Source organism: Longispora urticae, assembly GCF_053902585.1.
This window is the reverse complement of sequence record NZ_JAQZSH010000014.1, coordinates 1-54,687: the sequence shown is the minus strand read 5'-3', so window position 1 is coordinate 54,687 and position 54,687 is coordinate 1. Positions and strand designations below refer to the sequence as shown.

Below are 54,687 nucleotides of genomic sequence, written 5' to 3'. Positions count from 1 at the left end.
ACCCCGAGCAGGGCCGCGTCGCGCACCCCGGCGGCCACCGCGTCGATCAGGTGCTCGGCGTGCCCGAACACCGCGCCCAGCTCGGCGTGCAGCCGGTCGGTCACCGAGTCGGCCCGGGGGTCGACCCGCTCGACCGCGTCGGCGATCCACCCGGCGTAACTCGTCCGCTCCAGCATCGCCGGCTCGCCGTCCAGGCCGCGGAGCCGGAGCACGGCCAGCACCTCGGCGCCCGGCTCCAGGTGCAGCAGCCCGGCCTCGCGCGCGGTCGCCGGCCGCCGGACCGTCGAGAGCACCTCGCCGCTGGGCTGGCGACCCTGGCCGCGCGCCCACTGGGCGAAGCTGCGCAGCTCCGCCAGGCTCTGGGTCCGCTCCGTGCCGCGCACGAGGTGCCGCGCGCCCTGCCGGGAACTGATCAGGCCCTCGGCGGCGAGGATGGTGAGGGCGTGCCGGACCGTACCCCGCGAAACGCCGTGCGTGGCGGCCAGTTCCGCCTCCGTGGGCAACGGGGAGCCGACCGGCAGGGCGCCCCGCGCGATGGCCTGGCGGAGATCGTCGGCCAGGCCGCGGTGCAGCACCATGGTCACCTGCTCGTCTGTGCACACCTGGCGGAGGGGGTCACCGCCGGTGACGAGTATAGGCAGGGCCGGGCCGGGACCCGACGCTGTACAAGTACCCGTCCGGATCCTGGCTCTGAGGCCCGGCGACGTCCTCCCGAAAGACATCTGGAGTTAGTTGTATTTCACCTGATCAGGGCTTAATGTCCGAGTTGTACTGCCCAGCTGACCAGGAGGCCGCAATGCTCGGTGTGGAGAAGAAGCTCGACAAGGCGTGGGAGGGCAAGAGCGCGCAGGAGCTCGCCGAGGCTCCCGTGTCCGCGCTGCAGGGCGTGTCGGAGAAGGACGCCGAGCTGTTGCAGCAGGCCTTCGGGATCAAGACGGTCGCCGACCTGGGCAGCAACAAGTTCTTCCACTGGGCGCAGGCGATCACCGCCCTGGCGAAGTAGCGACAACCGCCCGGGGTCGCGTCACACACGGTGGCGCGGCCCCGGTCGTCGTTCCCCGGCCTCGACGCGGACGCCACTCTCGCGCGGGCCGGCGTCGGGAGTCGTCAGTCCTTGATGCGGCGCATCGAATAGGTGACCGCCTGCAGCCGCAACGGCTGGCCGATCATGCGAGGCGCCCGGTCGTAGACCTGCCAGCCCAGGGCGCCCGCCCGGTTGAGGTGCGGCAGGTCGTTGAAGCGCTCATCGGTGCCCCACCGCTCCGCCCCGCCCGGGTGGTGGAACGTCGCGTCCCAGTCCTGTAGGCGGTCGGCACCGAAGGTCCCGGTCGAACGGTATTCCAGCCTCGCGTACTCCCACTGCGTCACCGGACCATCATGCCGCAGTCCGGCCACGGCTGACCACTCAGGACAGACCGGGCATCCCGACCGGGTGCAGGAACCCGCCCTCGACCAGCTCCGGGACCAGCGGGAGCGCCTCCTCGACCAGGCCCGCCACGTCCCGGCCCTGCTCCTCGGCCAGCCGGGCGAGGTGCTCGGACAGCGGGAGCGCGTCGTCACAGGCCCCGACGAGGGCGGCGGCCAGCGCGGGGACCCGCTCGTCGGACGGCGTGCGGTCGTAGGAGCCGGCGGTCGAGAGCCGGTGGCCGTCCACGGCCCAGCCGTTCCCCGCCTCGCCCACCGACCGGCCGTCCGGGGCCCCGTGCTCCGGTGCCGAACCGCCTCGGACCCGCACGGATTCCACGTGCAGGGAGACGTCCTCGGGGACCTCGTAGCGGGCCGCCAGCAGCTCCGGCGCCGACCGGTGCGCCCGCAACCAGTCCTGCCGCGCGAACCACGCCTCCACGTCCCCGCCGAACCGCGGCCACGCCTCCCGGCGCTCCACCCGCACCGTCGGCGAGTCGTGCCCGGAGTTGCGCAGCGTCACCACGCCCCAGCCGAGGGACTCGATCCCCTCGGCGTGCAGCCACTCCAGCCAGCCGGCGGTGTCCTCCGCCGGCGAGGTCGCCCAGTGCTCGACGTAGTCCTTCGGCTCGAAGGCGTTGGCCTCCACGATCCAGGCGTCCAGGCCCGCGTCGGCGGCCAGCCCGGCCAGCCGCTCCGCCCAGTCGGTGCCCGCCCGGTGCGCCCACTCCCCCTCGAACTGCATGAGGCCGCCCGGCGTCAGGACGTCGGGGGCGGCGGCGATCATCTCCGCGACGAGGGAGTCGCCGGGGCGGCCGCCGTCCCGGTACACGAAGGAGGGGGTTCCGGGTTTGATGATGAACGGCGGGTTGGCCACCACCAGGTCGAACCGGCGCCCCGCCACGGGCGCGAACATGTCCCCGGCCAGCAGCTCCCAGTCCAGGCCGTTCAGCGCGGCCGTGGTCGCGGCGAGCCGCAACGCGCGGGGCAGCAGGTCGGTGCCGGTCACCCGGTCGGCGTGCTGGGACAGGTGCAGGGCCTCGATGCCGCCGCCCGTGCACAGGTCCAGGGCGGTGCCGACGGGCCGGCGGACCGTGTAGTCGGCCAGGGCCAGCGCCGAGCCGGTGATGCCCAGGACGTGGTCGGGCGCGATCGGGCGGGCGGGCGGCGCGAGGTCGGCGAGCAGCCACCACGGGCCGTAGACCTCCAGGCTCAGCGCGGCGCGCACCCCGTCGCCGTGCCGCTCGACCAGCCCGGCGGCGAGCGCGTCGGCCAGCGGGAGCGGCGCGAGGGCGGCGGCCATCCGGTCGGCGGTCACGGTCCGGCCGACGGTGAAGGTGGCCAGCAGGATGGCCAGCGGGTCGTCCTCGCCCAGCGCCCGCAGCGCCGGCACGATGTCCCCGCCCTCGACCTGACCGGCGAGGTCCTCGCCGAGCCGTTCGGAAAGACCTTCGAGGGTGTACCCGGCGGCAATGAGCGCGTCCCGGAGTCGCCCGATGCCCGCCGGGTCGAGAAGAGGCTGCTGATCCACGGCGTAGACGCTACCGGGCGGCCCCCGGGCCGGGACGCGGCACGTCGGCGCGGGGCCGGATCGCGTGTTCGCGGGATGTGGCGCGGGGCGGGCCGGTGGCAGTCTGGTCAGGACTCTGGCGACGTCGCTCGCCCGGTAGCCACCGATGCCACAGGGAGAACCATGAGCAGCCCAGCCGACCAGCCGATCGCCGCCCTCCGCACCGGACACGACGAGCTGACCGCCCTGGTCAGCGGCCTGCGCCCCGAGGACCTCACCGGACCGACCGCCGCCAGCGAGTGGGACGTCTCCCAGGTGCTCAGCCACCTGGGCAGCGGGGCCGAGATCAGCCTCGCGGCCCTCGACGCGGCCCTCGCGGGAACCGGAAGGCTCGACGCCGACTTCAACAAGGGCGTCTGGGCGAGGTGGGACGGCATGACCCCCGGCGAGCGCGCCGAGGCCTTCCCGCGCGCCAACCGCGCCCTCGTGGAGCGGTACGAGTCCCTGGACACCGACGTCCGCAACTCCCTCCGGATCGACCTCGGGTTCCTGCCCCAGCCGGTCGACGTGGCCACCGCCGCCGGCCTCCGGCTGAACGAGTTCGGCTACCACTCCTGGGACGTCCGGGTGGCCCACGATCCCGGCGCCACCATCGCACCGGAGGCCCGGCCCTCGATGCTGGACCTGATCGGCAACCTCTTCGGCTGGATCGCCCGGCCCGCCGAGCTGGGCGGACGGCAGGCGCACCTCGCCGTGCACGTCACGGAGCCGGAGCGGTCGTTCGGGCTGCGGCTGGGTGACGCGGCGGCGGTCACCGACGTGCCGGACGAGCCCGACGGGGTGCTCCGGGCCCCGGCGGACGCGTGGCTGCGGTTGGCGGTGGGGCGGCTCGGGCCCGAGTACCCGACGGCCGGGGTCAGCGTCGAGGGGCCGGTCACCCTGGACGACCTGCGCCGGGTGTTCCCGGGGTTCTAGGCGGCTCGCCACCGCAAGGGAGGAACCGGACACGCCGGGTGACAGTGCTGGTCCACGGCTCGCGTTACCGCTGGTCGTAGGCTCGGGCCGTGGACATGATCGAGGACTTCGGGCTGGACATCTTCGAGCCCGCGCACGACGAGAACGACCATCCGGACCCGGCCGAGCACGCCGACGGGAGCCCCGAGTCGCTCGGCTGACCCGGCCGCCGGTCAGCCCGTCAGGGTGTCCAGGAGGCCGGTCAGCCCGTCAGAGTGTCCAGAAGGCCGGTCACGCTCAGCACCTTGTGCACGAGGCCCGTCGCGCCGACCACGCGCAGTACCCGTCCGGCGGCGGTGGCCTTCTTCCATTCGGCGACGAGCACCCCCAGGCTGGTGGAGTCGATGAACACCACCTGGGAGACGTCGACGTTGATCGCGCCCCGGGTGGTCGTCATCGCCTCGTCGAGGGCGTGCCGCAGGACGACGTTGGTGGTGATGTCCAGGTCACCGGTGACGAGGAGCCGGAGATCCTCGCCCTCGAGGTGCCCGGTCACCGAGAACGGTCTCATCGCCACTGCCTCCAGGCCGTCAGTCGTCGGACGCCCATCGTAGTGACAGGTTCTCCGCCACCCGCACCCGCCGGGCCGACCATTCCGGGACCGGCGCTACCCGGCGTCGAGTTCCGCCAGGAGCTCCCGCTCCCGGGCCGCCGGGAGCCCCGAGGGCCGGTCCCGGTCCAGCCCCTCGGCCCGTTCCCAGGCCAGCAGGTCCGCGAGCAGCTCGGCCCGGGGCCTGTGCCGCAGACCCGCCTCGACGGCCGCGGCCCCGCTCCGGGCCGACCAGCCCTCCCACCCGGGCTCGACCAGCCACATCGGCAACGACACCGGCCCCATGTACTGCGCCACCTCCCGCTCCGTCAGCCACGCCGGCCCGGCCGGCACCACGGGCCCGGTGTGCCCGCCGACGGCCCGGCACTCCCGGACCCACTCCCCGAACGGCACCCGCGGCCCGACGGCGTCATAGATCCCGGTGGTGCCGGACTCCGCCGCGTCGAGCAGCCAGCCGGCGAGGTCGCGCACGTCGACGACCTGGGTGGGCGCGTCGGGCGAGTCGGGGACGAGCAGCGGGGCCTCGGGGGCGCGGGCCGCGCGGGCGACCCAGTAGCCGGAGCGGCCGGTGTGGTCGCCGGGGCCGCCGATCAGCCCCGGGCGGACCACGAGCATCCGGTCGCCGAGCGCCCCGGCGGTGGCCCGTTCGCAGGCGACCTTGGCCGCGCCGTACTGCTCGCGGTCGGCCGTGTCGGCGTCGGTCGGCTCCAGCAGCTCGGCGGACTCGTCGGCGCCGGGGGTGTCGTTCGCCGCGTACACGTTGACGGAGGAGACGTAGCTCCAGTGCCGGGCGCGGGGGGCCAGCGCGGCGAGGGCGGCGCGGACGAAGCCGGGCTGCCAGGACACCTCCACGACGGCGTCCCAGTCGCGGTCTGCCAGGGCCGCGTACACCCCCGGGTCGGAACGGTCGCCGGTCACCAGGGTCGCGCCCCCGGCGACGTCGCCGCTCTCGCCCCGGGCCAGGCACGTCACCGCGTGGCCCCGTTCGACCGCCTGCCGGGACAGCTCGCGGCCGAGCCACGCGGTCCCGCCGAGTACCAGGATCTCCATCGCCCCAGCCAAGCACCGGGCGGACCGGTCGCCAACCCCGTTCGCCCACGGCGCAAGGGAACCGGGCCGGGGACGCGGACCCGGTAGCACCCGCCCCGGGACCGGGGCGACGCGCGGCCCGCCAGGCTCAGGGCCTCAGGCCCCCAACTCCAGCACGTACCGGTCCCCGTCGTGCCGGAACCCGATCCGGTGGTAGTACGGCGCGAGCATCCCGCGCGGGCTCACCACCCGCCGGAACCCGTGCTCCACGAACAGCTGACTGCGCCGGTACACGAACTCTCCGGGGGTCAGGTCCCGGAACCTCGGCGTGACGTAGTCGAGCCCGACCTCGGCGACTCCGTCACCCGCGTCCCGGACCAGCACCACCCCGACCGTCTCGTCCCCGGACACGACGAGGAACGCGAGCCCGCCGGTCGGCCGGGTGAACCCGGGGTTGAACCGGGCGATGTCGGCGGCGTGCGCGTCGAGGGTGTAGTCGAGGATCCCGCCGCCGGGGGCGACCTCGACGACGGCGTACGTGCGCTCGTCGTGCCGGGTGGCCAGCAGCCTGCGCAGATAGAAGGCGTTGATCAGGGCGAGCACCACGTTGAGGCCGACCATCGGCCACACCTCGCGGGCCCCGTTGTAGCCGATCAGGACGAGGCAGCCGACCAGGTTGAGGGCCCGTAGCCGCAGGATCCGGGTCTGCAGGAGGGACCAGACGAGGACCGCGGAGCCGGCCCAGCCGACCAGATCGAGCCAGTTCATCACGCGAGGCTAGCGGACGGTCCGTGCCCCGGGGCGAGGTTTGGCGATCTTGGCCCCCGGGTACCTGTGTGCCATGACATTCATCTTGTGGCTCCTCGCAGTGATCCTGGTCGTGTCCGGGATCGTCGCCCTGTTCCGCAGGCAGATCCTGTGGGGCATCGTCCTCATCGTCGTGGGGTTCCTGGTGGGCCCCGGCGGTGTCAGCATCTTCACGTAACAGGGGAAAGCATCCCGGATGCGAGGTTCGTCCTCGCGTCCGGGACAGCACGGGGGTAACGTGACCCACGGAGGTTCTGTCCGGGTCTAGCCCAGGCTCTCGTGGCCCCTCCCCCGGCGGCGTTGGTCGTCGCCTCTTCACACCGGTGCTCCAGCAACGGGCTCCGACAGGTTTCGCGTCAGGTCGTGCGGCTTCGCCCGCGGCCCCCTGATCCGTGCTGTTGGAGGACGCCATGTCCACAATGACCCTGCCGGACCCCGGACTCCAGGACCGTCTCTCGGAGTTGTGCTCCCTTCCCGTCAACCACCCCGACCGGCCCCGGCTGCGCACCGACGTCATCGAACGCGGACTGCCGTTGGGCGAGCGGCTGGCCCGGCGGTTCGCCAACCGGGGCGAGCCGTTGGACGACCTGATCCAGGTGGCCCGGATGGCCCTGGTCAAGGCCGTCGACGGGTACGACCCGGCGCGCGGCCCCGGCTTCACCAGCTACGCCATCCCGACCATCCTCGGTGAACTCAAGCGGCACTTCCGCGACAAGGGCTGGAGTGTCCGGGTGCCCCGGCGGATGCAGGAGGCGCAGCTGGACGTCCGGCACGCGGCCCCGGAGCTCAGTCAGCGCCTCGGTCGCACGCCGTCGGTGTCCGACCTGGCCGAGCACCTCGGGGTACCCGAGGCGGAGGTGCGGGCCGGGCTCGACTGCGCCGGCGCGTACTCGGCCGTCTCGTTGTCCGCGCCCGCCACGCCGGGTTCGGCGACGGAACTGGCGGACATGCTGGGTGACCCGGATCCGAACCTCGAACTCGTCGAGGCCCGCGCGGTACTGCGCCCGCTGCTGGCCCGGCTGCCCGAGCGTGAGCGGGCGATCCTCACGATGCGGTACTGCGAGGAGCTCACCCAGTCCCAGATCGCCGCCCGGGTGGACCTGTCGCAGATGCACGTGTCCCGTTTGATCAGCCAGACCCTCGGTACCCTCCGAGGGTGGCTGCTGAAGGACTCAGGAGAGTAGCCATGGGAATCGGAGCGGGTCTTTTTCTGGTCGCCGTCGGCGCGATCATCACGTTCGGGGTCACCGCCGACGACATCGGCTGGCTGAACCTCGACGTCGTCGGCTGGATCTTCATGCTGACCGGTGTGGCGATGGTCGCGATGACCTCGTACTTCTGGCGTCGCCGCCGTGCGGTCGTCCGGACGCAGACCGTCCAGCCGGTCGTGCAGCGTACGGTGGTCGAGGAGCGACCCACCCACACGGTCCCGCGGACCGACGACGGAGGCGGCTACTGATGGCTGACGAGAGCTGGGACGACAACGGCCTGCGGTTCGAGGCCGTCGACCACGACTGGTGCCGGGTGCTCCGTCTCGACGGCGTGCTCGACATGGCCGTGCTCGGGTCGCAGGAGTCCCAGCTCTCGGCCCTGGCCGTGGACGCGCCGGGCCGCGCGGTCATCGTGGACCTGAGCCGGGTGTCGTTCTGCGACTCGACCGGCCTGGGTGTCCTGGTCCGCACCGCGAAGGCCGTCTGGGCCGGGTCCGGCACGCTGCGGCTGGCCGCCCCCCGGCCGTGGGTCGAGAAGATCCTGATCATCAGCGGGGTACAGCGCGCGCTGCCGATCTTCCCCACGGTGGACGAGGCGTGCGGGGCGGCGCTGACCGAGGCACGCTAGCCCCACCTGGGTGGGCCGCCGGCCGGTTGATCCCGGGCCGGCTAGCGGCGTTCCAGCAGCATCTCCACCGCGTCCGTGAGCTGCCACCACCACGCCGTCGCCCGGTACCGGTGCGGCGCGCCCAACGCTCCCGTGAGGACGTCGGCGGACAGCCGGCCCGCGTGCGCCGCCGCCTGGCCGACCGGTCCGGCCGAGTTGGCCACCCGCTCCGGGCCGAGCAGCGGCGACGGCCGGCCCCGCCCGGCGAACAACCCGTCGAGGAGGACGACCGCGTGGTCGAGCGCGTCGGCGGCCAGCACCGTGGTCGGGTCGGCGGGTACCGGCTCCCAGCTGCCGCGCGCCGAACGGTGCATCGGCCGCGAGTTGGGCTCGCACGACGCGGCGAGCACGGCGCCGATCCCGAGCAGGTCCACGGACTCCGCCGGGGGCAGGTCGGCCGCCGCCGGCAGGGACGCCCACGGGTAGCCGGGGACCAGGTCGGGCCAGTCGCGGCGGGCCAGGAAGTCGGCGAGCCGGTCGGGGGCGCGGAACGCGTACACCCTGCTGGACGAGCCGAGGAACAGCCGGGGGCTGCCGGCGGACAGGGTGAGCGCGGGGCCGCTGGGGAGCCCGAGCAGCACGGGGAGCGGCGCGGACCGGTCCGGCGCGGGTGCCCCGACCGGCGCGAGGTCGTAGGACACCGGCTCGCCCCAGATCGGCGCGGGCGGCCCGACCTGCGCGGGCACCGGCGGCGGCGCCGCGAAGGAGGCCGTGTGCTGGCGGACCGGGGCGGGGACGGACGTGGGCGGCTCGGGGAGAACGGTCGTCGCGCCGGGGTGGGGCCGGGTGGGTGCCGGGGGGACGGTCGCCGAGGCGCTCGCGGCCGAGGGTTCACGGGGCGGGGACGCGGGCACGACCGGGTCGGCCCACAGCGGTAGCAGCGGCGAGGAGAAGCCGTCGGACTCGGCCGGGGCCGGAGCCGGAGCCGCCGCCGGAGCCTGGGCCGCTGCAGGGGCCTGGGCCGCTGCCGGGACCGGGGTCGACAGGGTGCGGAACTCCTGGGTGTCCCCCATCCCCGCGCTCGGGGCCGGGCGGGTCCGGGCCGGGGCGCCCGCCGAGGCCAGGGTCGTCGGGCGCGGCGTCGGGGCGTAGGCCATCGCGGCGGTGGGCGGGTCGGTGAGCGCCTCCGGTGGTACGACCAGGCTGCCCTCCGCGACCACCAGCTCCGGTTGTTCGAGCACCGTCGGGGCCACCCCGAACGCCCGGTGCAGCAGCGTCGCGACGGCCGGCAACCGGCTGGACCCGCCGACCAGGAACACCCCGGCGAGCCGGCCCGGGTCCTCGGCCCGCGCGCTGACCAGCGCCTCCCGGGTGGCCTCCACGGTCCGGTCGATCAGCGGCCCGGCGAGCTGGTCGAGCTCCTCGCGGCCGATCGGCGCCTCGGCCTCGATGATCGGCACGTACACGAAGGCCTGGGCGGTCCGGGCCAGCATCTCCTTCGCGCCGCGCACGTCGTCGAGGAACTGCCGGGCGAGCCGCCGGTCGCTGGCGCTGGCCGGGTCGGCGAGCCGCGCCCAGTCCTCCGCCGTCCGGGGCAGCGCGGCCTGGAGGTGCCCGACGAGCAGGGAGTCGATGTCGAGCCCGCCGACGTCGTTGAGCCCGGACGCGGACAGCACGGTGGGGCCGGGGCCGACCACGGACGCGTCGAAGGTGCCGCCGCCGAAGTCGTACACGACGAGGGCGCCGTCGCGGGCCAGGGTGCCGCGCAGCACGGTGGTGAAGTAGCAGGCGGCGGCGACGGGTTCGGCGGCCAGTTTCGGGGTGGGCAGTCCGGCCCGGAGCGCGGCGTCGGCGAGCATCCGCAGCCGGTCCGGCCCCCAGGCGGCCGGGTGGGTGAGGACCACCTCGTCGGGCGGGCCGCCGATCGTGCGGACGGCCTCGCCGTACACCCGGTGCAGGACGGCGGCGACCAGGGTCACGGCCCGGTCGGCGTTGGTCGCGTCGTCGAGCAGCCGCTTCGGGTTGGGGGTGAACCGCTCGGGGGCCAGCCGGGCGCTGTGCGCGGCGTCCCGGCCGGTCAGCAGCTCGCCGGCCGGGTTCGTGAACACCCCGGACGGCAGGACGGGCGAGCCGTCGAACAGGAGTTGTCGGACCTGTCCGTCGGGGCGACTCAGGACCGCCACGGTGTTGGAGGTACCGAAGTCGATGCCCAGCCGATGACCCATGCGGTCAAGTTATCGTGCCGGCCGGATTCCGGGTACGGTCGGCTGGTGGAATGGGCCCTGATCCCCGCGCCGTTCGGTCCCCTGGCCGTGGCCGCTGACGAGCACGGAGTCTGCCGGATCATGTTCGACGGCACGCCCGGCCCGCTCGGGGAGAGTCCGTTTCTCGACAGCCTCCGCGAGCAGCTGGCGGCGTACTTCGCGGGCGGGCTGACCGATTTCGACGTGCCGTTGTCGGTGCGCTCCGGGAGCCCGTTCGAGCGCCGGGTGTGGGCGGCGCTCCGCGAGATCCCGTACGGCGAGATGGCCACCTACGGACAGATCGCCACGGAACTGGGCGATCCGCTGGCGGCGCGCGCCGTGGGTACGGCGAACAACCGCAACCCGCTGCCGATCGTGGTGCCGTGCCACCGGGTGGTCGGCGCGGACGGCAAGCTCGTCGGGTTCGGCGGCGGGCTGCACCGCAAGAAGCACCTGCTGGAACTGGAGGCCCGGGTCCGCGTCGAGCGCGAGTTCGGCCTCTGACCCGGCGCGGCCGACGGCCTCCCGCCCCCGTCGCCCGCCGGCCCGCGACGCGCGCCGACTCCGCCCTGCCGGGCCGGCCGGTCGTGACATGATGCGGGGCATGGCCCGCACGCTGCTGTTCGACGCCTCGACCATGCCCCCCGAGGGCTGGGACCGCCTGGACTGGCTCCTGCTCCGCGAGTCCCACGTGCACCGCTGCGCCGACGGGGCGACCCTGGACAGCGCGGTCGCGAAGCTGGAGCGTCTCGACTACCGCGTGGTCCGGCTGGCCGCCGGCTCCTGGCTGGACGGCGCGGACATGCACGCCGCCCTGGCGGCCGCCCTGGACTTCCCGGCTTACTACGGCCGCAATCTCGACGCGCTCAACGACGTCCTCTGGGACGTGGCCGCCTACGGGTACGGCAGCGACCCCGCCGCCACGGGCACCGTCCTGGCCCTGGACGGCTTCGAGGCGTTCGCGATCCGGGAGCCGGTCGTGTCGGAGGCGCTGCTGGACATCTTCGCGAACCGGGCGCGGACGGCCCTGGTGATGGGGCATCCGATGTTGTGCCTGGTGGAGGCGGAGATGTCGTTCCTGCCGGTGGGCGCGACCCCGGTGCCGCGCTGGCCGTAGCGCCCCGAGGAGCAGGGGCCGCGCCGGGCTCCGGTACCCGTAAGAGAAGTCAGTCGCCCGGCGCCAGGAGCATGATCACCGCGTCGTCGGAGATCCGCCCGCCGTCGGTGTAGTCCAGCAGGTCCTTGCGCAGCGCCTCGGCCGCCGCGTCCAGATTGGTGCGGAAGTCCCCCTCGGGCTGCCGGGTCAGCGACCGCCGCCGCCCCGCACCCTTGACCAGCCCGCCGAGCCGCTCGGTGAACGGGTAGAACACCCCGAGCCGGCGCGCCTCGACCACCCCGTCGGTGACCAGCACGAGCACGTCCCCGGGCGCGCACTTCTCGGTCCACACGCACGGTTCGACGGCCCCGAGATGCCCGAGACCCAGCGGGGTACCGGGCGCGGGCGGCCGCAGTTCGCGCACGTCGCCGGCCGCGTCGACCAGCAGGGCGGGTACGTGCCCCCGGTGCAGCATCCGCACCTCGCCGGCCCGGAACTCGGCGAACAGCGCGGTCACGTAGTCGTCGGCGGGCAGGTGGCGCCGGACGCTGGCCTCGACCTTGCGGGCCAGGTCGGCGAGGTCGGGCACGTCGTAGGCGGCCTCGCGGAACGCGCCGAGCACGACGGCCGCCGACTGGACGGCCTCGAGCCCCTTGCCTCGGACGTCGCCGATCACGACCCGGACGCCGTACGGGGTGGACAGCACCTCGTACAGGTCGCCGCCGATCTCGGCCTCGGCCGCCGCGGCCAGGAAGCGCAGGCCGATCCGCACGCTGCCGACGGCCTCCGGTTGGGGGCGCAGGACGGCGTGCTGGGCGGCGAGCGCGACGGAGGTGACATCGGCCAGCTGCCGTTCACGTTTGAGGCGCAGCCGGGCGAAGTACACGAAAACTATGGTCGAGAAGATGAGGGCGCCGGTACCGCCGAGGAAGCGGTTGTCCTCGAAGGGTTTGTCGACCCCGTCGTACATTCCCAACAGGATCCGCTCCGGGACGGCCACCGCGCCGACGGCGAGCACGACCGACGGCGGGGCGAGGATGGCCGCGATGGCCGGGGCGACGAGGAGGTACGCCACGAAGTAGGTGCCGCCCCGGCCGATCAGGTCGACGACGCAGACCATGACGAGGACGAAGACGGGCGGTCCCCACTCGCGCCACCGGGCTCGCCGGTCGGCGGGGACCCGGGCGCCCGCACCCGCCGGACCGGCAACACTCATACCGGCATTATCGCTTTTTGCCGCCACCAGCCGGACGGCTACCCACGAACCGCCGAACGGCCGAGGTTTCAGGCGGCCCGGACGAGCCGTTCGAGGGGCAGCAGTTCGCCCGTGTCGGGGTCGACCCGCGACACCCGGGCGGACCCGATGTCGAAGTACAGGCCGAGGAGCCGGAGCCGCCCGGCGGCGACCGCGTCGGCGACCGCGGGGTAGGTGCGCAGGTGGGTGAGCTGCTGGAGCACGTTCATCCGGCCCAGCCACTCGTGCCCCTTGGCGGTCGCGGACTCCGGCCACGCCCGGGTCTCCCGGAACAGCCGGACGCTCGGCTCGACGTGCCGCAGCCACGAGCCCAGCTGGCCCTCGATCCGCTTGCCGCTGAGCGTGGCCTTCATCGCGCCGCAGTCGGAGTGCCCGCACACCACGATCGTGGACACCCCGAGCCCGGCGACGGCGAACTCCACGGCCGCCCCGATCGACAGATCCAACCCGTGTCTGGGTACCAGGTTCCCCACGTTACGCACGCAGAACAGGTCACCGGGCCCGCTGGACGTGATCACGTTGGGGACCACCCGGGAGTCCGCGCACGTGATGAAGAACTGCCCGGGGCGCTGCACCCCGGCGAGGTCCTCCAGGTACGGCCGGACCAGCTCCGCCCCGCGCCGCTCGAACTCGCGCACCCCGGCGGTGATCGGGTCCCGGGACGCCCCCGTGGCACACGACGCGCTCTGCTGCCAGGCTCCCCAGGGTGCGAAGAGCCGTCCGGCCCCGGTCGGCAGGGTCTTGCGGAGCCGGGGATGGCGCGCGCCGGCCCGCTGGTACCAGCTGTCGTGCACCTCCTCGACCGTCACCCGCCCGCCGCCGGCCTCGTGCTCGGTCCGCCACCGGCGCAGCGCCTCGAACGCGGCGTGGTCGAGCAGGTCGACGTGCAGTTCGAGGGTGACGGCCGAGCCGGGCGGCACGTCGCGCAGTTCGCGGAGCAGCCGGCCGACGCCGAGGAAGACCAGCGTGCCCCGGACGGTGACCCGCCAGCCGGTCTCGGGGCAGGGCTCGACGAGGACGGTGCAGTGCGTGAGCCGGTAGACGGCGACGCCCATGGCCGCCAGCAGGCCGAGGGTCACGCCCGCGACCAGGCCGCCGACGACCACCCCGACGGCGGTGGCGAGGTACGTGACGATCTCGTGGTGCCGCCACAGGGAACGCAGGTGCGCGACGTCGATCAGCCGGAGCCCGCGCAGCCCGCCGAACAGGCCGGCGAGGACGGCGACGGCCCCGACGACCAGGGTGTGGCTCAGGCCGACGTGCGGGGCGGGCCAGAGCTGGAAGACGGTGGGCAGGCCGAGCAGGCTGTGCAGTTGGTCGAGGATGACGGTCAGGGCGGTGCCCGCGAGGGTGCCGTGCACGACGGCCGGGGACAGCGCGAGCGCCCGGTGCCCGAGCCGGCTGGCGCCCAGCACGAGTCGGATACCGGCCGCGAGTACGACCACCGCGCCGGCCACCACCCAGCCGTGCTGGGCACTGAGTCCCGCCGCGAGAATGACGACAGCAAGGGGCAATTCGAGGCGCGTGACAACGCTTCGTGTGTCCATGGCTACACATTGTTGCGCATTCGCAGGGGGTGTCACGGCCCGCCTGAGCTGTTAGGGTGATTTCCAAGGTTGCAGTCATAGCTCTTCGGCACGTGCTCGTTACGCCCGCAAAGTTTGTGACAGGCGGGCGATCGGCTTTCCCGAGCGGGACGTTCGTCGCAACCCGGCTAGCCCACGAGGTGTGGGCCGGTGCTAGCTACGTTGCCAGGGAGAACGCATGGCGCAGGGTGTCGTGAAGTGGTTCAACGCCGAAAAGGGCTACGGGTTCATCACGCCGGACGGCGGCGGTGCTGACCTGTTCGTCCACTTCTCAGCGATCCAGACGAACGGCTACCGTTCGTTGGAGGAGAACCAGCGGGTCGAGTTCGAGGTCACCACGGGCCAGAAGGGCCCGCAGGCCGACCAGGTTCGTCCGCTGTAACCAACAAACTGTAACCAACAAAACAGCCAATTCCCACGGGCCCGGCTCGCGCGTCAGCGCGGACCGGGCCCGTGTTGGCATTCCCCCCTCCGGGGCCCGCCCGCGTACCTAGGCTGGAGCAGTACCGCACCTGCCGTACGAAGGGAACCTCAGATGCCTGGTCCCACCGGTCACCGCGTCACCGCCGACGACGCCCCCGTGCAGTTCGAGGGCTGGGTCTGGTTCACCCACGACGGGCGGTACCGCCCGGCCGGCGCCGAGGTCGAGGCCCTCTACGTGGACAAGCGGGCCGGGGTCGAGCACGTGTCCTTCGCCGAGATCGAGCCCCTGATCGGGCCGGACCTCTACGACGTGAAGCTGGCCCGGCACGAGTCCAAGGACGAGAGCTTCCTGGTCGTGGAGGGCACCCGGTACCACATCACCGGGGACGAGCTGTACGACCGGCTCGGGCTGGACCGGAACAAGGTGGAGACCACGTCCGAGGAGGATCTGCTGGCGATGCCGCAGGGGGAGGACATCCTCTAGCGGTCACCGGCGCCCCGGGCTCAGGGCTCCGGGGGCGTGAACCGTCAGCGCCCGGTACCCGTCTCGGCCGGTGCCGCGGGTTCGGCCTGCTCGGCCTCCTCGATCGCCGCCGCCGACTTCGCGATCTTGCGCTTGATGTAGAACGTCGTGCCCAGCCCGAACAGCACCGCGACGACGAGCGCCACCCACGAGAAGCCCTTCAGCCACTTCTCGGCGGCCCGGCCCACGTAGTAGATCGCGTACGTCGTGCCGCTGGCCCACAGGATGCCGCCGGCCGCGTTGGCGACCAGGAACCGCGGGTACGGCACCCGCAGGGCACCCGCCAGCGGCCCGGCCAGGATCCGGAGCAGCGCGATGAACCGGCCGAAGAACACGGCCCACACGCCCCACCGGTCGAACGTCTCCTCGGCCTTCGCGAGGTGCTTCGGGCCCAGGTGCTTCGGGAACCGCCGCCCCAGCCGCTCCAGCAGCGGACGCCCGCCCCGCCGGCCGATCGTGTACCCGATCGTGTCGCCGACGATCGCGCCCAGGCTCGCCGCGATCGCCACACCCAACGGGCTGACGATATGGGTACTGGCCATCAGCGAGGCGCTGACCAGCACCACCTCGCCCGGGAGCGGAATTCCCATGCTCTCGACGCCGATGATGGCCCCGACGATCAGGTACACCACCATCGGCGGCAGGCCGTCCAGCAGTCCCTCGACGAAGTGCACCTTGGTCAACCCCCCGGGCCGTGACAGCGTCCTCTAGTCTCAGTACGTGACCGAGCAGACCGCAGCGCCGAGAGCGCCGCTGTACGTGGTCGGCGACGTGCACGGACACCGTACCGAACTCGTGGAGGCCCTGCACTCTGCCGGCCTGACCGACGCGACCGGCCGGTGGGCCGGTGCCAACGCCGATCTGTGTTTCCTGGGCGACCTGGTCGACCGGGGCCCCGACGGCCTGGGCGTCCTCGAGCTGGTGATGGGCCTCACCGAGCAGGCCCCCGAGAGCGTCGAGTGCCTGCTCGGCAACCACGAGATCCTGCTCCTCGGCATGCACCGCTGGGGCGAGACGGAGATCGCCCTCTCCACCGGCTCGGCGTCCTTCGCCCGGAGCTGGCTGCGCAACGGCGGCCAGATCGAGGACCTGCACGGCGTCGGCGACAAGCACCTGGCCTGGCTCCTGGAGCGCCCGCTGGCCGCGCTCGTGGACGACCAGCTCCTCGTGCACTCCGACACCATGGCCTACCTGGCCTACGGCACCTCGATCGACGAGATCAACTCCACGGTCCAGGGCGTGCTGGCCGGCGACGACCCGCACGCCTGGTGGGACGTCTGGCGGCGGCTGACCACCCGGTTCGCGTTCCGGGGCGACGACGGCGAGCACAACGCCGACACCCTCCTGGGGGAACTGGGGGGCGTCCGCGTCGTGCACGGCCACAGCCCCATCCCGGACCAGCTGAACATCGCCCCGGAGGACTCCCCGGTGCCGTATCCGTACTGCGCGGGCAAGGCCCTCAACGTCGACACCGGCCTGTGTCAGGGCGGCCCCTCGCCACTCGTGAGACTCGTCTGACCGACGCCGTACTGTAGGTGCGGGCTGTTGGCGGCGTGGGAGGTTCTGTGGCGGGCAAGATCCGGGACGAGGACATCGCACTGGTCAGAGAGAGGACGTCGATCGCCGACGTCATCTCCGAGCACGTCACCCTGAAATCGGCCGGTGGCGGCAACCTGAAGGGGCTCTGCCCGTTCCACGATGAGAAGTCCGCGTCGTTCAACGTCAGCTCCGCCCGTAACGTTTTCTACTGTTTCGGCTGCGGCGCGGGCGGGGACGCGATCTCGTTCGTCCAGCAGATCGAGCACCTGACCTTCGTCGAGTCCATCGAACGGCTCGCGCTCAAGGCCGGCATCCAGCTGCACTACGTCGACACCGGCCACGGCACCGGCGCGCCCCGCCAGCAGCCCGGCCAGAAGCAGCGCCTGCTCGCCGCCCACCACGACGCCGCCGAGTTCTACGCCGGCCAGCTCGGTGCCGGCGGGGCCCGGGCGGCCCGGGAGTTCCTGGCCCAGCGCAACTTCAGCCGCGAGGCCGCCCAGGACTACGGCTGCGGCTTCGCCCCCGAGGGCTGGGACACCCTGTCGCGGCACCTGCGGCAGAAGGGCTACACCAGCCAGGAGCTGATCCTCGCCGGGCTCGCCAAGGAGGCCCGGTCGGGCAGCCTGATCGACCGGTTCCGCCGCCGGCTGCTGTGGCCGATCAAGGACCTGGCCGGCGACGTGATCGGCTTCGGCGCCCGCAAGCTGTACGAGGACGACGACGGCCCGAAGTACCTGAACACCCCCGAGACCCCGCTGTACAAGAAGTCCCACGTGCTCTACGGCATCGAGCACGCGAAGAAGGAGATCGCCAAGCAGGGCCGGGCCGTGATCGTCGAGGGCTACACCGACGTGATGGCCTGCCACCTGGCCGGCGTGCCCACGGCCGTGGCGACCTGCGGCACCGCGTTCGGCGGGGACCACATCAACGTGCTCCGCCGGCTGCTGCACGACATGAACACCAACGGCGAGATCATCTTCACCTTCGACGGGGACGCGGCCGGGCAGAAGGCGGCGCTGCGGGCGTTCGCCGACGACCAGAAGTTCGCGTCCCAGACGTACATCGCCGTGGGGCCCGACGGGATGGACCCGTGTGAGCTGCGGCTGGCCCGGGGCGACGCGGCAGTGCGGGACCTGGTCGCCCGGCGCGAGCCGCTGATCACGTTCGCGCTGCGCACCGTGCTGGGCCGCTACGACCTGACCACCCCCGACGGGCGGGTCGGCGCGCTCAAGGAGGCCGCCCCCCTGGTGGCGCAGATCAAGGACAGAGAGCTCCGTCCGGAGTACGCGCGCAAGCTCGCCGGGGACCTCGGCATGGAGATCGAGCCGGTCCTCCGCGCCGTGCAGTCCAACACCCGCGGCCCGGCCCAGGCCCCGCCGCGCCGGACCCCCGTGGTCACCAGCGAACCCCAGCGGCTCGTCGAGCGCGAGGCGCTGAAGCTCGCGCTCCAGGTACCCGTCATCGCTGGTCCGATGTTCGACTCGGTGGACGCGACGCCCTACACCTACGCCCCGCACATCGAACTGCGCCAGGCGATCATGGCCGTCGGCGGGGTCTCCTCGGCCACGGCCGGCCCCAGCTGGATCGAGCTGGTCCGCGACGCCTCCGACGACCTGGCCGCCAAGGCGCTGGTCTCCGAGCTGGCCGTCGAGCCGACCCGCTACGACGCGGAACCCGACGGCCGGTACGTCAACATCGTGCTCGCCCAGCTCCAGCTGCCCACGGTCGACCGCCGGCTCGCCGAGCTCAAGGGCGGGCTCCAGCGGCTGAACCCGGTTGAGAGCAAGGACGAGTACCTGCGCCTGGCCGCCGAGCTGTTCGCCCTCGAACAGCAGGCCCGGGGGCTGCGCGAACAAGCCGTCGGAGGGTTGTGATGTTCTTCCGCAAGCCGAAACTGCCGCCGGAGTCCACGCCCGCGCTGGCCCCAGGCGAGCGCGTGGTCGCCTGGGCCACCACTCCGGACGGACACCTCGTCGCCACGAACCTCGGGCTGTGGCTGACCCGCGAGCAGCGGCTCGGCTGGCACGAGGTCAGCAAGGCCACCTGGTCCGGCGAGGTCCTGACCGTGACCCCCGGCCCGGCCAGCCTCGACGAGATCGGGCTGGTCGTCGAGGACGAGCCGGTCAGATTCGAGCTGTCCGAACCCGGACAACTCCCCCGACACGTACAGGAACGGGTCACCCGGTCCGTGGCGTACACCAGCCACCACCTGCTGCCCGGCGAACCGGGCGGCGTGCGCGTGCTGGCCCGCCGGGTGCCGGGCATGGACGGCCTGCGCTGGGCGGTCCGGTACGACCACGGGGTGGACCCGATGGACGAGGGTGTCCAGGCGGCCACCCTCGAACTCGTGCACCGCGCCCAACAGGAGAACTGACCCCCGGCCGCTCCGAGGTCCCGGAGACGGCCGGCCCGTGGTCAGGCCTGGGCGTCCACCCGGTGCAGGGCGCGGACCACGCGCTGCCGGCCGTTGTGCGCCAGCTTGCCGGCCTGCTCCTGGACCACGCCGGCCGCCTCCTGCAGGGTCGGACTCTGCCGGACCTTGCGCCCGAGGCGGGCGATCTGCTCGTAGCGCTGACGGCCGGCCTTCGCGCCCATCACGTACCCGACGGCGATTCCGCCGAAGAAAGCTATCTTCCAGCCCATACTCATCACCCCATCCTGCCGGAAACCAGATACCCCGTGGGCGCGGTTACCAACCGGCGTGCCGGCCGGCTGAAGACAATTCAGGCGCTGACCGAAGATCGGTCAGCGCCTGGTCTTGCTCCCGCGATAGGACTCGAACCTATAACCCTCCGGTTAACAGCCGAATGCTCTGCCAATTGAGCTACGCGGGATCGGCCTTGCCGTCGTGCTGGATTAGATTACATGACGCCCCCGGTGCCCGCGCAAGTCGGTACCCGGGGTGTCGAACGGGACGGCGCGTCGCCGGTTTCCGGGGCCACCGCCCAGGTACCCCTCGCATGCTCCTCCGGCCCTCAGAGGCCCGCGTTGAGGATCCGTTCGCCCACGGTGCGCACGAACCGGGCGCCCGGGAACCGGCCGGCACCGTCGGCGCGCAACGCCACCGCCGGACCGGCCTCGTAGTCGGCGAACGCCTCGCGCGAGGCGAACGTGTAGCGCGACTCCACCGACCCGTCGTCGAGGATCGTGACCTCGCCGGTCAGCGCCCCGCCCGCGACCACCGCGGCGACGTGCCCGCCCCGGAGCCAGTCGAGGTAGTCGTCGCGCTCGGACCCGTCGGAGAACTCGGTGCGCACCGCGTAGACCAGCATCGTCAGACCGGCTTCTTCGTGTACATGTTGAGGATGTCCTGCCCGTTGGCCGTCTCGTAGACGACGCCGCCGAAGGTGGACTTGGCGTCCTTCTTCACGTTCGTGTCCACCCACGCCCCGGCCTCCTTCGAGGGCTGGGCGAACGGGAGCTGCGCGGCCATCGCGAACAGCGGCTTGAGCTCCTTGTCGGTGACGGCGACCTGGCTCTGGGTACCCGTGCCGCCGTTCGCCATGATCGCGGTGACCCGGTTCTCGTCCAGGAACTGCAGGGTCACGCTGAACTCGACCCCGTTGACCGGCTTCGTGCACCGGGCGACCGTCGCGCCGGGGGCCAGGCACGTGAAGCCCTCGGCCTTGACCCTGGTCATCACGCCGGGCACGGTCACCCCGGGGATGTAGGAGTCCTCCTCGACGCCGTTGCCCTGCGGCCCGTAGAACCAGTAGCCGAGGCCCGCGACCAGCAGCAGGACGCACAGCCCCGCGCCGAGCAGGATCTTCTTCGCCTTCGCCGACCGGGGCGCGGCGACGTCGGTCTCCTGCCGCCACGTGGCCCGCTCGGAACGCTCGTCCGCCCGGCGTCCCCGGGGCGCGTCGTCGACCTGGGGCCGCTCCGCGCTGTCGTACTCCGGCACCGGTCCGGGCGGCGGGATCTGCTGCCCCCGGCGGGCCCGGGGCTCGTCGAACCGCCGGCCGCCGTGCGGGACGTCCAGCCACTCGTCGTGCCGGCGCTGCTCGGCCCACGGGTCCTGGCGGACCGGCTCCTGCCACGCCTGCTCGTCGTCCCACTCGCGTCGGCGGCGACGGCGGGGCGGCGGCGGGATCCGGACCTGCTCACTGGCCGGCAGGCCGAGGGACGCACTGGCCCAGGTCGGCTCGTCGTAGTGCGGCTGGGGGGCGTCGGGTTCGGCCGCGCGGCCGTACACCCGGGGATCCGGTTCCGCGTACGCCGCCGGGACCTGGGGGAAGCCGCCGCTCGCGGAGGACTCGGCGACGGCGCGGCCGTAGACGCCGGGGTTCGCCGGGTCGGGGTTTCCGGGCTGGTCGGGGCGCTGCGCGGGGTCCGGGTGGTCGGGGCCCGAGGCGTAGTTGCCGGGCTCTTCGGGGGCGGGCGGGTAGGCCTGCTGGCCCGCGCCCGGCGGGTACGCCTGGTCGGGGTAGGCCGGGGGTGTGGGTTGGCCGTAGACCGTGGGCGTGGCGGGCTGGGCGCGGCCTGGCGGTGTCGGCTCCGGATAGCCGGCCTGGGCTGCGGGGTCGGCGTAGCCGCCGGGGGGCGCGGGGTCGGCGTAGCCGCCGGGGGGCGCGGGGTCGGCGTAGCCGCCGGGGGCCGCGGGCTCCGGGTAGCCACCCTGCTCCGGGCGGGTCGGGCGGGCGGCCGCCGGGTCGGGGTAGCCGGGTGCGGCGGGCTGGCCGTAGGTGGCGGGCTGCGCCTGGCCCGCGGGCTGGCCGTAGACGTTGGTCGCCGGCTCCGGGTAGGCGGCCGGGGGCGCGGGCTGGGCGTAGGTGCCGGGCGCTGCGGGTGCCGGGTACTCGGCCGGGGTCGCGGGCTGCGGGTAGCCGGCGGGGGCCGCCGGTTCCGGGTAGCCGCCGGGGGCCGTGGGCTGGGGGTAGCCGCCGGAGGTGGCGGGCTGCGCGTAGGCGCCGGTGGTCGAGGGCTGCGCGTAGCTGCCGGAGGGGGACCGCTCGGCCGGTTGGCCGTGGACCGCCGGCTCCTGCTGCGCCCACGCCCCGGAGGTCCCCGCGGGGGCGCCGTAGCCTGCCGGCTCCTCGGGTTCGGGGGTGGCGGGGCGGGCCGCCGGTTGGCCGTAGCCGGCGGGCTCCGGGTAGCCGTCCTGCTCGGCGCGGGCCGTGTAGACGCCGGGTGCCGTGGGTTCGGGGTAGCCGGCCGGGGCTGCGGGCCCGGGGTAGCTGCCGGGGGCGGCCGGTTGCGGGTAACCGCCGGTCGGGGTCGCGGGCTGCGGGTAGCCGCCCGTCGGGGCCGCGGGCTGCGGGTAGCTGCCCGTCGGGGCGGGTGCCGCCGGCTGGCCGTAGACCGTGGGCGTCGGGTAGCCGCCGGGGACCGCCGGGGTGGCGTAACCGCCGGGGGTGCCGGGTTCCGGGTAGCCGCCGGGCACCGCGGGCTGCGGGTAGGTTCCGGGCGCGGCGGGCTCCGGATAGCCACCGGGGGCGGCGGGCTGCGGGTAGCTGCCGGTGGCCGTGGGCTGGCCGTACACCTTCGGCTCGGGGTATTCGCCCTGGACCGCGGCCTTGCCGTAGACGTTGCCGGCGGGCTCCGGGTAGGCGGCGGGCGTCGGGTAGACCGGCTGCGGGTACTCCCCGGGCACGGCGGCGGAGCCCGTCACCGGCTCCGGAAGGCGCAGGAAGCCGGTCGGCTGGTCATAGTCGTCCGGCTCGCGGCGACGTCCGCCGGGAGGTGGTTCCTCCCACGGATCGCGCGGCTGTTCGTCGGGCGACGGTGTCCAAGGCTGCACACGGCGGAGTCTATCCGCTCGGTCCGCCTCACTCATCGGCGTGCTTCAAGACGGACAAAACACTCACCCGACGTCGGAGGAGTGCCCGGGGAACAGGTGCGCGGCCGGATCGATGGCCACGGCCGCGTTGTTGACGGCCGTCGCGGCCTCGCCGAAACCGGTGGCGATGAGCCGGACCTTTCCGGGGTACTCGGTGATGTCGCCCGCCGCGAACACCCTCGGCAGGTTCGTGGCCATGGTCGAGTCGACCCAGACGTGCCGGCGGTCGAGCCGCAGCCCCCATTCGGCGAGCGGCCCGAGGTCGGCGACGAAACCCAGGGCGGCGACGAGTACGTCCGCGGGGACCGTCTCGGGCTCCGCGCCCTTGGCCGCGATGACGGCGCCCTCGACCCGGTCGGCGCCGAGCAGCTCGGTCACCTGGGCGTTGACGACGATCCGCACGCCGAGTTCGCGGACCCGGGCGACGGTCGCGGCGTGCGCGCGGAACGCCTCGCGGCGGTGCACGAGGGTCACGGACGCGGCGATCGGGGCGAGCGCGTGCGCCCAGTCGAAGGCCGAGTCGCCGCCGCCGACGATGAGGACGTGCTGGCCGGCGTGGTCGTCGAGGTGCGGCACGAAGTAGACGATGCCGGAGCCGGTGAACGCGTCGGCGGCGGGCAGGTGCCGGGGGCTGAAGCTGCCGATCCCGCCGGTGATCAGGACCGCTCCACAGTGCACGTCGGTGCCGTCGTCGAGGGTGAGCACCGGCCGTTCCTCGACGTAGGACAGCTTGTCGGCCTGGGTGCCGAGCAGGTAGCGCGGCGAGAACGTGGCGGCCTGCTCGACCAGCCCGGTGACGAGGTCGCGGCCCCGGATCGCGGGGAACCCGGCGACATCGAAGATCATCTTTTCGGGGTACATCGCGGTGATCTGGCCGCCCGGCTCCGGCAGCGCGTCGATCAGCGCCGTACTGAGCCCCCGGAATCCGGCATAGTAGGCGGCGAACAGGCCCGCGGGCCCCGCCCCCACGATCGCGATGTCGGCGTCGATCCGACCGGTGCTGGCCATGAGCATCACCTCATCCCCACGGTATCGGGTCCCCGGGACCGGCGGAACCCTACGCACGGACCCGCCCCGCACCACCGTGTCCCGGCCGCGGACTCCCCCACGGACTCCTGCCGGACGGCAACCGCGTCCCGGTCGCGGACCTCCCCGCAGGCCTCCCACGGATCCCCTGCCAGACGGCAACACGTCCCCGTCGCGGACCTCCCCGCAGGCCTCCCACGGATCCCCTGCCAGACGGCAACACGTCCCGGTCGCGGACCTCCTTGCCGGCCACCACCCGATCCCTGGCGGACGGTCCGGGAACGCGGACCGGCGGTCGGCGGCGGCGTCACGGGACCTGGCGCGGCCCACGATGGAACGACCCGGATGTACGCGCCGGTCCGCGAACCGGCCCGGCGCGCCCCGTACCCGTGTCCGTGAGTCCCTTTCGGGTTACCGGGATCGGCGAACGCCTGGCAGGATTCGCGGATGCGTCGAGGAATCCGGGCTCTCCTGTGGGTGGCCATCGTGCTCGCGGTACTGGCCGCCCTGCCCTCCGTCTGGGCCAGGGTGGAGTCGTCGGGCCACCGGTTCGCCGTACCGGACGCGCCGTCCGCGCCGGTGGCCATCGTGTTCGGCGCCGAACTGGCCCCGGGCGGCGAGCGGCCGAAGCCGTTCCTGGCGGGCAGGCTGGACGTGGCCGCCGAGCTGTACCGCGCCGGCAAGGTCGGCACCGTCCTCGTCTCGGGCGACGCGCGCGGCACCTCGGGCGACGAGGTCGGCGCGATGGGCGACTACCTGGCGTCCCTGGGCGTCCCGAAGGAGCACATCGTCTCCGACGGCCTGGGCCTGGACAGCTACGACACGTGCCTGCGCGCCCGCGACGTCTACGGCCTGCACCGGATCCTGCTGGTCAGCCAGAACTTCCACCTGGTCCGCGCGGTGGCCCTGTGCCGGCGACTCGGGCTGGACGCGGACGGCGTCAACGCCCGGTGCGACAACTGCAGGAACAGCACGATGGTGAAGAACCGGGTCCGGGACTTCGCCGCGTGCCACAAGGCCCTCTACGACCTGTGGTCCGCCCGCCCCGCCGGCACCGGCTGATCAGCGGGCGGCGCACCGTCCCGGAGGCCTCCGGGGTCACATGGCTCCGTCGCGATCACCGGCGTTCGCACCGAGCCGGGCAGCCCAACCAGGCAGGACCGCGCCGGTCCGGGCGGGCCTAGCCGACGAGCCTGCGGTGCCAGACGACCGCGCCCGGGTCCGTCAGGCTCGCCACCTGGTCGATCACGACCCGCAGCCGGGCCGCGTCGTCCGGTGCCGCCCGCCACAGGGGTGCGAACACCGGGTCGAGCGCGTCCGGGGAACGCACCGTCAGCGCGTGCACGAGTTCCGCGAGGAGGTCGCGCTGGCGGGCGTAACCGGGGGCGGCCTCGGGGCGGCGCATCACGTAGCGGAGGGCGAGGCCCTTGAGGAGCGCGCACTGGGCCCGGGTGTGCCGCGGGACGACGAGGTCCGCCGCGTACCGGGACAGGGGTTTGTCGCCGAACTCCTCCCGGGTCGCCGACACCGCCGTGGCCACGAACCGGCCGGTCAGGACGCTCGTGGCCCGCTTGAGCGTCTCCTGCGCGCCGTGGCTGCCGTCGTAGCGGGCGAGCGGGACGAGCACCGGGTCGGCGAGGAGTTCGTCGAGGACGGGGCGCAGGTAGGAGGGGTGCTCGTCGGAGTACGCGTCGGCGACGTCCAGGCAGAGGGCCGCGCGTTCGTCGGGGTCGGCGAGGGCGCCGAGGAGGATGAAGCCGCCGTGGATGCCGTCCTCGACGTCGTGCACCGAGTAGGCGACGTCGTCGGACCAGTCCATGACCTGGGCTTCGAGGCTGCGGCGGTCCGCGACAGCCGCTCGCGGCCCGGCCTGCTCCCCGGGATGGGCGGGGCCTGCGGCTGACGCGGCGAGCCCGGCTGCCTCCCCGGGATGCGCCGGGCCTGCGGCTGGCGCGGGGCCGACCGGGCTGTCGTCCAGCCCCGCCCGGACCCAGTCGAAGACGGCGGCGTCGTCGGCGTACACCCCGAATTTGCGGTTTCCGGGTCTGCGCCGCCACGGGTACTTGCAGATCGCGTCCAACGTGGCCCGGGTCAGGTTGAGGCCCGCGCCGGGGACCTTCGCCTCCAGCCGGGCGACGACGCGCAGGGTCTGGGCGTTGCCCTCGAAGCCCCCGCAGCCGCTGGCCACGGCGTGCAGCGCGTCCTCCCCGTTGTGCCCGAACGGCGGGTGCCCGAGGTCGTGCGCGAGGCAGGCGGTGTCCACGACGTCCGGGTCGCAGCCGAGCCGTTCGCCCATCTCGCGGCCGATCTGGGCGACCTCGAGGGAGTGGGTCAGCCGGGTGCGGGGGAAGTCGCCGTCGCCGGCGGTGTGCACCTGGGTCTTGGCGGCGAGCCGGCGGAAGGCCGCCGAGTGCAGCACCCGCGCCCGGTCCCGCGCGTAGGGGCTGCGCTCGACGGAGGTGTCCTTGGGGGGCTCGACTACGAAGCGCTCGTCATCCACCTTCCCCAGCCTACTTGCCGGGTCGGTCCCGGGCCCCCGCCTTCCGGCAGGGACCCCGGGACCGTGGCTCATCGGGAGTCGCTGCCGGTCGACTCGGTGGCCGCCCGCCCCGCCTCGAGGCGCGCCACCGGCACCCGGAACGGCGAGCAGGACACGTAGTCGAGGCCGACCTCGTGGAAGAAGTGCACCGAGTCCGGGTCGCCGCCGTGCTCGCCGCAGACGCCCAGCTTGAGCCCGGGCCGGGCCGCGCGGCCCTCCTTGACGGCGATCCTGATCAGGCGGCCGACGCCGTCCCGGTCGAGGGTCTCGAAGGGCGACACCCCGAAGATCCCCTTCTCCAGGTACGCGGAGAAGAAGGCCGCCTCCACGTCGTCCCGCGAGAAGCCCCACACGGTCTGGGTCAGGTCGTTGGTGCCGAACGAGAAGAACTGGGCTGCCTCGGCGATCTGGCCGGCGGTGAGCGCGGCGCGCGGCAGTTCGATCATGGTGCCGATCAGGGCGTCGACGACGATGCCGGTCTCCTCGGCGACCTCGCGCAGCACCCGCTCGGCGTCGGTGCGGACCGCTTCGAGCTCCTGCACGGCCCCGACCAGCGGAATCATGATCTCGACCTTGGGGTCGCCGCCGTTGCGGATCCGGTCGGCGGCCGCCTCGGCGATGGCCCGGACCTGCATGGTGAACAGGCCGGGGATGACGAGGCCGAGGCGCACGCCGCGCAGGCCGAGCATCGGGTTCTGCTCGTGCAGCTTGTGCACGGCCTGGAGCAGCCGCAGGTCGTTCTCGTGCTTCTCCCCCCGGGACTCGGCGAGCGCGACCCGGACCGAGAGCTCGGTGATGTCGGGCAGGAACTCGTGCAGCGGCGGGTCGAGCAGCCGGACGGTGACGGGCAGGCCGTCCATGGCGGCGAAGATGCCGACGAAGTCGTCGCGCTGCAACGGCAGCAGGGTCTCGAGCGCCTCGGAGCGTTCGGTGTCCCCGTCGGCGAGGATCAGGCGCTCGACGTGCTGGCGGCGCTCGCCGAGGAACATGTGCTCGGTGCGGCACAGCCCGATGCCCTGCGCGCCGAACCGGCGGGCCCGCTCGGCGTCCTCGGGGGTGTCGGCGTTGGACCGGACGCCGAGCCGGCGGGCCGCGTCCGCGTGCTTCATGATCCGGTCGACGGCGCGGACCAGGTCGTCGGACAGGTCGACGTTGCCCTCGAAGTACTCGACGACGGGCGACGGCACGACGGGTACGGAGCCCTGGTAGACGACGCCGGAGGAGCCGTCGATGGAGATGACGTCGCCCTCCTCGATGACCACGCCGTTGGGCGCGACGAGCCGGCGGCGCTTGGTGTCGACGTCGAGCTCCTCGGCGCCGCAGACGCAGGTCTTGCCCATGCCGCGCGCCACGACGGCGGCGTGCGAGGTCTTGCCGCCCCGGGAGGTGAGGATGCCCTCGGCAGCGATCATGCCGTTCAGGTCGTCGGGGTTGGTCTCCCGGCGGACCAGGATCACCTTCTCCCCGGACCGCGACCACTTCACGGCCGTGTACGAGTCGAAGACGGCCTTGCCGACCGCCGCGCCCGGGGACGCGTTCATGCCCTTGCCGAGCCGGGGCGCGTTGGTCGAGCCGTCGAACCGGGGGAACATCAGCATGGCGAGCTGTGCGCCGGTGACCCGCTGCAACGCCTCGTCGAGGTCGATCATGCCCTCGTCGACGAGCTGGGTGGCGATCACGAAGGCGGCGGCGGCGGTGCGCTTGCCGACCCGGGTCTGCAGCATCCACAGCTTGCCGCGTTCGATGGTGAACTCGATGTCGCACAGGTCGCGGTAGTGGTTCTCCAGCGTGGTCATGATGTCCATCAGCTGGTCGTAGCTGTTCTTGTCGATGTGCTGGAGGTCCTGCAACGGGACCGTGTTGCGGATGCCGGCGACGACGTCCTCGCCCTGGGCGTTGACCAGGTAGTCGCCGTACACGCCGCGGACGCCGGAGCCCGGGTCGCGGGTGAACGCCACGCCCGTGCCGGAGTCCGAGCCGAGGTTGCCGAACACCATCGAGCAGATGTTGACGGCGGTGCCCAGGTCGGCCGGGATCCGCTCCTGGCGGCGGTAGAGGACCGCGCGGTCGGAGTTCCACGAGTCGAACACGGCGTGGATGGCGTCGGCGAGCTGCTGGCGCGGGTCCTGCGGGAAGTCCTGCTTGGTGTGCTCGCGGAAGATGTCCTTGAACGTCGCGACCAGCTTCTTCAGGTCGGCGGCGTCGAGGTCGAGGTCGTTCTCGGTGCTCCGGACCCGCTTGAGCTCCTCGAGGGCGTGCTCGAAGTCCTCGCCCGGTACGCCGCAGACGGTCTTGCCGAACATCTGGATCAGCCGGCGGTAGGAGTCCCACGCGAACCGGTTGTCGCCCAGCCCGATCACGGACTCGTCGGTCAGCCCGATGTTGAGCACCGTGTCCATCATGCCGGGCATGGAGAACTTCGCCCCGGACCGCACCGACACGAGCAGCGGGTCGGCCGCGTCGCCGAGCTTCTTGCCCATCTGGGTCTCCAGCGCGGCGAGGTGCTCGTCGATCTCCTGCTGGAGGCTCGCCGGCTCGCTGCCGTTGGCCAGGTACTCCTGACACGCCTCGGTGGTGATCGTGAACCCGGGCGGGACCGGCAGGCCGATGTTGGTCATCTCGGCGAGGTTCGCGCCCTTGCCGCCCAGCAGATCCTTGAGGTCACGATTGCCCTCGGCAAAGTCGTAGACAAACTTCGTCACAGCAGGCCTCCAGAGCGGATGGGCAAACCGTCGTGCCCCGATGCGCGCAGGCTAGCGGTTACCGTCGGGGTCGTGGCACCCTTTGGTGACACTCGGCACATAGGCGGTTCATCTCCGTGTTCAGATGCGCTCGCCGAGGCCTCTCAATGCGCGATTCCGCGCACGATGTGCTCACTGATTACCCGGCGCGTGACCTCACCAAACCGACGATCCCAGAGCCGCATCCCTTCGGCATCCCGCGATCCGGGGGTCCCAACCCGAAAACCCTTCATCCGGGTACGGGACCCCGCAGCCGCTACCCGGCGTACACCTCGCCGTAGGTCGTGATCGTCAACGAGTCGTCCCCGAAACCGAGCGTGTACCAGCCGCCCCGGTCGGGCACCGCCGGCACGGGCGCGCCGTACACCGCGCACAGGGTCGCCACCAGGACCGGGATGACGTCGCCGTGCGAGGACGCCACGACCCGCGCGCCGGGGTGCCGCGCCCCGATCGCCAGCACCGCCCGCAGCCCGCGCCCGGCGGACCACGCGCCGCCGACCGCCCCGGCGACGCCCGCGAACACGCCCTTCGTCCACTCCTCGGGCTCGCGGAAGTCGTCCGCCTCCGCCCACTCGGCCATGTCCGTGACCACCAGCCCCGCCGCGTTGGCCAGCGGTTCCACGGTCTGCCGGCACCGGACGGCCGGGCTGGAGTAGACCGCCGCGATCCCGGTGCCGAGTGCCGCGACCAGGTCCCGGGCCTGCCGGTGACCGTCGGCGGACAACGGGCGCGGGTCGTGGCTGCCGGTCCACCCGGTCCGGGGGACGGAGGCGCAGTGCGGGACGAGTTCCAGGGTGAGTCCGGCGAGTGTCTTCAACATCCCCCGAATGCTTCCGGGCCGCCGTAATTGCCGCAATCGGTTTGCCCCACGCGTGATCCCACGAAGAGGGCGGCGGAGGTCTCGCCTCCGCCGCCCCGTCGCACTCTTCGCTACTTCGTCAGGCCCGCGCGCCGCAGCGCCTCGGCCATCGCGCTGTTCGCCGGCTCCTCGCGGCGCTGCTGCCGGGGCTGGCCACCCTGCCGGGCACCGCCCTGGCCACCGGAGCCCTGCCGCGCGCCGCCCTGGCCGCCGGCACCGCCCTGGCGCCCGCCGGAACCCTGACGGTCACCGCCCGAGCCGCCCTGGCCGCCCGCGCCGCCGCCCGGCCGGCCACCGGCCCCGGGCCGACCACCGCCGCCACCGGCCCCGCGCTGACCACCGGGCCCCCCGGCACCCTGCCCGCGCCGCTCCCCCGGCGTACCCGTCGAGATCTCGTCCTCCAGACGCAGCGTCAGCGAGATCCGCTTGCGCGGGATGTCCACCTCGAGCACCTTGACCCGGACGATGTCCCCGGGCTTGACCACGTCGCGCGGGTCCTTGATGAACGTCTGCGACATGGCCGAGATGTGCACGAGCCCGTCCTGGTGCACCCCGACGTCCACGAACGCCCCGAAGGCGGCCACGTTCGTCACGACCCCTTCGAGGAGCATGCCCGGCTCCAGGTCGGACAGCTTCTCGACGCCGTCCTTGAAGGTGGCCGTCCGGAACGCCGGGCGCGGGTCGCGGCCGGGCTTCTCCAGCTCGGCGAGGATGTCGGTGACCGTCGGGAGGCCGAACGTGTCGTCCACGAAGTCAGAGGCCTTCACCGTGCGCAGGGCCGCCCCGTTGCCGATCAGGGTGGCGATGTCGCCGGTGGTGGCGGCCATGATCCGGCGGACCACCGGGTACGCCTCCGGGTGCACGCTGGACGAGTCCAGCGGGTCGTCGCCGCCCGGGATGCGCAGGAAGCCGGCGCACTGCTCGAACGCCTTGGGGCCGAGCCGGGCCACGTCCTTGAGCGCCTTGCGGGACCGGAACGGCCCGTTGGCGTCGCGGTGGCCGACGATGTTCTCGGCGAGTCCGGAGCTGATCCCCGACACCCGGGTGAGCAGCGGCGCGGAGGCCGTGTTGACGTCCACGCCGACCGCGTTCACGCAGTCCTCGACGACCGCGTCCAGGGAGCGCGACAGCTTGGCCTCGGCCAGGTCGTGCTGGTACTGCCCGACGCCGATCGACTTCGGGTCGATCTTCACGAGCTCGGCGAGCGGGTCCTGGAGCCGGCGCGCGATGGACACCGCGCCCCGGATGGACACGTCCAGGTCGGGCAGCTCGGCGGAGGCGAACGCGGAGGCGGAGTAGACGGACGCGCCGGCCTCCGACACCACGACCTTGGTCAGGTTCAGGTCGGGGTGCGCGGCGATCAGGTCCCCGGCCAGCTTGTCGGTCTCCCGGGACGCGGTGCCGTTGCCGATCGCGATCAGCTCCACGTTGTACGCCGACGCGAGCCGGGACAGCACGCCCAGCGCCTGGTCCCACTGCCGCTTCGGCTCGTGCGGGTAGATCGTGTCGTGGGCGACCACCTTGCCGGTGTCGTCCACGACGGCGACCTTCACGCCGGTCCGCAGGCCGGGGTCGAGGCCCATCGTCGCCCGGGTGCCGGCGGGGGCGGCGAGCAGCAGGTCGCGCAGGTTCGCGGCGAACACCCGGACGGCCTCGTCCTCGGCGGCCTGGCGCAGCCGCATCCGCAGGTCGATGCCCAGGTGCACGAGGATCCTGGTCCGCCACGCCCAGCGGACCGTGTCCGAGAGCCACTTGTCGCCGGGCCGGCCCTGGTCGGACACGTCGAACTTCACGGCGATGGTGCGCTCGTAGTCGCCGGTCGGCTCGGGCTCCGGCTCCAGGACGAAGTCGAGGACCTCCTCCTTCTCGCCCCGGAACAGGGCGAGGATCCGGTGCGAGGGCAGCTTGGTGAGCGGCTCGGCGAAGTCGAAGTAGTCGGCGAACTTCGCGCCCTCGGTCTCCTTGCCGTCCCGGACCCGGGACACGGCGCGGCCCTTGGTCCACATGCGTTCGCGCAGCTCACCGATCAGGTCGGCGTCCTCGGCGAACCGTTCGACGAGGATGGACCGGGCACCGTCGAGCGCGGCTGCCGCGTCCAGGTCCGGCCCGGTGAACGCGGCGGCGGCCGTCAGGGGGTCCACCGTCGGGTCGGCCAGCAGACCGTCGGCGAGGGGCTCCAGGCCGGCCTCGCGGGCGATCTGGGCCTTCGTGCGGCGCTTCGGCTTGAACGGCAGGTAGATGTCCTCCAGCCGCGCCTTGGAGTCGGCGGCGAGGATCTGCGATTCGAGGGCGTCGTCGAGCTTGCCCTGGGAACGGATCGAGTCGAGGACGGCGGCGCGCCGTTCCTCGAGTTCCCGTAGATAGCGGAGGCGTTCCTCGAGGGTGCGCAGTTGCGCGTCGTCGAGCATGCCGGTGGCTTCCTTGCGGTACCGCGCGATGAAGGGCACGGTCGAACCGCCGTCCAGCAACTCGACGGCGGTCTGGACCTGGCCCTGGCGGACACCGAGTTCGTCGGCGATGCGCTGGTGAATGGAGGTCGTCACGGTCCGCATTCTCTCAGGTCGCACCGACAACCCGGCGGAACAGCACCTGCACCCCGCCGGTGATGTCCCCGATGTGCGGATGATGGCACGGCCCGACATAGGCGTGCAGCAGGAAGTCGGTGGTCACCTGGAGGTCCGGGACGTGGAACTCCCCGGCCGCGACGCCGCCCTCGATGATCGCCTGGAGCACGTCGCGGGCCCCGGTCATCGGGTCGCCGCCGCCCCCGTGCAGGTGGAACAGCAGGTGGTACAGGTCCGCGTGCTTCGTCTCGGCCTCGATCCAGGCGGCCACGAGCCGGTCGAGCCGGTCGGCCCAGGTCAGGCCGTCCTCCGACAGGGCGGCCAGCGGGTCGTGCAGCATCAGCTGCCACAGGTCGGCCTGCAGCCCTCTGATCAGGGCGTTCTTCGAGTCGAAGTACAGGTAGACGGTGCCCTTGGCCACGCCGGCCCGGTCGGCGACCCGGGCGACGGTCAGGTTGTCGTAGCCGTCGGCGAGCAGGAGTTCGGCGACGGCGTCGAGGATCTGCCGGCGGCGGACGTCGGGCGGCTGGAACCGTTGCATCGCACGCCCCTTTCGAATGACTGGCGGTCAGTCAGCAACTCTACCAGCAGGCCACCACCTGCGAACTGGCCCTCGACCGCCTCCGAACCCCCTCCCTAGGGTGAGGGCATGACTGTTCTGCGCTACGCCGCCTTCACCCGCGACCCCGCCGCCGGCAACCCGGCCGGGGTGGTCCTCGACGCGACTCTCACCGACGCGGAGATGCTCGCCACCGCCGCCGAGGTCGGGTACTCGGAGACCGCGTTCCTGACCCGGGTCTCCGACGGCTACGCGGTCCGGTACTTCAGCCCGCAGGCCGAGGTCCCCTTCTGCGGCCACGCGACCATCGCCTCCGCCGTGGCGGTCGCCGAGCGCGCCGGGGTCGGCCCGCTGCTCTTCCACACCGCCGCCGGCGACATCCCCGTGATCACCGCCCGCGACGCCGACGGCCAGCTCACCGCCACCCTGACCAGCGTCCCGCCGACCGTCGCCGAGGTGGCCGACGCGGACCTCGCCGAGGCGCTGGCCGCCCTGGGCTGGTCCCCGGCCGAGCTGGACGGGGCCCTGCCGCCCCGGGTCGGGTACGCCGGCGCCCACCACCTCCTCCTCGCCGCCGGCACCCGCGACCGGCTCGCGAAGCTCGACTACGACTTCGACCGGCTCCGGGAGCTGATGCTCCGGCGCGACTGGACCACGGTGAAGCTCGTCTGGCGCGCCTCGGACACCGGGTTCCACGTCCGGGACGCGTTCCCGGTCGGCGGCGTCGTCGAGGACCCGGCGACCGGCGCGTCGGCCGCGGCGCTCGGCGGCTACCTGCGCGCACTCGGTCTGGTGGCGCCCCCGGTGCGGCTGTCCGTGCACCAGGGCGAGGACCTCGGGCGGCCCGGCCACCTGACGGTCGACATCCCCGAGGGCACCGGCGGGATCCGGGTCACCGGGAACGCCGTCGCGATGCCCTGACCGCCGCACCGCCAGCGCCCCGAGCCACCCGTGGCCGCGCCCCGAGCCACCCGTGGCCGCGTCCGGTGCCACCCGCGGCCCCGGCCCGGGCTGCCGACCACCACGCGGCCCGGGCCGGCCCCCAGGCCCCGGTGCGTTCGCGGTCGTAGTCCGGGGCGAGCGTGCCGAACAGGCGGTCGCCGATCGTCGTGTAGAAGCCCAGGTTGTACCGCGGGTCCCGGTGGTGCCCGTCGTGCAGGGCGGGCGTGGCGACCAGGTAGAACAGGGCCGAGCGGCGGACCCGGGGCGGGGTCGGGTCCAGCCCGAGGTGGCCGAGGACCCCGAAGATCAGATTCACGACGGTGTACGCCGCCACGGCCCACACGTCGAACGGGTACACCGCGAGCACCCCGATCCACACCGCGCCGAAGCCCAGCACCTCCGCCGGGTGCAGCGCGAACAGGGTCATCGGCCGGGCGTCGGTGAACCGGTGGTGCAGCTGGTGGGCCAGCGGGAAGAGGCGGCGGAGGTGGGCCAGGGCGTGGCCGGCGTACATGACCGCGTCCATGATCAGGATGAGGAGGAGCAGGTCGACCAGGGCGCCCCAGGACAGGTGCGGGTCGAGGCGGATCAGCCCCTGTTTCCACAGGTACCAGCCGACCAGGGTCACGGCGGCGTTGCCGAGGACGGCCGCTCCGGCCAGTACCCGTTGAAGGTCGTCTGTCGGGTTTCGTCCCATGCCGACCAGGCCGCCCGACCGGACCGGCGGCCGCGGCTCCCCGCCCACCGCGCCGGACCGGATCCCCGCCCGGCCCCGGAGGACCAGGTGGCCGAAGCCGACCCCGACCCCCACGAGCAGCGCGTTCTCCGCGAGGGCCAGCAGGGCCGCCGCCCAGAGCGGCAGGGCGCGCAACGCGTCGAGAAACGGGGCCATGAGGCAGTATCCTCCGGCGTCGCTGTCAGCTGCGACACTGCCGTTCGGCCAGGATCGGGCGGTTGTGCGATCCTCGACAGGTGACTTTGACGTTGGGGCAGCATGTCGTTGACCCGCCCGTGGTGCTCGCACCCATGGCGGGCATCACGAATGTCGCCTACCGCCAGCTCTGCCGCGAGCAGGGCGCCGGCATCTACGTCTGCGAGATGATCACCACGGTGGCGCTCGTGCACCGCAACCCGAAGACCGAGAAGATGATCCGGTTCGGGCCGGAGGAGCAGCCCCGCAGCATCCAGCTCTACGGCGTCGACCCCGAGATCACCGGCAGGGCCGTCCGGCGGATCGTCGCCGAGGACCTGGCCGACCACATCGACCTCAACTTCGGCTGCTCCGTCCGCAAGATCACGAGCAAGGGCGGCGGCTCCGCGATCCCGTGGAAGCGCAACCTGTTCCGCTCGATCGTCGCCGCCGCCGTGGACAACGCCGCCGGGCTGCCGGTCACGATCAAGATGCGCAAGGGCATCGACGACGACCACCTGACGTTCGTCGAGGCCGGCCTCATCGCCCAGGACGTCGGCGTCAAGTGGGTCGCCCTGCACGCCCGCACCGCCGCCCAGCGCTACTCCGGCACCGCCGACTGGGAGGCCATCGCCACCCTCAAGCAGGCCCTCGACGTGCCCGTCCTCGGCAACGGCGACATCTGGGAGGCCGACGACGCGCTCCGGATGGTCGACGAGACCGGCTGCGACGGCGTCGTCGTGGGCCGCGGCTGCCTCGGCCGGCCGTGGCTGTTCGCCGACCTGGAGGCCGCGTTCCGGGCCCGGGCCACCGGTGCCGCGCGCCCCGAACCCGTCATGCCCGCCCTCGGCGAGGTCGCGTCCGTCATGCACCGGCACGCCGGCCTGCTCGCCCAGTGGTTCACCAAGGAACGCGACGGCGTGACGGACTTCCGCAAGCACGTGGCCTGGTACCTGAAGGGCTTCCCCGTCGGCGGCGAACTGCGCCGGGCGATGGCGATGGCGTCGTCCATGATGGAGCTGGAGGACCTGCTCGGCAAGCTGGAGCACGACACCCCGTTCCCGGCGTCGGAGCTGGGGTTGCCGCGCGGGCGGACGAACTCGGCGGGGAAGGTGTTCCTGCCGGAGGGCTGGCTGGCGGACCGGGACTCCGACGCGGTGCCGGAGGGTGCCGAGATGGACGACTCGGGCGGCTGACCCCAACCTGGCCCGGCTCGTCGAGCTGGTGGTCAGGCACTGACGGCGCGCCGCCGTGCCCGCACCAGGCCACGGAACAGCAGCGCCCCGAGCCCCACCGGCACCGCCAGACACGCGACGGCGCCGAGGACGAACCCGAGCGGCCACCACCCCAGGTCCCCGTCGCCGCCGGCCCGGGACCCCATCCCCGGCACCAGGGCCGTGGCCAGTTGAATGTCCCGGCTGGTCAGGTCCCCGTCGGGGTCGGTGACGAAGTTCGCCAGGACCCGGGGCGGCCCGCCGGCCACGTCGACCTCGACGATCTGCGCCCGGGTACGACCGGCGAATCCCCAGTAGCTCACCGTGCCGTCCGACCGCGGGTCCGCGTCGGTGACGACGGCCAGGAACGTGTCCGCGTCGCGCCAGCCGAGCACCGGTGGCGACCAGCCCGCCGGCGGCATGGTGCCCACCGTGACCGGTGCCGGCACGGACGCCCCGGCACCCGTGGCGTCGAGGAACACCAGGTCGCGCGTCTCCCCACTCCCACCCGACTCGGTGCCGAGCGCCAGGAGCCGCCCGTCGGGGCTCCACGCCTCGGGGCCGGCGAGGGTGCGCCCGTCCGGCAGGGGCAGCTCACGCTCGGTCCGCCCGTCGAGCCCCACCACCACCAGTCTCCGGTCCGCCTGCACCACCACGTGCTGGCCGTCGGGCGAGAACGCCACCATGGTCGGGTCCTCGACGCCACTGCGGTCGGGTGCGGTGCCCTGGGTGAGGACCGAGCTCTTCCCGGTACCGGTGTCCAGTAGCCACACCGGCCCCACCAGGGTCCCGGGTTCCCACGACCCGGGTTCGACGCTGACCGCCACGTACCGGCCGTCGGGGGACCAGGCGCGCGGGTACGTCTTCGACCGGGCGGACACCCGCAGGGTCCGTTCCCGCGCGGTGGCCAGGTCGATCAGCGTGATCTCCGACCCGCCGTCCGGGTCCCCGACCGCGACCCGGGTGCCGTCGGGGGACAACCGCGCGCCGGCCGCCCCGTCGATGTCGAGCCGGCGGTACGTGTCGGCCCGGGCTCCGACGACCCGCGCCTGGGTGAACATGAAGTCCTCGTGCCCCGCGGACTGCTGGTAGAACGCGATGGCCGGACCGTTCGGGGAACTGTCGAGGAACCCGGCGAGGAAGGAGTGTCCGGGGAACGTCGCCGGCAGGGTGACCGGCCCGGACGGGCGCGCCGGCTCACGGACCGACCAGATCACGACGCCGGCCAGGACCACCGCGCAGGCGACGGCGGCGAACAGGGGGCGTCGGTCGCGCACCGGTCTGGCCCCGGGCGCCCGCTCAGTCAGCATCGCCACAGTGTCCTACGGCGTGTCCAATGGCCGCGAGGTGGCGCACGCCCGCCGGCCGCAGCACCGCGCATGCTCCCTTGAGGACTCCGGGCGCTGAGCGGCGACCCGCCACCCGGGTCAGACCCGTTCCCGCACGGCCAGGGGCCGCACCCGGTCCAGCAGCTCGGTGAGGAACTGCTCCGGCTGGCTGAACGCCGCGAAGTGCCCGGCGTCGGAGATCAGCGCCAGCTCCTTGACGGGCGCGTCGACCTCCGCGAAGTACTCCTCCGCGAGCCCGCGCAGGGTCAGCACGTCCCCCTCGCCCTGGAAGACGAAGAACGGCACCTCGAACCTGGTCCCGCCCGCGCGCACGTCGTAGGCCATCCACTGGTCGAACATGCGCTTCTTCGAGTACTCGAAGCCGGCCATCCACGCCCGCACGTCGCCCAGCCCGTAGCCCGGCGTGGTCAGGATGCTCGGCAGGATCAGCCGGAGCAGGACACCCGGGTCGACCGGGTCGGTCTTCATCGTCCACTGCTGCTTGACGCCCCAGTCGCGCAGGCTCCAGGCCAGCGGGTCGGCCCCGATCCGCTCCAGCGCCGCGACGCCCCGGGTGTGGCCGGCGGCCCGGGCCCGCTCCAGGGTGCCCTGGTAGGAGAGGGCCTCGTTGGCGGCCATGTTCGCGTACAGGTCCGTGGTGACGAGCGCGTGGAACAGGTCGGGACGGCGCTGGGCGAGCGGGACGCCGATCAGGGTGCCCATCGAGCCGGCCATCAGGATCACCTTGTCCTGGCGCAGGTGCCGGCGCAGGAACTCGGTGACCTCGACCGCCTCGTCGACCATGCCCTCGAACGTGAGCTCCCCGCAGCCGGCCTTCCCGTTGCGGCGCAGCGTGCGGCCCGCGCCCCGGCGGTCCCAGTGCACGACCGTGAAGTGCTTCTCCCAGGTACGCAGCTGGCGGCCGAAGACCGAGTACGGCGAGCCGGGGCCGCCGTGCAGCACCAGCAGAACGGGGTTGTCGCGGTTCTCGCCCCGGATGCCGATCCACTGCTCGACGCCGCCGATCCGCTCGAAGCGCTCCTCGGCGATGCCGTTGGGGGTGGTGATGGCCAGGTGCTTCGCGAGTGCGCGCTGGCGGAGCTTGCGGTAGCCGAGGCCGGCGGCGACGGGGGCCGCGACGACGGTGCTGGCGACGATGGTGCCGATCATGTCGTGCTCCTCAGGTGAGTTCCGATGAGCAGAACTGTACACATGTCTTAGACAGTTGTGCGAGACGGATGTACTAGAGTGGTGGCCATGGGAAATCGCGAAGATCTGCTCGCCGGCGCCAAGCGCTGTCTGTACGAGAAGGGCTACGCCCGGACCACCGCCCGGGACATCGCGACGGCGGCGGGCACGAGCCTGGCGGCGATCGGATACCACTTCAAGTCCACGGAGGCCCTGCTCAACCAGGCGTTGGTCGAGTCCATGTCGGAGTGGGGGGACGAGCTGGAACGGGCGCTGACCGGCGGCTCAGGCCCCGACTCCGGTGCGGCCGGGGCCACCGGCGGGGCTGAGGCGACAGGCGCTGCGGGCCACCCGCGCGCCGCCACGGACCCGGAGGCCGGCGACCCCCGGCACCGGTTCGAGGCCACCTGGGACCGGGTGATCGCGTCCTTCCCCGAACACCGGCCACTGTGGGCCACCCAGTTCGAGCTGGTATCCCGGATCGACCAGGTCCCCCGGATGCGGGAGTTCTTCGCCGGCGCCCAGGACGAGGCCCGGCGCGGGCTCGCCGCGATCTTCCAGGGGGTGGCCCCCGACTCGGACACGGCCGGCGAGGTGGGCGCGTTCTACCAGGCGCTCCTGACCGGCGTCATGGTCCAGTGCCTGGTCGACCCGGAGCACGTCCCCTCTGGCCCCCAGCTGGCCGCGGCCCTGCGCACGGTCGCCGCGAGCCTGGACACCCCGACCAGCGGCTGAAACAGGGCCTGACCTGCGGGAAAAGGGCAGAAAGAAACTCGTCCCGGCGACCACGGGGGAAGTCGTCGGGACGAGCTATGCCGGCTACTGTACCCGGCTTCCCGCCCGACGACCAGACCACAATTTTCCGCCCCCGGCTGACCCGCCGATCCACCGATCGGTGGACTCCCCCACCGGTCGGTGGACCGCGCGGATCCACCGTCCGCCCGCCCGCTGGTCGATTCGGCGCACGCCGGAACAGCCCAGGATCAAGGGCATGGAGAACGTCATCGAGGTACGAGGGCTGCGCAAGCGGTACGGCGCCCAGCACGCGGTGCGCGACGTCACCTTCGAGGTCGGCGCGGGCGAGATCTTCGGCATCGTCGGCCCGAACGGCGCGGGCAAGACCACGACCGTCGAGTGCGTCGTCGGACTGCGCGAGCCGGACGCCGGCACGGTCCGGGTACTCGGCCTGGACCGGGTCACCGACGCCCGTGAGCTGCGGGAACGCGTGGGCATCCAGCTCCAGTCGAGCGAGCTGCCGGCGAAGTTGACGGTGGGCGAGGCGCTGCGGCTGTACACGTCGTTCTACCGGAGGCCGGCCGACTGGCGGGCGCTGCTGACCGACTGGGGGCTCGCCGACAAGGAGCGGACCGCGTTCGGGAAGTTGTCCGGCGGACAGAAGCAGCGGCTGTCGATCGCGCTGGCGCTGGCCGGTACCCCCGAGGTCGTGATCCTGGACGAGCTCACCACCGGACTGGACCCGCAGGCCCGGCGGGAGGCCTGGGGTTTCGTGGAGCGGCTCCGCGCCGGGGGCGTGACCGTGGTGCTGGTCAGCCACTTCATGGAGGAGGTCGAGCGGCTGTGCGACCGGGTCGCCGTGATCAGCGCGGGCCGGATCGTGGCCGTCGACACCCCCGGCGGGCTCGTGCGGCAGGCCGGCGGCGACCAGGTCGTCCGGTTCCGCCCGACGAGCCCGCTGGACGACGCCCTGCTCACGGCCCTGCCGGAGGTGCGTTCCGTCGAACGGGCCGGCCCGCAGGTGACCGTGTCCGGCACCGGCAACCTGCCCGGGGCCGTCACCGCCGTGCTCGCCCGGCACGGCATCGTCGCCGCCGAGCTGCGGATCGAACAGGCCAGCCTCGACGACGCCTACGCCACCCTCACCACCGAGCGGGAGAAGTCATGATCGGCACCGAGTTCCGGCTGTTCCTCCGCGACCCGATGAGCACCCTGCTGTCCCTGCTGCTCCCGGTCGGCATCCTGGTGATCTTCGGGATCATCCCGGACGTGTCGACACCCAGCGACCTGTACGGCGGGCACTCCGCCCTCGACACCGTGCTGCCGTCCGCCGCGCTGGCCCTGACCGTCGGCATGCTCGGCCTGTTCGTGCTGCCCACCACCCTCACGCTGTACCGGGAGAAGGGCATCCTCCGCCGGCTCGCCACCACCCCCGTGCCGCCGAGCGCCCTGCTGCGGGCCCAGCTGGTCGTCAACCTGACCATGATGCTGCTGTCGACGGCCCTGGTGATCGGGGTCGGCGTCGTGGCCCTGGGCATGTCCGCGCCGGCCGGTTGGGCCTGGTTGGCCCTGGTCCTGGCCCTGGGCGCGGCGGCGATGCTCGCGTTCGGCCTGATCATCTCGGCGGTGGCGAAGTCCTCGAAGGTGGCCACCGGGCTGGGCTTCCTCGCCTACTACCCGCTCGCCTTCCTCGCGGGGGTCCTCGTGCCCCGCGAACAGCTCCCGCACGCCGTGCAGGTGGTCGGGGACTGGACGCCGCTGGGCGCGTTCCGGCTCGCGGTGCAGGCCGCGTGGCTCGGGGAGGCCCCGTCGGCGGCCGGGCTGGCGATAATGGCGGGGTACACGATCATGCTGGGCGCGCTGGCGGCCCGGTTCTTCCGCTGGGAGTAGGCATGAGCGAGGTCCGGTCGGCCGTGGGCGGGCCCGGAGGCGCCGCGGGCCCGGTCGCGGGCGTGTGGGAGCGGCGGTACGCGCGGTTCACCACCGCGCTGCCGTTCGCCGCCCTCGCCGTGGCCAGCGCGCTGACCTTCCTGACCGTGCCGTTCTCCGCCCTCACCGCCGGGTACGTGGGCCTCGCCGTCCTCCTGCTCGTCTGGCTGTCGTTCCTGTCCCCGAGGACGCCCGCCTGGACGGTCGCCAACTACGCGGCCCTGATGGTCGTCACCGGCCTGCTGCTGACCCGCTACCCGTGGTTCGGACTCTTCACCTACGCCGGGTACTTCCTGGCCCTCACCCTGCCCCGCCGGCTCACCCTCCTCGGCGTGGCGATCACGGCCACGTACGGGGCGCTGTCGTGGCGGGGCGGCATCCCGCTGGGGTTCCCCACCAGCGCCCCCGAGGACCTGCTCAGCTTCTTCGTCTCGGTCGTGTTCAACATCGGGGCCGGCGCCATCCTGACCCTGAACGCCCGGTACACCGACGAGCAGCACGAGACCCGCCGCCGCAACCTCGACGCGCTCGCCGAGGCCAACCGCCAACTCGAGGACGCCCTCGCAGAGAACGCCGGACTGCACGCCCAGCTCCTCACCCAGGCCCGCGAGGCCGGCGTCCTCGACGAGCGGCAGCGGATGGCCCGCGAACTGCACGACACCCTGGCCCAGGGCCTGACCGGCATCATCACCCAACTGGAGGCCGCCGAACAGACCGGCGCGCCCCGACACCTGCACACCGCCGCCCAACTGGCCCGCGACAGCCTCGCGGAGACCCGGCGCTCGATGCACGCCCTGCGCCCCTCCGCCCTCGACAACACGGCCCTCCCCGACGCCCTGGCCGTCCTGGCCGGCGAGTGGTCCGCGGCGCACGGCACCCCCGCGACATTCACCGCCACCGGGGCGGCCCGGCCGCTGCACCCCGAACTGGAGGCCACCCTGTTGCGGACCGCCCAGGAGGCGCTGAGCAACGCCGCCCGGCACGCGCGGGCCAGCCGGATCGGGCTGACCCTGTCGTACATGGAGGACGTCGTGACCCTGGACGTGCGCGACGACGGGCGGGGCTTCGAGCCGTCGGCGACCCGGGCGGACGCGTTCGGGCTGGTGGCGATGCGGCAGCGGGTCAGCCGGGTCGGGGGGACCTGCGAGATCGAGACCGAGGTGGGTGGGGGGACGGCGATCTCGGCCTGCGTGCCCGCTGTGCCGGCGGAGGCGCCGGCGTGACGGGGGCGGCCCCCGCGTACCCGTCGACTGTTGTTCTGAAGGGAACGTTGTGACCAGTCTGCTCATCGTCGACGACCACCCCGTGGTGCGCGACGGCCTGCGGGGCATGTTCGCCGGCAGCGCCGAGTTCGAGGTGCTCGGGGAGGCGGCCGACGGGGTCGAGGCGGTGCGGCTGGCGGCCGAGCTGCGGCCCGACGTGGTGCTGATGGACCTGCGGATGCCCGGCGGGGACGGGGTGACCGCGATCCGCGCCCTGAAGGCCGCCGGGTCGACGTCGCGGGTGCTGGTGCTGACGACGTTCGACACCGACACCGACGTGCTGCCGGCGATCGAGGCCGGGGCGACCGGATACCTGTTGAAGGACACGCCGCGGGAGGAGCTGTTCCGGGCGGTGCGGAGCGCCGCCCGGGGGGAGGCCGCGTTGTCCCCCGCCGTCGCGGGACGCCTGATGGGGCAACTGCGCCGCGAACCGGCCGCCGAACCACTGAGTCAGCGGGAGCTGGAGGTGCTCGGGCTGGTCGCGACGGGCCACTCGAACCGGGAGGCCGCCCGGGTGCTGTTCATCAGCGAGGCGACCGTGAAGACCCATCTGCTGCACATCTACGCCAAGTTGGGGGTCAACGACCGGGCGGCGGCCGTGGGCGAGGCGTTCACCCGGGGCCTCCTCAAACCCTGAAACCCTTTCTCCGGGTACGGGGGGCGAACGGCCCCCAGCCACCCCCGCCCAGCCTGGCGCCCCTGGTCGCTGGCCGGGGCGTCCTAGACTACGGCGATGTGCAGACTGTTCGCCCTCACCACCGGCGGCCCCCGGGTGCATACCGCGCTGTGGCTCCTCGACGCTCCGGCGAGCCTCACCGAGCAGAGCCGGCGGATGCCCGACGGCACGGGGCTGGGTTGGTTCAGCCTCGGTGACGAGCCGGTCCGCGACCGCGCCCCCGTCGCCGCGTACGAGGACGCCGACTTCGCCGCCGAGGCCCAGCACGTCGTGTCGCACACGTTCGTCGCCCACATCCGGTACGCGACCACGGGCAAGCTCACCGTGCACAACAGCCACCCGTTCGACATCCGCGACCGGCTGTTCGCGCACAACGGGGTGATCCGGGGCCTGGACATCATCGAGTCGTGGCTGAGCCCGCTCGACCGGGTGTTCGTCGAGGGCGAGACCGACTCCGAACTGGCCTTCGCCTGGATCACCGCCGAGATCGAACGGCTCGGCGACACCACGGCCGGCATCATCAGCGCGGTCCGCCGGATGGGCGAGGAACTGCCGATCTACGCGTTCAACTTCGTCCTCGCCGAGCCGCGCCGACTCTGGGCGCTGCGCTACCCCGACACCCACCCGCTGTGGGTACTCAACCCGGAGGTCGGCGGCCGGGCCGGCTCCCGCCAGCTCGCCGGCGACACCGAACCGGGCAGCCTCTCCATCGACGCGGGCTCCTCGGAGGTCCCGGCGTACGTGATCGCCAGCGAGCGCATGGACCACGACCCGGACTGGCGCCTCCTCGAACCGGGCGAACTCCTGGTCATCGACGGCCTGGAGGCCACCAGCCTGTTCCCCTTCGACGAACCGGCCCACCGGCTGACCCGCGCCGACCTGCACCCGGAGGAAGCCGCCTCCCAGATCCCGGCCCTCACCCCCTGAGGCCGCCCAGGACACGACACGGGGCCCGGTGACCCACCGGGCCCGCAGGGTCCGACCCCGGGCGGTGGCTCGGCGGACCGCCGCGCGCAGGGGACGCCCCACCGTAATCAGATGACGGTCTGGATCTGGCCCTTGGTGTGCCTCACTACTCTGCCTCGGTCGTCTACGTAGTAGGCCGTAAGCCGCGCGCCTTCTGGAAGGACATGCCGGATGTTCTCTCGGCAGCTATTGGGGCCTCGGCACGGATCACGGTGAGGTAGATGACCGCCTCCATGAGGCCGTCCCTGCGCATCACCGCCGCGGCATGCCCCTCGCTCTCATCGGCTGGCTGGCGCTGGTCCGGCAGGTGGGAGCACCGGTTTCCCGTTCACCAGGTTGACCGTCCGCCCGGTGGCCTTCGCGTCGAGTGCGCCGCGCAGCCGGCCCGCGGTGTTCGCCGTCAGCCGGGAGTACGCCTCGGTGGGCGCGACGAACTCGTACCCGTCGAGTTCTTCGTCCTGCAATGTGATTGCCTCCGGGTCGGCGACGGTGCCGGCGTCGAAGACGAATCCGAACCAGGCCCGCCGGATGTCGGTGGGCGCCACCCAGTCCACGACCAGCAGCGCGCCCACGTCCAGTTCGAGGCCGAGCTCCTCGCGGATCTCCCGGGCGCACGCCACATCCGGCGACTCGTCGCCGTCCAGCACTCCGCCGGGCAGGTTCCAGTGCTCACGGTAGTTCGGCTTGACCAGCAGCGCCCGGCCCTGCGGGTCGGTGATCAGCGCCGCGGCTCCCGCCAGGAAACTCGGCAGGCTGGCGTAGTACTCGACCGGTTCCAGCCAGCCGGCGCGTTCCGGATTCACCCGTGGTCCCCGACGATGGGTCCACAAGCATGGCCGGCGGGTTCGCCCACCTAGCAGCCCGGCAGGCGGGTGATCAGGTAGAGCTCCAGCTGGTCGAGGGACACGCGTTCCTGGGCCATCGTGTCCCGGTCCCGCACCGTCACCGCGTTGTCGTCCAGCGTGTCGAAGTCCACGGTCACGCAGAACGGCGTCCCGATCTCGTCCTGCCGCCGGTACCGCCGCCCGATGGCCCCCGCGTCGTCGAAGTCCACGACCCAGCGCTTCCGCAGGTCGGCGGCGAGCTGCTTCGACCGAGGCGACAGCCGCTCGTTGCGCGACAGCGGCAGGACGGCCACCTTCACGGGCGCGAGCCGCGGGTCGAAGCGCATCACGGTGCGGCTGTCGACGCCGCCCTTGGTGTTGGGGGCCTCGTCGACGTCGTAGGCCTCCAGGAGGAACGCCAGCACGGCGCGGGTCAGGCCGGCCGCCGGTTCGATGACGTAGGGCGTCCAGCGCTCGCCCTTCTCCTGGTCGAAGTAGGACAGGTCGACGCCGGAGTGCTTGGAGTGGGTCTGGAGGTCGAAGTCGGTGCGGTTGGCGACGCCTTCGAGCTCGGAGAACTCGGTGCCGCCGAACCGGAACCGGTACTCGATGTCGACGGTGCGCTTCGAGTAGTGCGAGAGCTTGTCGGCGGGGTGCTCGTAGCGGCGGAGGTTCTCGGGCTTGATGCCCAGGTCGAGGTACCAGTTCCAGCGCTCGTCCAGCCAGTACTCGTGCCAGGTCTCGTCGGTGCCGGGCACGACGAAGAACTCCATCTCCATCTGCTCGAACTCGCGGGTCCGGAAGATGAAGTTGCCGGGGGTGATCTCGTTGCGGAACGACTTGCCGACCTGCGCGATGCCGAACGGGGGCTTCTTGCGCGCGGCGGTCTCGACGTTCTTGTAGTTGACGAAGATGCCCTGCGCGGTCTCGGGCCGCAGGTAGTGCAGGCCCTCCTCGGACTCGACCGGGCCGAGGTAGGTCTTCATCAGGCCGTTGAACATCTTGGGCTCGGTGAAGGTGCCCTTGTTCCCGCAGTTGGGGCAGTTCTGGTCGGAGAGAACGAAATCCTTCTCCGGGTACCGCGCCGCGAACTCCTCTTCCAGGTGGTCCGCCCGGAACCGCTTGTGGCAGCTCTGGCACTCGGTCAGCGGGTCGGTGAACTCCGCGATGTGCCCGGAGGCGGCCCACACGTCGCGGGCGAGGATGACCGCCGAGTCGAGGCCGACGACGTCCTCGCGCTGCTGGACCATGGACTTCCACCACTGCCGACGGACGTTGTCCTTCAGCTCGACGCCGAGCGGTCCGTAGTCCCACGCCGACCGGGTGCCGCCGTAGATCTCGCTGGACGGGAAGACGAATCCACGGCGCTTGCAGAGGCTGACGATGGCGTCAATGCGGTCGGCGGACATGCTGGTTCTGCTCCATCCGGCTGGCGGTCGGTGGCGGGGTGTCGACAGTGACCCAGAGTACCCGTGGGGTCAGATGTCGCCGCCGCAGACCTGGTACCGCTTGTCGGCCTGATCATGGATCACCCTGAATTGTCCGGCCTCGGTCCCGGACTCGTACCGGAACTGCACCCTGACCAGGCGCACCATCGCGGCCGGGTCGGCGTCGGTGGCCGGCCCCGTGCTGGTGATCGTGTAGCCGAGCAGCTTGGGGCGCTGCGAGGTCCGCGACGCGTACTCCTCGGATGTTTCGAGTTCGCGCAGGTCAGAGCACTGTTCGAGGTACGCCTTCGCGTACTCGCCCCGGATGAGCGGGTTCAGGTAGCGGCCGACCGCCGCCTCGCTCTCCTGGTTCTGTTCGGCGTCGAGCCACAGGGTCAGGCCGACACAGCCGGCGATGCTGCCGCCGACGCACAGCACGAGGGCCGCCGCGCCGATCCCGATCCCGGCCCACATCCGGCGCTGGTCGCGCTGGGTGGGCGGGGCGACGAAGGGGGGCTGGACGCCGGGGCCGGCCGGGGGCTGGGGGGCGACGGGTGCCGGCGTGCCGGGTTCGCCGTAGGACGGCTTGCCGTAGTCGACGGGCGACTGGGGCGGGGTCTGCTGGGGGACGTCCGGTCCGGGCGCGTAGCCCGGGGGCACCGCGTCCTGGGCGGTCTCCCGGGGCACCTCCGCGCCCGGGGGCTGGGGCTCGGTCACCGCCGGCCCTCCTCGACGTGCACCCAGTCCCCCTCCGCGACGACGAGCTCGCCGCCCGGTTCGAGGCTGGCGAGCACCTCGTACGCGCTGGGTTCCTCGATGCTCTGGGCGAGCAGCGGGGTCGCGTACATCTTCACGTCGAAGTTGCTGAGCGACCGCCGGTACGCGCCGACCGACTTCCACTCCGTGGCCACGCACCACAGGTCGGGTTCGTCGGGGGCCCGCCCGAAGCGGCCGGAGACGTACCCGGGGCAGGCGGCCAGCGCCCGGAGCGCGGCGTGCGCCCGTTCGGTGAATGCGGCGGTGTCGGTGGCGACCCGGAAGCGATTGACGACGAGCATGCCGTCAACCTACCCGGCTGTCCGAACCGGTAGGCGACCTGACTCACATCTTACGTAACCGAAGTTGACAATCATTCCCATTAGCGAGGAGAGTTGAAGGATGTTCACGCGCCCCCTCGCCCTCGTCGCCGCCGCCGTCCTGGCCACCGGCGCGCTCGCCGCCTGCTCGGGCGCGGACCGCGCCGACGTCGTCGTCTCCGCCTACCCGTTCCAGTGGGTCGCCGAGCGGGTCGGCGGTACCGATATCAAAGTGACGAACCTGGTCAAGCCGGGTGCCGAGCCGCACGACCTGGAGCTGACCGCCGCCCAGACCGCGCTGATCGCCGACGCGAAACTGGTGGTCTACCTGCCGACGTTCCAGCCGGCCGTGGACGACGCCGTCGCGCAGAACGCCAAGGACCGCGCGTTCGACGTGGCCGCCGTGCAGCCGCTCACCGACATCGTCGAGGAGGGCCACTCGGGCAAGGACCCGCACGTCTGGCTCGACCCGACCCGGCTGGCCACGATCGCGGACAAGGTCGCCGAGCGGCTCGGGAAGGTCGACCCCGACCACGCCGACGGGTACCGGACCCGGGCCGCCGCCCTGCGCGTCGAGCTGGAGGCGATCGACAAGGAGTACGCGGCCGGGCTGAAGAACTGCCAGCGCACCGAGATCGTCACGGCGCACGAGTCCTTCGGCTACCTGGCCGCGCGCTACGGGCTGACCCAGGTCGGGATCGCCGGCCTGAGCCCCGACGAGGAGCCCTCGGCCCAGAAGATCGCCGAGATCATCTCCTCCGCCAAGGCGCACAAGGCGACGGTCATCTTCACCGAGGCTCTGGTCAGCCCGAAGGTCGCGGAGACCATCGCCGCCGGGGCGGGCGCGAAGACCGAGGTGCTCGACCCGATCGAGAGCCTGCCGGAGGGCAGTTCGGACGACTACGCCAAGATTATGCGGTCCAACCTCGGCCAGATCCGTGCAGCACTGGGGTGTTCTTGATCCTGCAGACCCGCGACCTCGTCGTCGCCTACGACGGTCGGCCCGTGCTGCGCGGCGTCTCCCTGGGCATCGCGCCCGGCGAGGTCGTCGCGCTGCTCGGCGCCAACGGTTCCGGCAAGTCCACCCTGGTCAAGGCGTGCCTCGGGCTGACCCCCGTCGCGTCGGGCTCGGTCGAGCTGTTCGGTGAGCCGCTGGCGAGACTGAGAAACAGATCCCGGATCGGGTACGTGCCGCAGCGGGTCGGCGCCTCCTCGGGCGTCCCGGCCACGGTCCGCGAGCTCGTGTCGGCCGGCCGGCTGGCCCGCCGCGGCTTCCTGCGCCCGTCGACCGCCGCCGACCGGCGCGCCATCGACTCCGCGCTCGTCGCCGTCGGGCTGTCCTCGATGGCCCGGCAGCCGGTCAGCACCCTGTCGGGCGGCCAGCAGCAGCGGGCCCTGATCGCCCGCGCGCTGTGCGGGGAGCCCGAACTGCTGGTGATGGACGAGCCGACCGCCGGGGTGGACGCGGCCAGCCAGCAGGCGTTCGCCGCCGCGCTCCGCCAGTTCGTCGCGGGCGGCGGCACCGTGGTCGTCGTCCTGCACGAACTCGGCCCGCTGGAGCCCCTGATCACCCGGAGCGTCGTCCTGCACGGCGGGGTGGTGGTGCACGACGGCGCGGCCCCCGAACCGGCCCCGGGGCACGCCTGCCCGGACCACGTGCACGAGCACCCGCACGCGCCGGTCACCACCCCGCGCTGGGAGCTGAACCAGTGAATTTCCTGAGCTACGAGTTCTTTCAGCTGTCCCTGATCGGGGCGCTGCTGATCGGCCTGATCGCGCCCTCGGTGGGCATCTACCTGGTCCAGCGGAAGATGTCGCTGATCGGCGACGGGATCGGGCACGTGGCACTGACCGGCGTCGCGATCGGCTTCCTGCTCAAGACGTCCCCGGTGCTCACCGCCGTTCTCGTCTCGGCGGCCGGCGCGGTGGCGATCGAACTGATCCGGGAACGCGCGAAGGCGTCCGGGGACGTGGCGCTGGCGATGCTGTTCTACGGCGGGATCGCCGGCGGCGTCGTCCTCATCTCGCTGTCGAAACAGGGCACCAACTCGACCCTGCAGTCCTACCTGTTCGGCTCCCTGAACGGGACCTCCCGCAGCGACCTGACCGCGATGCTGGTCCTGGGCGCGGGGGTGCTCGGCGTGACCCTGCTCGGCCGGCCGTGGCTGTTCGCGGTGAGCCAGGACGAGGAACACGCCCGGGTGTCGGGCCTGCCGGTGCGGTTCCTGAACGTCCTGCTCGCCGTCACCACGGCGGTGACCGTCACGACGGCGATGCGTGCCGTCGGGTTGCTCCTGGTCAGCGCGCTGATGGTGGTGCCGGTGGCGACCGCGCAGCAGGTCACCCGGGGCTTCACGGCCACCCTGGTGGCGGCGATGGTGATCGGGGTCACTGTCTCCGGGGCGGGCGTGCTGCTCGCCGCCGAGGTCGACACCCCGCCCGGCGCGTTCATCGTGGTGCTCGCCGTGGGCCTGTTCGTGCTGGTCGCGACCTTCGCGTCCGTACTGCGCCGCCGCAGACCGGTGCGCGCTCCGAACGACACGGCCCATACCGAGCCGCCGGACGTCGTCCTCGGCCCGGTAACGTGAGTGTTATGACTGCGCCCTTACCCAGAAGCACGAAGCAGCGCTCCGCCGTGATGGAGCTGCTCGGCGAGGTGCAGGGCTTCCACAGCGCCCAGGAACTGCACGCCATGCTCCGGGGCAAGGGCGACAAGGTCGGCCTGACGACGGTGTACCGGACGTTGCAGGCCCTCGCCGAGGCCGACGAGGTCGACGTGATGCGCCCGCCCGGCGGCGAGCACCTCTACCGCCGGTGCGGCACGGGGCACCACCACCACCTGGTCTGCCGGAGCTGCGGCAAGGCCGTGGAGGTCGAGGGGCCGGCCGTGGAGCGCTGGGCCGAGAAGATGGCCAGCGACAACGGGTTCGTGGACGTGGCGCACACGTTGGAGATCTTCGGGACCTGCCCGGAGTGCGCGGCCAAGCGCGCCTGACCCGGGCCGAGGCATGACCCCGGCTCCCGCTGGGCCGGCCCGCTAGACGCCGGCCTTCGCGATGTGCGCGTCGAGCTGCCGGCGGACCTTGCGGCGCAGCAGGCCCGCCCCGCCCGGCATCTTCGTGACCAGGGCGGGCAGCCCGCCGAGCGCCTGACCGGCCCAGTACGTCAGGTCGAAGGCGTCCACGTGGTCGATGATCCGGGCGTCGTCGGCGAACCGGTACGCCGCGCGGACCTCGTTGACCACGGGGCGGGCCCCCACCGTGTACCGGGCCGTCCAGTGCGCCAGGGCCTTGGTGTCGCCGGTGACCCGGATGTCGGAGACCTCGGCGCGCAGGTCCGTGCTCCGGGAGGTCAGCATCTGCCACATCGCGCCGATCTCGGGGCCCCGCAGGTCGAACAGCGGGTCACGGAACCGGGCCTCGGGGTGGTAACACGCGGCCATGGCCGAGCCGTCCCTGGCGTCGAGGGCGGCGTACAGCGTGTCGATCGTCTCCAAGATTGCGGACATATGGTGCACCTTACCGGGATCTGAGGCCCAGAGTGGCCAGCTCCAAGGTGGCCAGTGCCGTCACGGTGTCCGGGTCCTTCGCCCGCCAGCCACCGGCGGGATCCTCGGCGGCCGCCCAGAGCTCGCGGAGGCCGGCGGTGCCCAGGGCGCGCAGGGCCAGCAGGTCCTCGCCGGCCGGCTCGTCGCGGAGCATGACGGCGGTGCCGGCCCGCCGGATCCACCGGGTCCGGGCCAGGATCCAGAACAGCAGGATCGGCACGGTGACCGCGACCCCGACCACGATCGCGGTGAACAGGGCGATCTGGCCGACCAGTTCGCTGCCGTCCTTGCCGGTCTCGGCCACCGACTGGGCGACCTTGGCCGCGTCGGCGAGCTTCTCCCCGAGCACCTTGCCGGCGAACGGGATCTTCCGCGCCTCCTCGGCCGCCCCGTTCAGCGAGTCGCGGAGACTGTCGCCGTCCTTGGTGACCCGGTCCGGGATCTGGGCGAGGGTACTGATGGCCTGGTGCAGCAGGTACGCCAGCCAGATCCACAGAGCGGTCCAGCCGACGGCGGAGACGTCCGCCACGATCTGCCGGGTGCGACGGGCCGGCAACTCCGCATAGAGCTTCATACCCCCCAGTGAATAGCAGACAGGGCGCCGAGTCCCGCATCCGTCCAAGGAATCTCACAGTTTCCGGATCCGGGGAAACGGCTGTTGATCTCCAGGTCACGGCCCTGTGCTGCTACGGTGGTGCCCGCATACGACAGGGGAGCGCGAACAGCGCTGAGAGTGCGGGCGACCGCTGACCCTCCACACCTGATCCGGGTAATGCCGGCGAAGGGAGTCGCTCCCCGGCTCACCCCTGGGAGACTTTCACTATGAGTACCAAATGGCGCACTGTGGACATTGTGGTGGTGGCGGTCCTCGCCGTCGCCTTCGGTGTCATCTTCTGGGCGATGGCGGGGCTCTGGGAGGTCGCCGGTAACGCGTTCACCTTCTTCCCGCCCGGCGCGACGATCATCTACGGCGTCTGGCTGCTCCCGGCCGTCCTCGGCGCCCTGATCATCCGCAAGCCCGGCGCGGCCGTGCTGGTGGAGTTCCTCGCCGCGCTCGTCTCGGCGTTCCTCGGCAACAAGTGGGGCATGACGGTGCTGCTCCAGGGCTTCCTGGAGGGCCTCGGCGCGGAGGTGGTGTTCGCGGCGTTCCTCTACCGCAGCTACAGGCTGCCGGTGGCGCTGCTCGCGGCGGCCGGCGCCGGGATCGCGGCGACGGCGTTCGACGTGGTGGCCTGGTACAAGGACTTCGCGTTCGCCTCCTACCAGCTGCCCTACGTCGCGATCGGCACCGTCAGCTCGGTGGTCGTCGCGGGCCTCGGCGGCTACGTCCTGACCCAGGCGCTGGCCCGCACCGGTGTCCTGGACCGGTTCCCCTCCGGCCGGGACCGCGAACTGGTGTGACCCGGCGAAACAGGCCCGCGTCCGCACCGGCCGGGCGGGGAGCGACCGACGCGCCCGGTGCGGCCGGCGGCGCGACGGTCGCCGCGCCCGGCCCGGCCGTGCGGCTGGTCGGCTTCGGCTGGCGGCACGGCGGGCGGCGGGCCTGGGCCCTGCGCGGCGTCGACCTGACCATCGAGCGCGGCGAACGCGTCCTGCTCCTCGGCCCGTCCGGGGCCGGCAAGTCCACCCTGCTGGCCGCCCTCGCCGGCCTGCTCCCGGAGGACTCCGGCGAACGCGAGGGCACCCTGACCGTCGCTGGCACGGCCGGCGTGGTCTTCCAGGACCCGCAGAGCCAGCTCGTGATGTCCCGGTCCGGCGACGACGTGGCGTTCGGGCTGGAGAACCTGGGCGTGCCGCGCGCGGAGATCTGGCCCCGGGTGGACGGCACGCTCCGGCTGGTCGGCTTCCCGTACCCGCGGGACCGGCCCGTGGACGCGCTGTCCGGCGGCGAGCAGCAGCGGCTCGCCCTGGCCGGGGCGCTGGTGGCCCGGCCGGACCTGTTGCTGCTGGACGAGCCGACCGCCAATCTCGATCCGGTCGGGGCGGAACTGGTCCGCGCGGCGATCGGGCGGGCGGTGGGTGACACGACGATGGTGCTGGTGGAGCACCGGGTGGCCGAGGCGCTGCCGCTGGTGGACCGGGTGGTGGTGCTGGAGCCGGGCGGCGGGGTGCTGGCCGACGGGGTGCCGGCCGAGGTGTTCGCGCGGCACGGTGGGGCGTTGGCGGCGGCCGGGGTGTGGGTGCCGGGGTTCACGGGGGCGGGGACCAGGGCCCCCGGTACCCGTCGAGGTGTGGTCGAGGATCTGCTGACCGGGGAGGGGCTCACCCTCCGGTATGCCGGTGCGACGACGACGGCCCTCGCTCCGACCGATGTCCGGGTACGCGCCGGGGAGGTCCTCGCCCTCGTCGGCCCCAACGGCGCGGGCAAGTCGAGCCTGGCGCTCCTGCTGGGCGGCCTGCTGGCCCCCACCACGGGCACGCTCACCTCGTCACTCGCCCCGGAGCCGCCGCACCGCTGGCCGGCGCGCGACCTGGCCCGGCGGATCGGTTCGGTGTTCCAGAACCCGGAGCACCAGTTCGTGACGAACCGGGTCGTGGACGAACTGACGCTGGCCGCCCCGCGCGAACGGGCCGAGGAGCTGCTCGAACGGCTGGGGCTGGCCCGGTTGGCGGCGGCGAACCCGTACACCCTGTCGGGCGGGGAGCAGCGCCGGCTGTCGGTGGCGACGGCGCTCGCGGCGGCCCCGCGCGTCCTGGTGCTGGACGAGCCGACGTTCGGCCAGGACCTGCGGACATGGCGCGAGCTGGTGGTACTGATCGGGGAACTGCGGGACTCCGGGCACGGCCTGGCCATCGTCACGCACGACGCGGACTTCGTGGCGGCGTGCGCGGACCGGGTGCAGCGGCTGCCCGGCGGGGTGCCGGCGTGACCGCGCCCGGGGTGGTGGCATGAGGTTCGGGGAACCGTTGGTGGTCCGGGAGACCGCGCTCGCCCGGCGCTCGCCCGTGGCCAAGCTCGGCGCGGCGACGATCCTGTCGTTCGCGCTGCTCAGCACGCTGGACGCCGTCGCGCCGGCCATCGCGCTCGTCGGCACGCTCGCCGTGGTGCCGCTGTTCGGCATCCCGCTCGGCCGGTTGGCCCGGCGGTGCTGGCCGCTGCTGCTGTCCGCCGTGGGCATGGTGATCGCGACCGCGCTGTTCGCGGCCGAACCCACCGGCGAGCACCTGTTCTGGGGCGTGACCACCGGCTCGGTCGGCAACGGGTTCAGCCTGGCCCTGCGGCTGCTGGCCGTGGCGCTGCCGGGCGTGGTGGCGTTCGCGACGATCGACCCGACGGACCTCGCCGACGCGCTGATCCAGCAGATGCGGCTGTCGCCGCGGTACGCGATCGGCACCCTCGCCGCCCTGCGCCTGCTGCCCCTGCTCGCCGACGAGTGGCGGCTCCTGGTGCTGGCCCGCCGCGCCCGGGGGGTCGCGGCGCACGGGCCGGTGTCCTGGGCCAGGATCACGGCGGGTACGGCGTTCGCGCTGCTCGTGGGGGCGATCCGCAAGGGGGTCCGGCTGGCCGTGGCCATGGACGCCCGGGGCTTCGCCAGCGGCGCGCGCCGGACGAACGCCCGGGTCAGCCGGTTCACCACGGCGGACGCGCTGCTCGTGGCGGGCGCGGCGGGGCTGGCGGCCCTCGCGTTGGGCGTCAGTGTCGCGACGGGGGCGTTCCGGGCGCTCCTGTAGCGGCGTGGTTCCTCGTCGGCCGGTGACGCGGCTACCTCGACGCCGTGGCCGCCCTGCGTGTCCCGCCTCGCGGATGGCGCGTCCGGCCTGGGGCCGCGCTCCGCGCGGCCCCAGGCCGGCCCCCCCC

At 73.0% G+C, this 54,687-nt stretch carries 57 protein-coding genes, 1 tRNA gene, 1 pseudogene and 1 riboswitch (1 of these 60 only partly in view); of the genes and pseudogenes, 29 read left to right on the top strand and 30 right to left on the bottom strand.

Annotated elements, in window-relative coordinates:
• Positions 1 to 578 carry the 5' portion of a GntR family transcriptional regulator gene (locus tag PT931_RS07745; RefSeq protein WP_456244991.1) on the bottom strand. 157 nt of this gene lie to the left of the window's left edge, so 578 of the gene's 735 nt are visible here — the first part of the coding sequence; the start codon lies at positions 576 to 578; its stop codon lies beyond the left edge, outside the window.
• Between the two features lie 218 nt (positions 579 to 796).
• Here PT931_RS07745 and PT931_RS07740 point away from each other — a divergent pair, with 218 nt between their 5' ends.
• Positions 797 to 1,003, top strand: a complete 207-nt coding sequence (locus PT931_RS07740) for a hypothetical protein (RefSeq protein ID WP_363728791.1) — start codon at positions 797 to 799, stop codon at positions 1,001 to 1,003.
• 104 nt (positions 1,004 to 1,107) lie between these two features.
• On the opposite strand, the gene PT931_RS07735 is transcribed toward PT931_RS07740, so the two are convergent.
• Together PT931_RS07735 and PT931_RS07730 are read right to left on the bottom strand one after the other, a co-directional pair.
• Positions 1,108 to 1,368 (bottom strand): hypothetical protein, encoded by a 261-nt coding sequence (locus tag PT931_RS07735; protein ID WP_363728792.1) that lies wholly within the window; start codon positions 1,366 to 1,368, stop codon positions 1,108 to 1,110.
• Between the two features lie 37 nt (positions 1,369 to 1,405).
• On the bottom strand, positions 1,406 to 2,935 hold the full coding sequence (locus PT931_RS07730; protein ID WP_456244990.1) for a DUF7059 domain-containing protein: 1,530 nt from the start codon (positions 2,933 to 2,935) through the stop codon (positions 1,406 to 1,408).
• A 162-nt stretch (positions 2,936 to 3,097) separates the two neighbouring features.
• On the opposite strand from PT931_RS07730, the gene PT931_RS07725 reads away from it, so the two are divergent.
• A complete protein-coding gene (locus PT931_RS07725; protein WP_456244989.1) occupies positions 3,098 to 3,889 on the top strand; it encodes a maleylpyruvate isomerase family mycothiol-dependent enzyme in 792 nt (263 codons plus the stop codon).
• 241 nt (positions 3,890 to 4,130) lie between these two features.
• On the opposite strand, the gene PT931_RS07720 is transcribed toward PT931_RS07725, so the two are convergent.
• The 3 genes from PT931_RS07720 to PT931_RS07710 all read right to left on the bottom strand — a co-directional run bounded on the left by PT931_RS07720 (position 4,131) and on the right by PT931_RS07710 (position 6,275).
• Positions 4,131 to 4,439: an STAS domain-containing protein gene (locus PT931_RS07720; protein ID WP_363728795.1), complete on the bottom strand. Its 309-nt coding sequence runs from the start codon at positions 4,437 to 4,439 to the stop codon at positions 4,131 to 4,133.
• 96 nt (positions 4,440 to 4,535) lie between these two features.
• Positions 4,536 to 5,528, bottom strand: coding sequence for an NAD-dependent epimerase/dehydratase family protein (locus PT931_RS07715; RefSeq protein WP_456244988.1), 993 nt, complete (start codon positions 5,526 to 5,528; stop codon positions 4,536 to 4,538).
• A gap of 135 nt (positions 5,529 to 5,663) precedes the next feature.
• Positions 5,664 to 6,275: a hypothetical protein gene (locus PT931_RS07710; protein ID WP_456244987.1), complete on the bottom strand. Its 612-nt coding sequence runs from the start codon at positions 6,273 to 6,275 to the stop codon at positions 5,664 to 5,666.
• Positions 6,276 to 6,348: 73 nt separating this feature from the next.
• Between PT931_RS07710 and PT931_RS07705 the strand changes: the two genes are divergently transcribed.
• The 4 genes from PT931_RS07705 to PT931_RS07690 all read left to right on the top strand — a co-directional run bounded on the left by PT931_RS07705 (position 6,349) and on the right by PT931_RS07690 (position 8,153).
• Positions 6,349 to 6,492: a GPGG-motif small membrane protein gene (locus PT931_RS07705; protein WP_456244986.1), complete on the top strand. Its 144-nt coding sequence runs from the start codon at positions 6,349 to 6,351 to the stop codon at positions 6,490 to 6,492.
• 232 nt (positions 6,493 to 6,724) lie between these two features.
• Complete coding sequence (locus PT931_RS07700; RefSeq protein ID WP_456244985.1) at positions 6,725 to 7,498, top strand: SigB/SigF/SigG family RNA polymerase sigma factor; 774 nt, start codon at positions 6,725 to 6,727, stop codon at positions 7,496 to 7,498.
• Positions 7,499 to 7,500: 2 nt separating this feature from the next.
• Positions 7,501 to 7,773, top strand: coding sequence for a DUF6458 family protein (locus PT931_RS07695; protein ID WP_456244984.1), 273 nt, complete (start codon positions 7,501 to 7,503; stop codon positions 7,771 to 7,773).
• A complete protein-coding gene (locus PT931_RS07690) occupies positions 7,773 to 8,153 on the top strand; it encodes an STAS domain-containing protein (protein ID WP_456244983.1) in 381 nt (126 codons plus the stop codon). Before PT931_RS07695 ends, PT931_RS07690 begins: the two co-directional genes overlap by 1 nt.
• A gap of 41 nt (positions 8,154 to 8,194) precedes the next feature.
• On the opposite strand, the gene PT931_RS07685 is transcribed toward PT931_RS07690, so the two are convergent.
• Complete coding sequence (locus PT931_RS07685) at positions 8,195 to 10,357, bottom strand: Hsp70 family protein (RefSeq protein WP_456244982.1); 2,163 nt, start codon at positions 10,355 to 10,357, stop codon at positions 8,195 to 8,197.
• Positions 10,358 to 10,402: 45 nt separating this feature from the next.
• On the opposite strand from PT931_RS07685, the gene PT931_RS07680 reads away from it, so the two are divergent.
• Together PT931_RS07680 and PT931_RS07675 are read left to right on the top strand one after the other, a co-directional pair.
• Complete coding sequence (locus PT931_RS07680) at positions 10,403 to 10,879, top strand: methylated-DNA--[protein]-cysteine S-methyltransferase (protein WP_456244981.1); 477 nt, start codon at positions 10,403 to 10,405, stop codon at positions 10,877 to 10,879.
• 100 nt (positions 10,880 to 10,979) lie between these two features.
• Entirely contained in the window at positions 10,980 to 11,492 is a 513-nt protein-coding gene (locus PT931_RS07675; protein WP_456244980.1) for a barstar family protein, read from the top strand.
• Positions 11,493 to 11,541: 49 nt separating this feature from the next.
• Here the strand turns inward: PT931_RS07675 and PT931_RS07670 are convergent, their stop codons facing one another.
• Together PT931_RS07670 and PT931_RS07665 are read right to left on the bottom strand one after the other, a co-directional pair.
• A complete protein-coding gene (locus PT931_RS07670) occupies positions 11,542 to 12,687 on the bottom strand; it encodes a PP2C family protein-serine/threonine phosphatase (protein WP_456244979.1) in 1,146 nt (381 codons plus the stop codon).
• Between the two features lie 68 nt (positions 12,688 to 12,755).
• Positions 12,756 to 14,273: a carbonic anhydrase gene (locus PT931_RS07665; RefSeq protein ID WP_456244978.1), complete on the bottom strand. Its 1,518-nt coding sequence runs from the start codon at positions 14,271 to 14,273 to the stop codon at positions 12,756 to 12,758.
• A 217-nt stretch (positions 14,274 to 14,490) separates the two neighbouring features.
• Here PT931_RS07665 and PT931_RS07660 point away from each other — a divergent pair, with 217 nt between their 5' ends.
• Positions 14,491 to 14,694, top strand: a complete 204-nt coding sequence (locus PT931_RS07660) for a cold-shock protein (protein ID WP_197005269.1) — start codon at positions 14,491 to 14,493, stop codon at positions 14,692 to 14,694.
• Between the two features lie 153 nt (positions 14,695 to 14,847).
• Positions 14,848 to 15,219 carry a hypothetical protein gene (locus PT931_RS07655; protein ID WP_456244977.1) on the top strand — a complete coding sequence of 124 codons (372 nt, stop codon included), beginning with the start codon at positions 14,848 to 14,850 and terminating at the stop codon, positions 15,217 to 15,219.
• Positions 15,220 to 15,263: 44 nt separating this feature from the next.
• On the opposite strand, the gene PT931_RS07650 is transcribed toward PT931_RS07655, so the two are convergent.
• The gene (locus PT931_RS07650; protein ID WP_456244976.1) at positions 15,264 to 15,932 is read right to left on the bottom strand and encodes a DedA family protein; all 669 of its coding nucleotides are present in this window, start codon (positions 15,930 to 15,932) and stop codon (positions 15,264 to 15,266) included.
• A gap of 46 nt (positions 15,933 to 15,978) precedes the next feature.
• Here PT931_RS07650 and PT931_RS07645 point away from each other — a divergent pair, with 46 nt between their 5' ends.
• From PT931_RS07645 to PT931_RS07635, 3 genes are read left to right on the top strand one after another with little or no spacing between them, the layout of a single operon-like run.
• Positions 15,979 to 16,776, top strand: a complete 798-nt coding sequence (locus PT931_RS07645) for a metallophosphoesterase (RefSeq protein WP_456244975.1) — start codon at positions 15,979 to 15,981, stop codon at positions 16,774 to 16,776.
• Positions 16,777 to 16,823: 47 nt separating this feature from the next.
• Positions 16,824 to 18,671, top strand: a complete 1,848-nt coding sequence (dnaG, locus tag PT931_RS07640; protein WP_456244974.1) for a DNA primase — start codon at positions 16,824 to 16,826, stop codon at positions 18,669 to 18,671.
• A complete protein-coding gene (locus PT931_RS07635; protein ID WP_456244973.1) occupies positions 18,671 to 19,171 on the top strand; it encodes a hypothetical protein in 501 nt (166 codons plus the stop codon). The genes dnaG and PT931_RS07635 overlap by 1 nt, the downstream gene beginning before the upstream one ends.
• A 41-nt stretch (positions 19,172 to 19,212) precedes the next feature.
• Here the strand turns inward: PT931_RS07635 and PT931_RS07630 are convergent, their stop codons facing one another.
• The 5 genes from PT931_RS07630 to PT931_RS07610 all read right to left on the bottom strand — a co-directional run bounded on the left by PT931_RS07630 (position 19,213) and on the right by PT931_RS07610 (position 23,584).
• A complete protein-coding gene (locus tag PT931_RS07630; protein ID WP_363728812.1) occupies positions 19,213 to 19,446 on the bottom strand; it encodes a hypothetical protein in 234 nt (77 codons plus the stop codon).
• Between the two features lie 112 nt (positions 19,447 to 19,558).
• Positions 19,559 to 19,631 (bottom strand) — tRNA-Asn (locus PT931_RS07625).
• A gap of 141 nt (positions 19,632 to 19,772) precedes the next feature.
• A complete protein-coding gene (locus PT931_RS07620; protein ID WP_456244972.1) occupies positions 19,773 to 20,069 on the bottom strand; it encodes a DUF4286 domain-containing protein in 297 nt (98 codons plus the stop codon).
• Between the two features lie 2 nt (positions 20,070 to 20,071).
• A complete protein-coding gene (locus PT931_RS07615; RefSeq protein WP_456244971.1) occupies positions 20,072 to 22,537 on the bottom strand; it encodes a hypothetical protein in 2,466 nt (821 codons plus the stop codon).
• A gap of 63 nt (positions 22,538 to 22,600) precedes the next feature.
• The gene (locus tag PT931_RS07610) at positions 22,601 to 23,584 is read right to left on the bottom strand and encodes an NAD(P)/FAD-dependent oxidoreductase (protein ID WP_456244970.1); all 984 of its coding nucleotides are present in this window, start codon (positions 23,582 to 23,584) and stop codon (positions 22,601 to 22,603) included.
• Between the two features lie 465 nt (positions 23,585 to 24,049).
• Between PT931_RS07610 and PT931_RS07605 the strand changes: the two genes are divergently transcribed.
• Positions 24,050 to 24,664 (top strand): SanA/YdcF family protein, encoded by a 615-nt coding sequence (locus PT931_RS07605; protein WP_456244969.1) that lies wholly within the window; start codon positions 24,050 to 24,052, stop codon positions 24,662 to 24,664.
• 118 nt (positions 24,665 to 24,782) lie between these two features.
• On the opposite strand, the gene PT931_RS07600 is transcribed toward PT931_RS07605, so the two are convergent.
• From PT931_RS07600 to PT931_RS07580, 5 genes are all read right to left on the bottom strand, one after another.
• The gene (locus PT931_RS07600) at positions 24,783 to 26,102 is read right to left on the bottom strand and encodes a deoxyguanosinetriphosphate triphosphohydrolase family protein (protein WP_456244968.1); all 1,320 of its coding nucleotides are present in this window, start codon (positions 26,100 to 26,102) and stop codon (positions 24,783 to 24,785) included.
• Positions 26,103 to 26,170: 68 nt separating this feature from the next.
• Positions 26,171 to 28,843 (bottom strand): pyruvate, phosphate dikinase, encoded by a 2,673-nt coding sequence (ppdK, locus tag PT931_RS07595; protein WP_456244967.1) that lies wholly within the window; start codon positions 28,841 to 28,843, stop codon positions 26,171 to 26,173.
• Positions 28,844 to 29,138: 295 nt separating this feature from the next.
• A complete protein-coding gene (locus PT931_RS07590; protein WP_456244966.1) occupies positions 29,139 to 29,702 on the bottom strand; it encodes a histidine phosphatase family protein in 564 nt (187 codons plus the stop codon).
• A gap of 110 nt (positions 29,703 to 29,812) precedes the next feature.
• Positions 29,813 to 32,284, bottom strand: a complete 2,472-nt coding sequence (locus tag PT931_RS07585) for a Tex family protein (RefSeq protein ID WP_456244965.1) — start codon at positions 32,282 to 32,284, stop codon at positions 29,813 to 29,815.
• Positions 32,285 to 32,297: 13 nt separating this feature from the next.
• Entirely contained in the window at positions 32,298 to 32,846 is a 549-nt protein-coding gene (locus PT931_RS07580) for a TetR/AcrR family transcriptional regulator (RefSeq protein WP_456244964.1), read from the bottom strand.
• A gap of 108 nt (positions 32,847 to 32,954) precedes the next feature.
• Between PT931_RS07580 and PT931_RS07575 the strand changes: the two genes are divergently transcribed.
• Positions 32,955 to 33,785 carry a PhzF family phenazine biosynthesis protein gene (locus tag PT931_RS07575; protein ID WP_456244963.1) on the top strand — a complete coding sequence of 277 codons (831 nt, stop codon included), beginning with the start codon at positions 32,955 to 32,957 and terminating at the stop codon, positions 33,783 to 33,785.
• Here PT931_RS07575 and PT931_RS07570 read toward each other — a convergent pair.
• Positions 33,757 to 34,698: a sterol desaturase family protein gene (locus tag PT931_RS07570; protein ID WP_456244962.1), complete on the bottom strand. Its 942-nt coding sequence runs from the start codon at positions 34,696 to 34,698 to the stop codon at positions 33,757 to 33,759. The genes PT931_RS07575 and PT931_RS07570 overlap by 29 nt on opposite strands.
• 80 nt (positions 34,699 to 34,778) lie before the next feature.
• Between PT931_RS07570 and dusB the strand changes: the two genes are divergently transcribed.
• Entirely contained in the window at positions 34,779 to 35,912 is a 1,134-nt protein-coding gene (dusB, locus tag PT931_RS07565) for a tRNA dihydrouridine synthase DusB (protein ID WP_456244961.1), read from the top strand.
• A gap of 32 nt (positions 35,913 to 35,944) precedes the next feature.
• On the opposite strand, the gene PT931_RS07560 is transcribed toward dusB, so the two are convergent.
• Entirely contained in the window at positions 35,945 to 37,240 is a 1,296-nt protein-coding gene (locus PT931_RS07560) for a TolB family protein (RefSeq protein WP_456244960.1), read from the bottom strand.
• 117 nt (positions 37,241 to 37,357) lie between these two features.
• The gene (locus tag PT931_RS07555; RefSeq protein ID WP_456244959.1) at positions 37,358 to 38,428 is read right to left on the bottom strand and encodes an alpha/beta fold hydrolase; all 1,071 of its coding nucleotides are present in this window, start codon (positions 38,426 to 38,428) and stop codon (positions 37,358 to 37,360) included.
• A gap of 87 nt (positions 38,429 to 38,515) precedes the next feature.
• On the opposite strand from PT931_RS07555, the gene PT931_RS07550 reads away from it, so the two are divergent.
• From PT931_RS07550 to PT931_RS07525, 6 genes are all read left to right on the top strand, one after another.
• Positions 38,516 to 39,181: a TetR/AcrR family transcriptional regulator gene (locus PT931_RS07550; protein ID WP_456244958.1), complete on the top strand. Its 666-nt coding sequence runs from the start codon at positions 38,516 to 38,518 to the stop codon at positions 39,179 to 39,181.
• A 256-nt stretch (positions 39,182 to 39,437) separates the two neighbouring features.
• Positions 39,438 to 40,349, top strand: coding sequence for an ABC transporter ATP-binding protein (locus tag PT931_RS07545; protein WP_456244957.1), 912 nt, complete (start codon positions 39,438 to 39,440; stop codon positions 40,347 to 40,349).
• Positions 40,346 to 41,071 (top strand): ABC transporter permease, encoded by a 726-nt coding sequence (locus PT931_RS07540; protein ID WP_456244956.1) that lies wholly within the window; start codon positions 40,346 to 40,348, stop codon positions 41,069 to 41,071. Before PT931_RS07545 ends, PT931_RS07540 begins: the two co-directional genes overlap by 4 nt.
• Positions 41,072 to 41,073: 2 nt before the next feature.
• Positions 41,074 to 42,333, top strand: a complete 1,260-nt coding sequence (locus PT931_RS07535; protein ID WP_456244955.1) for a sensor histidine kinase — start codon at positions 41,074 to 41,076, stop codon at positions 42,331 to 42,333.
• 49 nt (positions 42,334 to 42,382) lie between these two features.
• The gene (locus PT931_RS07530; RefSeq protein WP_456244954.1) at positions 42,383 to 43,009 is read left to right on the top strand and encodes a response regulator; all 627 of its coding nucleotides are present in this window, start codon (positions 42,383 to 42,385) and stop codon (positions 43,007 to 43,009) included.
• 96 nt (positions 43,010 to 43,105) lie between these two features.
• Positions 43,106 to 43,975 carry a class II glutamine amidotransferase gene (locus tag PT931_RS07525; protein WP_456244953.1) on the top strand — a complete coding sequence of 290 codons (870 nt, stop codon included), beginning with the start codon at positions 43,106 to 43,108 and terminating at the stop codon, positions 43,973 to 43,975.
• Between the two features lie 107 nt (positions 43,976 to 44,082).
• On the opposite strand, the pseudogene PT931_RS07520 reads toward PT931_RS07525, so the two are convergent.
• The 5 genes and pseudogenes from PT931_RS07520 to PT931_RS07500 form a co-directional block, all read right to left on the bottom strand.
• Positions 44,083 to 44,211 (bottom strand): annotated as a pseudogene (locus PT931_RS07520) (DddA-like double-stranded DNA deaminase toxin); the annotation flags it as partial.
• 81 nt (positions 44,212 to 44,292) lie between these two features.
• Positions 44,293 to 44,817, bottom strand: a complete 525-nt coding sequence (locus tag PT931_RS07515) for an NUDIX domain-containing protein (protein WP_456244952.1) — start codon at positions 44,815 to 44,817, stop codon at positions 44,293 to 44,295.
• Positions 44,818 to 44,867: 50 nt separating this feature from the next.
• The gene (locus PT931_RS07510; protein ID WP_456244951.1) at positions 44,868 to 46,247 is read right to left on the bottom strand and encodes a glycine--tRNA ligase; all 1,380 of its coding nucleotides are present in this window, start codon (positions 46,245 to 46,247) and stop codon (positions 44,868 to 44,870) included.
• Positions 46,248 to 46,316: 69 nt separating this feature from the next.
• Positions 46,317 to 46,982 carry a hypothetical protein gene (locus tag PT931_RS07505; protein WP_456244950.1) on the bottom strand — a complete coding sequence of 222 codons (666 nt, stop codon included), beginning with the start codon at positions 46,980 to 46,982 and terminating at the stop codon, positions 46,317 to 46,319.
• On the bottom strand, positions 46,979 to 47,323 hold the full coding sequence (locus tag PT931_RS07500; RefSeq protein WP_363728837.1) for an antibiotic biosynthesis monooxygenase: 345 nt from the start codon (positions 47,321 to 47,323) through the stop codon (positions 46,979 to 46,981). The genes PT931_RS07505 and PT931_RS07500 overlap by 4 nt, the downstream gene beginning before the upstream one ends.
• Positions 47,324 to 47,423: 100 nt before the next feature.
• Here PT931_RS07500 and PT931_RS07495 point away from each other — a divergent pair, with 100 nt between their 5' ends.
• Genes PT931_RS07495 through PT931_RS07480 form a run of 4 tightly spaced genes read left to right on the top strand, consistent with a single transcriptional unit; the run spans position 47,424 to position 50,336 of the window.
• Complete coding sequence (locus PT931_RS07495; RefSeq protein WP_456244949.1) at positions 47,424 to 48,302, top strand: metal ABC transporter substrate-binding protein; 879 nt, start codon at positions 47,424 to 47,426, stop codon at positions 48,300 to 48,302.
• Positions 48,293 to 49,054, top strand: a complete 762-nt coding sequence (locus tag PT931_RS07490) for a metal ABC transporter ATP-binding protein (RefSeq protein ID WP_456244948.1) — start codon at positions 48,293 to 48,295, stop codon at positions 49,052 to 49,054. The genes PT931_RS07495 and PT931_RS07490 overlap by 10 nt, the downstream gene beginning before the upstream one ends.
• Positions 49,051 to 49,929, top strand: a complete 879-nt coding sequence (locus tag PT931_RS07485) for a metal ABC transporter permease (protein WP_456244947.1) — start codon at positions 49,051 to 49,053, stop codon at positions 49,927 to 49,929. The genes PT931_RS07490 and PT931_RS07485 overlap by 4 nt, the downstream gene beginning before the upstream one ends.
• Positions 49,930 to 49,934: 5 nt before the next feature.
• Positions 49,935 to 50,336, top strand: coding sequence for a Fur family transcriptional regulator (locus tag PT931_RS07480; RefSeq protein WP_456244946.1), 402 nt, complete (start codon positions 49,935 to 49,937; stop codon positions 50,334 to 50,336).
• A gap of 42 nt (positions 50,337 to 50,378) precedes the next feature.
• Here the strand turns inward: PT931_RS07480 and PT931_RS07475 are convergent, their stop codons facing one another.
• Entirely contained in the window at positions 50,379 to 50,849 is a 471-nt protein-coding gene (locus PT931_RS07475) for a nuclear transport factor 2 family protein (protein ID WP_456244945.1), read from the bottom strand.
• A 10-nt stretch (positions 50,850 to 50,859) separates the two neighbouring features.
• Positions 50,860 to 51,462: a hypothetical protein gene (locus PT931_RS07470; RefSeq protein ID WP_456244944.1), complete on the bottom strand. Its 603-nt coding sequence runs from the start codon at positions 51,460 to 51,462 to the stop codon at positions 50,860 to 50,862.
• Positions 51,463 to 51,587: 125 nt separating this feature from the next.
• Positions 51,588 to 51,692: riboswitch (TPP riboswitch) on the top strand.
• Positions 51,693 to 51,710: 18 nt separating this feature from the next.
• On the opposite strand from PT931_RS07470, the gene PT931_RS07465 reads away from it, so the two are divergent.
• The 3 genes from PT931_RS07465 to PT931_RS07455 all read left to right on the top strand — a co-directional run bounded on the left by PT931_RS07465 (position 51,711) and on the right by PT931_RS07455 (position 54,560).
• Positions 51,711 to 52,289, top strand: a complete 579-nt coding sequence (locus PT931_RS07465) for an ECF transporter S component (RefSeq protein ID WP_456244943.1) — start codon at positions 51,711 to 51,713, stop codon at positions 52,287 to 52,289.
• A 98-nt stretch (positions 52,290 to 52,387) separates the two neighbouring features.
• The gene (locus PT931_RS07460) at positions 52,388 to 53,758 is read left to right on the top strand and encodes an ABC transporter ATP-binding protein (RefSeq protein WP_456245001.1); all 1,371 of its coding nucleotides are present in this window, start codon (positions 52,388 to 52,390) and stop codon (positions 53,756 to 53,758) included.
• Between the two features lie 19 nt (positions 53,759 to 53,777).
• Positions 53,778 to 54,560: an energy-coupling factor transporter transmembrane component T family protein gene (locus PT931_RS07455; RefSeq protein ID WP_456244942.1), complete on the top strand. Its 783-nt coding sequence runs from the start codon at positions 53,778 to 53,780 to the stop codon at positions 54,558 to 54,560.
• Positions 54,561 to 54,687 lie beyond the last annotated feature (127 nt).

Bases quoted from the DNA above. Each gene is read 5' to 3' on its own strand.
- PT931_RS07475 (WP_456244945.1), bottom strand. From the start codon at position 50,849: ATGTCCGCAATCTTGGAGACGATCGACACGCTGTACGCCGCCCTCGAC.
- PT931_RS07550 (WP_456244958.1), top strand. From the start codon at position 38,516: ATGGGAAATCGCGAAGATCTGCTCGCCGGCGCCAAGCGCTGTCTGTAC.
- PT931_RS07495 (WP_456244949.1), top strand. From the start codon at position 47,424: ATGTTCACGCGCCCCCTCGCCCTCGTCGCCGCCGCCGTCCTGGCCACC.
- PT931_RS07630 (WP_363728812.1), bottom strand. From the start codon at position 19,446: ATGAGTATGGGCTGGAAGATAGCTTTCTTCGGCGGAATCGCCGTCGGG.
- PT931_RS07635 (WP_456244973.1), top strand. From the start codon at position 18,671: ATGTTCTTCCGCAAGCCGAAACTGCCGCCGGAGTCCACGCCCGCGCTG.
- PT931_RS07540 (WP_456244956.1), top strand. From the start codon at position 40,346: ATGATCGGCACCGAGTTCCGGCTGTTCCTCCGCGACCCGATGAGCACC.
- PT931_RS07690 (WP_456244983.1), top strand. From the start codon at position 7,773: ATGGCTGACGAGAGCTGGGACGACAACGGCCTGCGGTTCGAGGCCGTC.
- PT931_RS07710 (WP_456244987.1), bottom strand. From the start codon at position 6,275: ATGAACTGGCTCGATCTGGTCGGCTGGGCCGGCTCCGCGGTCCTCGTC.
- PT931_RS07455 (WP_456244942.1), top strand. From the start codon at position 53,778: ATGAGGTTCGGGGAACCGTTGGTGGTCCGGGAGACCGCGCTCGCCCGG.
- PT931_RS07675 (WP_456244980.1), top strand. From the start codon at position 10,980: ATGGCCCGCACGCTGCTGTTCGACGCCTCGACCATGCCCCCCGAGGGC.
- PT931_RS07570 (WP_456244962.1), bottom strand. From the start codon at position 34,698: ATGGCCCCGTTTCTCGACGCGTTGCGCGCCCTGCCGCTCTGGGCGGCG.
- PT931_RS07695 (WP_456244984.1), top strand. From the start codon at position 7,501: ATGGGAATCGGAGCGGGTCTTTTTCTGGTCGCCGTCGGCGCGATCATC.
- PT931_RS07700 (WP_456244985.1), top strand. From the start codon at position 6,725: ATGTCCACAATGACCCTGCCGGACCCCGGACTCCAGGACCGTCTCTCG.
- PT931_RS07660 (WP_197005269.1), top strand. From the start codon at position 14,491: ATGGCGCAGGGTGTCGTGAAGTGGTTCAACGCCGAAAAGGGCTACGGG.
- PT931_RS07500 (WP_363728837.1), bottom strand. From the start codon at position 47,323: ATGCTCGTCGTCAATCGCTTCCGGGTCGCCACCGACACCGCCGCATTC.
- PT931_RS07715 (WP_456244988.1), bottom strand. From the start codon at position 5,528: ATGGAGATCCTGGTACTCGGCGGGACCGCGTGGCTCGGCCGCGAGCTG.
- PT931_RS07665 (WP_456244978.1), bottom strand. From the start codon at position 14,273: ATGGACACACGAAGCGTTGTCACGCGCCTCGAATTGCCCCTTGCTGTC.
- PT931_RS07655 (WP_456244977.1), top strand. From the start codon at position 14,848: ATGCCTGGTCCCACCGGTCACCGCGTCACCGCCGACGACGCCCCCGTG.
- PT931_RS07605 (WP_456244969.1), top strand. From the start codon at position 24,050: ATGCGTCGAGGAATCCGGGCTCTCCTGTGGGTGGCCATCGTGCTCGCG.
- PT931_RS07720 (WP_363728795.1), bottom strand. From the start codon at position 4,439: ATGAGACCGTTCTCGGTGACCGGGCACCTCGAGGGCGAGGATCTCCGG.
- PT931_RS07535 (WP_456244955.1), top strand. From the start codon at position 41,074: ATGAGCGAGGTCCGGTCGGCCGTGGGCGGGCCCGGAGGCGCCGCGGGC.
- PT931_RS07470 (WP_456244944.1), bottom strand. From the start codon at position 51,462: ATGAAGCTCTATGCGGAGTTGCCGGCCCGTCGCACCCGGCAGATCGTG.
- PT931_RS07620 (WP_456244972.1), bottom strand. From the start codon at position 20,069: ATGCTGGTCTACGCGGTGCGCACCGAGTTCTCCGACGGGTCCGAGCGC.
- PT931_RS07525 (WP_456244953.1), top strand. From the start codon at position 43,106: ATGTGCAGACTGTTCGCCCTCACCACCGGCGGCCCCCGGGTGCATACC.
- PT931_RS07480 (WP_456244946.1), top strand. From the start codon at position 49,935: ATGACTGCGCCCTTACCCAGAAGCACGAAGCAGCGCTCCGCCGTGATG.
- PT931_RS07580 (WP_456244964.1), bottom strand. From the start codon at position 32,846: ATGCAACGGTTCCAGCCGCCCGACGTCCGCCGCCGGCAGATCCTCGAC.
- PT931_RS07705 (WP_456244986.1), top strand. From the start codon at position 6,349: ATGACATTCATCTTGTGGCTCCTCGCAGTGATCCTGGTCGTGTCCGGG.
- PT931_RS07560 (WP_456244960.1), bottom strand. From the start codon at position 37,240: ATGCTGACTGAGCGGGCGCCCGGGGCCAGACCGGTGCGCGACCGACGC.
- PT931_RS07670 (WP_456244979.1), bottom strand. From the start codon at position 12,687: ATGAGTGTTGCCGGTCCGGCGGGTGCGGGCGCCCGGGTCCCCGCCGAC.
- PT931_RS07465 (WP_456244943.1), top strand. From the start codon at position 51,711: ATGAGTACCAAATGGCGCACTGTGGACATTGTGGTGGTGGCGGTCCTC.
- PT931_RS07740 (WP_363728791.1), top strand. From the start codon at position 797: ATGCTCGGTGTGGAGAAGAAGCTCGACAAGGCGTGGGAGGGCAAGAGC.
- PT931_RS07685 (WP_456244982.1), bottom strand. From the start codon at position 10,357: ATGGGTCATCGGCTGGGCATCGACTTCGGTACCTCCAACACCGTGGCG.
- PT931_RS07510 (WP_456244951.1), bottom strand. From the start codon at position 46,247: ATGTCCGCCGACCGCATTGACGCCATCGTCAGCCTCTGCAAGCGCCGT.
- PT931_RS07610 (WP_456244970.1), bottom strand. From the start codon at position 23,584: ATGGCCAGCACCGGTCGGATCGACGCCGACATCGCGATCGTGGGGGCG.
- PT931_RS07590 (WP_456244966.1), bottom strand. From the start codon at position 29,702: ATGTTGAAGACACTCGCCGGACTCACCCTGGAACTCGTCCCGCACTGC.
- PT931_RS07555 (WP_456244959.1), bottom strand. From the start codon at position 38,428: ATGATCGGCACCATCGTCGCCAGCACCGTCGTCGCGGCCCCCGTCGCC.
- PT931_RS07575 (WP_456244963.1), top strand. From the start codon at position 32,955: ATGACTGTTCTGCGCTACGCCGCCTTCACCCGCGACCCCGCCGCCGGC.
- PT931_RS07725 (WP_456244989.1), top strand. From the start codon at position 3,098: ATGAGCAGCCCAGCCGACCAGCCGATCGCCGCCCTCCGCACCGGACAC.
- PT931_RS07545 (WP_456244957.1), top strand. From the start codon at position 39,438: ATGGAGAACGTCATCGAGGTACGAGGGCTGCGCAAGCGGTACGGCGCC.